General features: G+C 64.9%; 54 protein-coding genes and 1 riboswitch (2 of these 55 running past the window's edge). Of the genes, 37 read left to right on the top strand and 17 right to left on the bottom strand.

Annotation, left to right across the window (positions count from 1 at the left end):
* From EYF70_RS24565 to EYF70_RS24550, 4 genes are all read left to right on the top strand, one after another.
* A protein-coding gene (locus EYF70_RS24565; protein WP_131147745.1) for a LysM peptidoglycan-binding domain-containing protein crosses the window boundary here: on the top strand, positions 1-528 show its final stretch. Its footprint begins 579 nt before the window's first position; 528 of the gene's 1,107 nt are visible here — the last part of the coding sequence; its start codon lies beyond the left edge, outside the window; its stop codon occupies positions 526-528.
* Positions 529-535: 7 nt separating this feature from the next.
* Entirely contained in the window at positions 536-1,786 is a 1,251-nt protein-coding gene (dprA, locus tag EYF70_RS24560; RefSeq protein WP_229420540.1) for a DNA-processing protein DprA, read from the top strand.
* 54 nt (positions 1,787-1,840) lie between these two features.
* Positions 1,841-2,317 (top strand): Smg family protein, encoded by a 477-nt coding sequence (locus EYF70_RS24555; RefSeq protein ID WP_131147744.1) that lies wholly within the window; start codon positions 1,841-1,843, stop codon positions 2,315-2,317.
* Positions 2,318-2,839: 522 nt separating this feature from the next.
* The gene (locus EYF70_RS24550) at positions 2,840-5,521 is read left to right on the top strand and encodes a DNA topoisomerase III (protein WP_131147743.1); all 2,682 of its coding nucleotides are present in this window, start codon (positions 2,840-2,842) and stop codon (positions 5,519-5,521) included.
* Positions 5,522-5,694: 173 nt separating this feature from the next.
* Here the strand turns inward: EYF70_RS24550 and EYF70_RS24545 are convergent, their stop codons facing one another.
* From EYF70_RS24545 to EYF70_RS24530, 4 genes are all read right to left on the bottom strand, one after another.
* Complete coding sequence (locus EYF70_RS24545) at positions 5,695-6,144, bottom strand: DUF3597 domain-containing protein (RefSeq protein WP_131147742.1); 450 nt, start codon at positions 6,142-6,144, stop codon at positions 5,695-5,697.
* Between the two features lie 116 nt (positions 6,145-6,260).
* Entirely contained in the window at positions 6,261-6,767 is a 507-nt protein-coding gene (locus tag EYF70_RS24540) for a hypothetical protein (protein WP_131147741.1), read from the bottom strand.
* 96 nt (positions 6,768-6,863) lie between these two features.
* Complete coding sequence (locus EYF70_RS24535) at positions 6,864-10,442, bottom strand: ABC transporter permease/M1 family aminopeptidase (protein ID WP_131147740.1); 3,579 nt, start codon at positions 10,440-10,442, stop codon at positions 6,864-6,866.
* 9 nt (positions 10,443-10,451) lie between these two features.
* Positions 10,452-11,342: an ABC transporter ATP-binding protein gene (locus tag EYF70_RS24530; RefSeq protein ID WP_131147739.1), complete on the bottom strand. Its 891-nt coding sequence runs from the start codon at positions 11,340-11,342 to the stop codon at positions 10,452-10,454.
* A 342-nt stretch (positions 11,343-11,684) separates the two neighbouring features.
* On the opposite strand from EYF70_RS24530, the gene EYF70_RS24525 reads away from it, so the two are divergent.
* From EYF70_RS24525 to ypfJ, 3 genes are all read left to right on the top strand, one after another.
* The gene (locus EYF70_RS24525) at positions 11,685-12,131 is read left to right on the top strand and encodes a hypothetical protein (protein ID WP_131147738.1); all 447 of its coding nucleotides are present in this window, start codon (positions 11,685-11,687) and stop codon (positions 12,129-12,131) included.
* 121 nt (positions 12,132-12,252) lie between these two features.
* Positions 12,253-12,900: a 2-polyprenyl-3-methyl-6-methoxy-1,4-benzoquinone monooxygenase gene (gene coq7 / locus EYF70_RS24520; protein WP_131147737.1), complete on the top strand. Its 648-nt coding sequence runs from the start codon at positions 12,253-12,255 to the stop codon at positions 12,898-12,900.
* Positions 12,901-13,029: 129 nt separating this feature from the next.
* Complete coding sequence (gene ypfJ / locus EYF70_RS24515) at positions 13,030-13,911, top strand: KPN_02809 family neutral zinc metallopeptidase (RefSeq protein ID WP_131147736.1); 882 nt, start codon at positions 13,030-13,032, stop codon at positions 13,909-13,911.
* Positions 13,912-13,980: 69 nt separating this feature from the next.
* Here ypfJ and EYF70_RS24510 read toward each other — a convergent pair whose 3' ends face one another.
* From EYF70_RS24510 to EYF70_RS24495, 4 genes are all read right to left on the bottom strand, one after another.
* Positions 13,981-14,403: an OsmC family protein gene (locus tag EYF70_RS24510; protein WP_131147735.1), complete on the bottom strand. Its 423-nt coding sequence runs from the start codon at positions 14,401-14,403 to the stop codon at positions 13,981-13,983.
* 110 nt (positions 14,404-14,513) lie between these two features.
* Positions 14,514-15,710 carry an ABC transporter permease gene (locus EYF70_RS24505; RefSeq protein ID WP_131147734.1) on the bottom strand — a complete coding sequence of 399 codons (1,197 nt, stop codon included), beginning with the start codon at positions 15,708-15,710 and terminating at the stop codon, positions 14,514-14,516.
* Complete coding sequence (locus tag EYF70_RS24500) at positions 15,707-16,441, bottom strand: ABC transporter ATP-binding protein (RefSeq protein ID WP_131147733.1); 735 nt, start codon at positions 16,439-16,441, stop codon at positions 15,707-15,709. The genes EYF70_RS24505 and EYF70_RS24500 overlap by 4 nt, the downstream gene beginning before the upstream one ends.
* 33 nt (positions 16,442-16,474) lie before the next feature.
* Positions 16,475-17,908, bottom strand: coding sequence for an alpha/beta fold hydrolase (locus EYF70_RS24495; RefSeq protein WP_229420539.1), 1,434 nt, complete (start codon positions 17,906-17,908; stop codon positions 16,475-16,477).
* A gap of 266 nt (positions 17,909-18,174) precedes the next feature.
* Between EYF70_RS24495 and rplM the strand changes: the two genes are divergently transcribed.
* The 4 genes from rplM to erpA all read left to right on the top strand — a co-directional run bounded on the left by rplM (position 18,175) and on the right by erpA (position 20,699).
* Positions 18,175-18,603 carry a 50S ribosomal protein L13 gene (gene rplM / locus EYF70_RS24490; RefSeq protein ID WP_107140762.1) on the top strand — a complete coding sequence of 143 codons (429 nt, stop codon included), beginning with the start codon at positions 18,175-18,177 and terminating at the stop codon, positions 18,601-18,603.
* 9 nt (positions 18,604-18,612) lie between these two features.
* Positions 18,613-19,005, top strand: coding sequence for a 30S ribosomal protein S9 (gene rpsI, locus EYF70_RS24485; protein ID WP_107140763.1), 393 nt, complete (start codon positions 18,613-18,615; stop codon positions 19,003-19,005).
* 174 nt (positions 19,006-19,179) lie between these two features.
* Entirely contained in the window at positions 19,180-20,217 is a 1,038-nt protein-coding gene (gene argC / locus EYF70_RS24480; protein ID WP_131147732.1) for an N-acetyl-gamma-glutamyl-phosphate reductase, read from the top strand.
* Between the two features lie 119 nt (positions 20,218-20,336).
* A complete protein-coding gene (gene erpA, locus EYF70_RS24475) occupies positions 20,337-20,699 on the top strand; it encodes an iron-sulfur cluster insertion protein ErpA (protein WP_130186193.1) in 363 nt (120 codons plus the stop codon).
* A gap of 88 nt (positions 20,700-20,787) precedes the next feature.
* Here the strand turns inward: erpA and EYF70_RS24470 are convergent, their stop codons facing one another.
* Positions 20,788-21,201, bottom strand: coding sequence for a DUF2061 domain-containing protein (locus EYF70_RS24470; protein ID WP_131147731.1), 414 nt, complete (start codon positions 21,199-21,201; stop codon positions 20,788-20,790).
* A gap of 166 nt (positions 21,202-21,367) precedes the next feature.
* Here EYF70_RS24470 and EYF70_RS24465 point away from each other — a divergent pair, with 166 nt between their 5' ends.
* Positions 21,368-21,577: a DUF4287 domain-containing protein gene (locus EYF70_RS24465; RefSeq protein ID WP_131147730.1), complete on the top strand. Its 210-nt coding sequence runs from the start codon at positions 21,368-21,370 to the stop codon at positions 21,575-21,577.
* Between the two features lie 2 nt (positions 21,578-21,579).
* Here EYF70_RS24465 and EYF70_RS24460 read toward each other — a convergent pair whose 3' ends face one another.
* Together EYF70_RS24460 and EYF70_RS24455 are read right to left on the bottom strand one after the other, a co-directional pair.
* Entirely contained in the window at positions 21,580-22,677 is a 1,098-nt protein-coding gene (locus tag EYF70_RS24460; protein WP_131147729.1) for an anhydro-N-acetylmuramic acid kinase, read from the bottom strand.
* A gap of 184 nt (positions 22,678-22,861) precedes the next feature.
* Entirely contained in the window at positions 22,862-24,247 is a 1,386-nt protein-coding gene (locus EYF70_RS24455) for a M23 family metallopeptidase (protein WP_131147728.1), read from the bottom strand.
* A gap of 155 nt (positions 24,248-24,402) precedes the next feature.
* Here EYF70_RS24455 and tyrS point away from each other — a divergent pair, with 155 nt between their 5' ends.
* Genes tyrS through EYF70_RS24435 form a run of 4 tightly spaced genes read left to right on the top strand, consistent with a single transcriptional unit; the run spans position 24,403 to position 27,439 of the window.
* Positions 24,403-25,671, top strand: a complete 1,269-nt coding sequence (tyrS, locus tag EYF70_RS24450) for a tyrosine--tRNA ligase (protein ID WP_131147727.1) — start codon at positions 24,403-24,405, stop codon at positions 25,669-25,671.
* Positions 25,672-25,681: 10 nt separating this feature from the next.
* Entirely contained in the window at positions 25,682-26,131 is a 450-nt protein-coding gene (gene dtd, locus EYF70_RS24445; RefSeq protein WP_131147726.1) for a D-aminoacyl-tRNA deacylase, read from the top strand.
* Between the two features lie 22 nt (positions 26,132-26,153).
* Positions 26,154-26,801 carry a YbhB/YbcL family Raf kinase inhibitor-like protein gene (locus tag EYF70_RS24440; protein WP_131147725.1) on the top strand — a complete coding sequence of 216 codons (648 nt, stop codon included), beginning with the start codon at positions 26,154-26,156 and terminating at the stop codon, positions 26,799-26,801.
* Complete coding sequence (locus EYF70_RS24435) at positions 26,798-27,439, top strand: histidine phosphatase family protein (protein ID WP_131147724.1); 642 nt, start codon at positions 26,798-26,800, stop codon at positions 27,437-27,439. The genes EYF70_RS24440 and EYF70_RS24435 overlap by 4 nt, the downstream gene beginning before the upstream one ends.
* A gap of 281 nt (positions 27,440-27,720) precedes the next feature.
* Here EYF70_RS24435 and EYF70_RS24430 read toward each other — a convergent pair whose 3' ends face one another.
* Entirely contained in the window at positions 27,721-30,108 is a 2,388-nt protein-coding gene (locus EYF70_RS24430) for a glycoside hydrolase family 31 protein (RefSeq protein WP_229420538.1), read from the bottom strand.
* A gap of 274 nt (positions 30,109-30,382) precedes the next feature.
* On the opposite strand from EYF70_RS24430, the gene dusB reads away from it, so the two are divergent.
* The 10 genes from dusB to EYF70_RS24380 all read left to right on the top strand — a co-directional run bounded on the left by dusB (position 30,383) and on the right by EYF70_RS24380 (position 38,742).
* Entirely contained in the window at positions 30,383-31,399 is a 1,017-nt protein-coding gene (gene dusB, locus EYF70_RS24425) for a tRNA dihydrouridine synthase DusB (RefSeq protein ID WP_131147722.1), read from the top strand.
* Positions 31,400-31,441: 42 nt separating this feature from the next.
* Complete coding sequence (locus tag EYF70_RS24420) at positions 31,442-31,675, top strand: helix-turn-helix domain-containing protein (protein WP_131147721.1); 234 nt, start codon at positions 31,442-31,444, stop codon at positions 31,673-31,675.
* An 89-nt stretch (positions 31,676-31,764) separates the two neighbouring features.
* The gene (gene purH / locus EYF70_RS24415) at positions 31,765-33,351 is read left to right on the top strand and encodes a bifunctional phosphoribosylaminoimidazolecarboxamide formyltransferase/IMP cyclohydrolase (protein ID WP_131147720.1); all 1,587 of its coding nucleotides are present in this window, start codon (positions 31,765-31,767) and stop codon (positions 33,349-33,351) included.
* A 181-nt stretch (positions 33,352-33,532) separates the two neighbouring features.
* The gene (gene ruvC, locus EYF70_RS24410) at positions 33,533-34,063 is read left to right on the top strand and encodes a crossover junction endodeoxyribonuclease RuvC (protein ID WP_131147719.1); all 531 of its coding nucleotides are present in this window, start codon (positions 33,533-33,535) and stop codon (positions 34,061-34,063) included.
* Positions 34,064-34,097: 34 nt separating this feature from the next.
* On the top strand, positions 34,098-34,679 hold the full coding sequence (gene ruvA, locus EYF70_RS24405) for a Holliday junction branch migration protein RuvA (protein ID WP_131147718.1): 582 nt from the start codon (positions 34,098-34,100) through the stop codon (positions 34,677-34,679).
* Between the two features lie 3 nt (positions 34,680-34,682).
* Positions 34,683-35,732 carry a Holliday junction branch migration DNA helicase RuvB gene (gene ruvB, locus EYF70_RS24400; protein WP_131147717.1) on the top strand — a complete coding sequence of 350 codons (1,050 nt, stop codon included), beginning with the start codon at positions 34,683-34,685 and terminating at the stop codon, positions 35,730-35,732.
* 17 nt (positions 35,733-35,749) lie between these two features.
* Positions 35,750-36,202: a YaiI/YqxD family protein gene (locus tag EYF70_RS24395; RefSeq protein WP_131147716.1), complete on the top strand. Its 453-nt coding sequence runs from the start codon at positions 35,750-35,752 to the stop codon at positions 36,200-36,202.
* Positions 36,203-36,277: 75 nt separating this feature from the next.
* The gene (locus EYF70_RS24390) at positions 36,278-37,042 is read left to right on the top strand and encodes a glutaminyl-peptide cyclotransferase (protein ID WP_131147715.1); all 765 of its coding nucleotides are present in this window, start codon (positions 36,278-36,280) and stop codon (positions 37,040-37,042) included.
* 170 nt (positions 37,043-37,212) lie between these two features.
* Entirely contained in the window at positions 37,213-37,989 is a 777-nt protein-coding gene (locus tag EYF70_RS24385) for a hypothetical protein (protein WP_131147714.1), read from the top strand.
* 9 nt (positions 37,990-37,998) lie between these two features.
* Positions 37,999-38,742 (top strand): hypothetical protein, encoded by a 744-nt coding sequence (locus EYF70_RS24380; RefSeq protein ID WP_131147713.1) that lies wholly within the window; start codon positions 37,999-38,001, stop codon positions 38,740-38,742.
* 256 nt (positions 38,743-38,998) lie between these two features.
* Here EYF70_RS24380 and EYF70_RS24375 read toward each other — a convergent pair whose 3' ends face one another.
* From EYF70_RS24375 to EYF70_RS24355, 5 genes are all read right to left on the bottom strand, one after another.
* The gene (locus EYF70_RS24375; protein WP_131147712.1) at positions 38,999-39,436 is read right to left on the bottom strand and encodes a DUF2147 domain-containing protein; all 438 of its coding nucleotides are present in this window, start codon (positions 39,434-39,436) and stop codon (positions 38,999-39,001) included.
* A 177-nt stretch (positions 39,437-39,613) separates the two neighbouring features.
* A complete protein-coding gene (locus tag EYF70_RS24370; protein ID WP_131147711.1) occupies positions 39,614-40,297 on the bottom strand; it encodes a PEP-CTERM sorting domain-containing protein in 684 nt (227 codons plus the stop codon).
* A gap of 298 nt (positions 40,298-40,595) precedes the next feature.
* Complete coding sequence (locus EYF70_RS24365; protein ID WP_131147710.1) at positions 40,596-43,397, bottom strand: valine--tRNA ligase; 2,802 nt, start codon at positions 43,395-43,397, stop codon at positions 40,596-40,598.
* Positions 43,398-43,725: 328 nt separating this feature from the next.
* A complete protein-coding gene (locus EYF70_RS24360; protein ID WP_131147709.1) occupies positions 43,726-45,336 on the bottom strand; it encodes a methyl-accepting chemotaxis protein in 1,611 nt (536 codons plus the stop codon).
* A gap of 207 nt (positions 45,337-45,543) precedes the next feature.
* A complete protein-coding gene (locus EYF70_RS24355) occupies positions 45,544-46,224 on the bottom strand; it encodes a hypothetical protein (protein WP_131147708.1) in 681 nt (226 codons plus the stop codon).
* Between the two features lie 97 nt (positions 46,225-46,321).
* Positions 46,322-46,428: riboswitch (TPP riboswitch) on the top strand.
* 63 nt (positions 46,429-46,491) lie between these two features.
* On the opposite strand from EYF70_RS24355, the gene thiC reads away from it, so the two are divergent.
* The 11 genes from thiC to EYF70_RS24300 form a co-directional block, all read left to right on the top strand.
* Entirely contained in the window at positions 46,492-48,372 is a 1,881-nt protein-coding gene (gene thiC, locus EYF70_RS24350) for a phosphomethylpyrimidine synthase ThiC (protein WP_131147707.1), read from the top strand.
* Between the two features lie 100 nt (positions 48,373-48,472).
* Positions 48,473-48,673: a sulfur carrier protein ThiS gene (gene thiS / locus EYF70_RS24345; protein WP_131147706.1), complete on the top strand. Its 201-nt coding sequence runs from the start codon at positions 48,473-48,475 to the stop codon at positions 48,671-48,673.
* A gap of 16 nt (positions 48,674-48,689) precedes the next feature.
* Positions 48,690-49,481, top strand: a complete 792-nt coding sequence (locus EYF70_RS24340) for a thiazole synthase (protein ID WP_131147705.1) — start codon at positions 48,690-48,692, stop codon at positions 49,479-49,481.
* Between the two features lie 48 nt (positions 49,482-49,529).
* Positions 49,530-50,333: a bifunctional hydroxymethylpyrimidine kinase/phosphomethylpyrimidine kinase gene (gene thiD / locus EYF70_RS24335; RefSeq protein ID WP_131147704.1), complete on the top strand. Its 804-nt coding sequence runs from the start codon at positions 49,530-49,532 to the stop codon at positions 50,331-50,333.
* A gap of 32 nt (positions 50,334-50,365) precedes the next feature.
* Entirely contained in the window at positions 50,366-50,980 is a 615-nt protein-coding gene (gene thiE, locus EYF70_RS24330) for a thiamine phosphate synthase (RefSeq protein ID WP_131147703.1), read from the top strand.
* A 142-nt stretch (positions 50,981-51,122) separates the two neighbouring features.
* Positions 51,123-51,752, top strand: coding sequence for an ANTAR domain-containing response regulator (locus tag EYF70_RS24325; RefSeq protein ID WP_131147702.1), 630 nt, complete (start codon positions 51,123-51,125; stop codon positions 51,750-51,752).
* A 209-nt stretch (positions 51,753-51,961) separates the two neighbouring features.
* On the top strand, positions 51,962-52,366 hold the full coding sequence (locus EYF70_RS24320) for a response regulator (RefSeq protein ID WP_131147701.1): 405 nt from the start codon (positions 51,962-51,964) through the stop codon (positions 52,364-52,366).
* Positions 52,367-52,426: 60 nt separating this feature from the next.
* The gene (locus EYF70_RS24315; protein ID WP_131147700.1) at positions 52,427-53,533 is read left to right on the top strand and encodes an S-(hydroxymethyl)glutathione dehydrogenase/class III alcohol dehydrogenase; all 1,107 of its coding nucleotides are present in this window, start codon (positions 52,427-52,429) and stop codon (positions 53,531-53,533) included.
* A 95-nt stretch (positions 53,534-53,628) separates the two neighbouring features.
* Positions 53,629-53,817: a hypothetical protein gene (locus EYF70_RS24310; protein ID WP_131147699.1), complete on the top strand. Its 189-nt coding sequence runs from the start codon at positions 53,629-53,631 to the stop codon at positions 53,815-53,817.
* A gap of 6 nt (positions 53,818-53,823) precedes the next feature.
* Positions 53,824-54,591, top strand: a complete 768-nt coding sequence (locus EYF70_RS24305; RefSeq protein WP_131147698.1) for a hypothetical protein — start codon at positions 53,824-53,826, stop codon at positions 54,589-54,591.
* A 228-nt stretch (positions 54,592-54,819) separates the two neighbouring features.
* Positions 54,820-56,206, top strand: the 5' portion of a protein-coding gene (locus EYF70_RS24300) for a M56 family metallopeptidase (protein ID WP_131147697.1). Its footprint extends 926 nt past the window's final position; only the first 1,387 of its 2,313 coding nucleotides appear in the window; it begins with the start codon at positions 54,820-54,822; its stop codon lies beyond the right edge, outside the window.

The raw sequence follows: 56,206 nt of genomic DNA, 5'->3' as shown, positions 1-56,206 counted from the left end.
AAGCCGCTGCGCGACCCGGTCACCAAGGCCGTGGTGGGCCAGGAAGCGCATTACCTGGGCACGCTGGCATTGCAGAAGGAGGCCGCGCCCGGCACGGACGTGCACACCTTCATCGTCACCGGCGCGAAGGAAGAGATGGGCGTGGGCGACCAGCTGATGCGCACCGAGCCGGTGCCGGTGCAGAACTATGTGCCGCACCCGCCGGCGGTGCCGGTGGAGGCGCGCGTGCTGGCCATCTACGATGGCGTGGTGCATGCGGGCCAGAACCACGTGGTCTCGATCAATCGCGGAAAGCTTGATGGGCTCGACGTCGGCGCCACCCTCCAGCTGTACCATGTCGGGCAGACGGTGACCGACAAGTCGGCCAGCAAGGGCTGGCACAATCTCGGTAATCCGCAGGTCAAGCTGCCGGACGAACAAGTCGGCAGCTTGTTCATCTTCCGCGTGTTCAAGCGCATTTCCTATGGCCTGATCATGCAGGCGACCGAACCGGTGGTGGTGGGCGACGTCGCCAGAACTCCGGAGTGACCCCGCCGTGCAAGCCACGGAATCCCTCTTCTCGCCTGGCGCCGGTTGCGGCGCCGATGGCACCGTTGATAGCACTGCCGATAGCACTGCCGATAGCACTGCCGAAGGCACTGCCGGTTGCAGTGCTGCCTGCGGTGCGAACTGCGGCGTTGCATGCACCGATTGCCTGTTGTCGTGGCTGCGCCTGGCGATGATGCCGGGCCTGCCGCGCCACGCCGCCGCGCAGCTGGTGCGCGCGCACGGCACCGCGCCCGCGGTGATCGCAGCGGCTCGCGCACAGCGTCTCGCCGGCGTGGGTGTCGCATTGCCCACGGCTGCGATTGCCGCGCCCTTCGCACCGCGCGCCCGCGCGGTGGCCGAAGCCACCTTGCACTGGGCCAGCCAGCCCGGCAACCGGCTGCTGACGCTGAACGATGCAGCCTATCCCCCGCAACTAAAGGAGATTGCCGATCCGCCGGTGCTGCTGCATGCGCAAGGCGATCTTGCGCTGCTGCAGGGCAACCGGGCAGGCAGGGCGATCGGCATCGTCGGCAGCCGCCGTGCCACGCAGCAGGGCATGGCCAATGCCGGCAATTTCGCGCGCGCATTGTCGGAGGCCGGCTTCACGATCGTGTCCGGTCTCGCGCTGGGCATCGACGCGGCCGCCCACCAGGGCGGCCTGGCGGGCATGGGCTCGACCGTGGCGGTGGTCGGCACCGGCATCGACGTGGTCTATCCGCCATCCAATGCGGCACTGGATGCGCGCATTCGTCAGGCCGGTTGCGTGCTCAGCGAGTTTGCCCTGGGCACGCCGGCGCGCAAGCAGAACTTCCCGATCCGCAACCGCATCATCAGCGGGCTGTCGCGCGGCGTGCTGGTGGTCGAGGCGGCGGAGCAATCGGGGTCGCTGATCACCGCGCGCCTTGCCAACGAGCAGGGGCGCGATGTGTTCGCGATTCCGGGTTCGATCCATGCGAGCCTGGCGAAAGGCTGCCACCGGCTGATACGCGATGGTGCGCGGCTGGTCGAGACGGCGAACGATATCCTGGAAGCATTTGGCATGGAGGCCGTGCGCGGCACCGAAACGCTGCTGGATGAATTGACGCGGGCGGCCGATGTGTTGTTAACGGCATTGACGTACGATCCAGTACCCGCCGATGAACTGGCGGCAAGGCTGAAACTGGATCCGGCTGACACTCAGGCAAGTTTGCTTGCACTAGAGTTAGCAGGTGTTGTGGAACGGCTGCCTGGTGGTGTTTTTCAGCGACTCAAAAGGTGAAAAGCAAGGGTGCGGGTCTTGTGCCGCGTCGATTTATGCTGATAGAGTAGCGCCATGTTCGACATCCTTGTTTATCTCTACGAGACCTATTATCGCCCCGACGCATGCCCCGAACCGGCTGCGTTGGCGAAGAAGTTGTCCGCTGTCGGTTTCGACGACGTGGAGATTTCCGAGGCGCTGGTCTGGCTTAACGACCTGACCGCGATGGCCGGTGAAATGGCCGGCGTCGAACAGGCCGCGACCGCCGCATCGACCGGCACGCGGTTCTATGTGGAAGAAGAACAGGACGTCCTTGGCACGCAAGCCATCGGCTTCATCGCGTTCCTGGAAAGCGCGCGCGTGCTGTCACCGCTGCAACGCGAAATCGTCATCGAGCGCGCGCTCGCGCTCGAAGAGTCGCCCGTGAACCTGGGCAAGCTGAAGATCATCGTCCTGATGCTGCTGTGGAGCCAGGGCAAGGAACCGGACGCGCTGATGTTCGACGACCTGTTCGGTTCGGACGAGGAACAGGCGCCGCGCCTGCTGCACTGAATCTGCTGCACTGAGCCCTGCCGCCCGCCGCGACAAGCGCGAGATGGCACAAGCCCGTGCATCCTGTTTCGTGTCCCGTGTCTCGTATCCCGGCTCATGGTTCATGTTTCATGTTCACGTCTCCTGCAGCCTGACATGTTCATGATGTCTCATGCGTGATGCATCATGCGTGATGCCTCATGCGTGACACGTCTTGCGTCATGCAGCCTGCCTTGTCATCCCGCGTTGTCCATCCAGCGTTGTGCATCCTGTATGTGCAGGCTCGTCACTGATAAGAAGTATCTGGGAAGTATGCTTGCCGGCCGCCTTTGCGGCCGGATTGCATTCGTGCGCGTGCTTGCGGTTTTGCCGCTTGCGCGATTATGATTGGCCCCTTGACAAAAATGCCCGGGGCGAAAAAGTCGGCACGAAGCGTGATGCCCATGTATCATGCGCCTGCCATACCCCGGAGGCCGGCCGACGCGCCGCGCGCGACGCTGGCCCCCGCAGCAACCGAGCAAAAGCAAACCGAGAACAACAATCATGAGCAAAACCCTCATCATCGCCGAGAAGCCTTCTGTCGCGAACGATATCGCGAAGTCGCTTGGCGGCTTCACCAAGCACGATGAGTATTTCGAATCCGAAGAATACGTGCTGTCGTCCGCCGTCGGCCACCTGCTGGAAATCGCGGTGCCGGAAGAGTACGACGTCAAGCGTGGCAAGTGGAGCTTCGCGCACCTGCCGATGATTCCGCCGTACTTCGCGCTCAATCCGATCGCCAAGACGGAAAGCCGCCTCAAGGTGTTGAACAAGCTGATCAAGCGGAAGGACGTTACCGCCCTGATCAACGCATGCGACGCGGGCCGCGAAGGAGAACTGATCTTCCGCCTGATCGCGCAGAACGCCAAGGCCAAGCAGCCGGTCAAGCGCCTGTGGCTGCAGTCGATGACGCCGAGCGCCATCCGCGACGGCTTTGCGCAGTTGCGCAGCGACGAAGAGATGCTGCCGCTGGCGGACGCGGCACGCTGCCGTTCCGAGGCCGACTGGCTGATCGGCATCAACGGCACCCGCGCGATGACGGCATTCAATTCGAAAGAGGGCGGCTTCTACCTGACCACCGTGGGCCGCGTGCAGACGCCCACGCTGTCGATCGTCGTCGAGCGAGACGAGAAGATCAAGAAGTTCGTGCCGCGCGACTATTGGGAAGTGCGCGCCGAGTTCGTGTGCGCCGCCGGCGTCTACGAAGGCCGCTGGCTCGACACGGGCTTCAAGAAGGACGAGAACGATCCCGAGAAACGCGCCGAGCGCCTGTGGAGCAAGGCCGCGGCCGATTCGATCGCGCTGGCGTGCAAGGGCAAGCCCGGCATCGTCAGCGAGGAATCGAAGCCGACCACGTCGATGGCCCCCGCGCTGTTCGACCTGACCAGCCTGCAGCGCGAGGCCAATGGCCGCTTCGGCTTCTCGGCCAAGAACACGCTGGGCCTGGCACAGGCGCTGTACGAGAAGCACAAGGTGCTGACGTATCCGCGTACCGATTCGCGCCACCTGCCGGAAGACTACCTGCCCACCGTGAAGTCCACGCTGGAAGTGGTGAAGCAGAACCCGAACTACCACCAGTTCGCCAAGCAGATCCTGGACAAGGGCTGGGTCAAGCCGAACAAGCGCATCTTCGACAACACCAAGATCTCGGACCACTTCGCGATCATCCCCACCGGCATCGCGCCGAAGGGCCTGTCGGAGCCGGAACAGAAGCTGTACGACCTCGTCACGCGCCGCTTCATGGCCGTGTTCTTCCCGGCCGCCGAATTCCAGGTGACCACCCGCTTCACCGAAGTCTCCGGCCACCAGTTCAAGACCGAGGGCAAGGTGATGACCAACCCCGGCTGGCTGGCCGTGTATGGCAAGGACACCACCGACGACAAGGAAGGCGGCGGCAACCTGGTGCCGGTGGCGAAGGGCGAGAAGGTTCACACCGACAAGGTGAATGCGAACGGCCTCGTGACGAAGCCGCCCGCGCGCTACACGGAAGCCACGCTGCTGTCCGCGATGGAAGGCGCCGGCAAGCTGGTCGATTCGGATGAACTGCGCGATGCGATGGCCGGCAAGGGCCTCGGTACGCCGGCCACGCGGGCGGCGATCATCGAGGGCCTGCTGACGGAGAAATACCTGATCCGCGAGGGCCGCGAACTGATGTCCACCGCGAAGGCATCGCAGCTGATGACGCTGCTGCGCGGCCTCGGTGTCAGCGAACTGACCGCTCCCGAGCTCACCGGCGAGTGGGAGCACAAGCTGTCGCAGATGGAAAAGGGCCGGATCTCGCGCGAGGAGTTCATGCGCGAGATCGCGCAGATGACGCAGATCATCGTCAAGCGCGCCAAGGAATACAACAACGACACGATCCCCGGCGAATACGCGACGCTGGAAACGCCGTGCCCGAACTGCAGCGGCGTGGTCAAGGAAAACTACCGCCGCTTCGCCTGCACCAAGTGCGAATTCTCGATGACGAAAACGCCGGGCAGCCGGCAGTTCGAGATCGCCGAAGTGGAAGAGCTGCTGAAGAACCGCACCATCGGTCCGCTGCAGGGCTTCCGCTCGAAGATGGGCCGGCCGTTCGCCGCGATCCTGCGCATTGCGCGCGACGAGGACATCAACAACTTCAAGCTCGAGTTCGACTTCGGCCAGAACGACGAGGAAGGCGAGGATGGCGAAGGCGTCGACTTCTCCGGGCAGACGCCGCTGGGCCCGTGCCCGAAGTGCAATGCCGGTGTCTATGAGATGGGCCTGGCCTATGTGTGCGAGCACAGCGTGGCAAAGCCGAAGACCTGCGACTTCCGCAGCGGCCGCATCATCCTCCAGCAGGAGATCCTGCCGGAGCAGATGGCCAAGTTGCTGAACGAAGGCAAGACCGACCTGCTGCCCGGCTTCATCTCGCAGCGCACGCGCCGGCCGTTCAAGGCGTTCCTTGTGCGCGGCAAGGATGGCAAGATCAGCTTCGAGTTCGAGCCGCGCAAGGAAAAGCCGGCCGCGAAGGGCAAGGCAGCCGCCGCCGCACCGGAAGGCGCGGAGGGGCAGGCAGACGAGGCGGCAGTGGTGAAGAAGCCGGCGGCGAAGAAGGCCGCGGCAACGAAGACGGCCGCCACGAAAGCCACGGCCACGAAGGCCACCACGGCCAAGAAGGCCCCGGCGAAAAAGGCGGCGGCGAAGAAAGCCGTGACGACCGAATAAGCGGATCAGCCGGAACAAAAAACGGGGCCACATGTGGCCCCGTTTTCTTATTGCTTCGCGTGCGAGTCAGTTCCAACGCCCCGCACTGCGAATCAGTTCTAACGCCCCGCACTGCGAATCAGTTCTAACGCCCCGCACTGCGAATCAGTTCTAACGCCCCGCACTGCGGGACGTTAGTCCTTCAGGTCCGCGGGGACCTTGCCGCCGTTGGCGGCCAGCTTGTTCATCACCTGGCGGTGCAGCCACACGTTCATCTTCGCCGAATCGCCTGTGTCGCCCGTGTAGTTCAGCTCCTGGGCAAGTTCCTTGCGCGATTGCAGGCTGCTGTCCAGGTCCAGCAGTTTCAGCAGGTCGACGATCGAGGTACGCCAGTTCAGTGGCTGGCCGGCCTGCTGCGCCTTGCCGTTCAGGATCGCTTCCACGTCCACTTCCGACAGTGCAGCCGGCTGTGCCGGCGCGGCTGGCGATTGCGCCGCGGTCGCGGTGGCCGGCGCAGCAGGCGCTGCCTGTGGCTTGGCGGCCGGGGCCGCTGCGGGAGCCGGCGCCTGAGCCGGTTTTTGCTGTGCTACGGCCGGGTGCGACGACGGGAAGATCTTGTGGAAGATATTGCTGAGGATACCCATGTGATGTCTCCTTGAAAGTGGATCAGATGCAAGATGGATCGGTTGCGCAGATCGGTTGGCCCGATCAGTTGCGTCGCTCAGTTGCGTCGCTCAGTGGCGTGAATCAGTGGCGTAAATCAGTTACGGCTGGCTTGCGCGATCTTGCCCAGCACGATCGCCAGCGCGGCGCCGCCCAGGGCCTGCACGAGCTGCGGGTGCTCGGCATAGAAGTCGCCGATGCGGTCGACGATGCCCGGGTTGTGCTGCTCGGCCGTGGTGGCGATTTCCTCCACCTGCTGCGGCGTGATCTTTTCCGCCTGCTCGGGCGTCACCTGCGGCTGGCCGTTCTGGCCGAACAGGTTGCCGATGCTGCCGGCCAGCGCCGTCAGCATGGCCGGGTTGACGTTGCCCAGCAGCTGGTTCAGCATGCCGGCCCGCTGCTGCGGGTCGCTGCGGCCGAACAGCTGGCTGACCATCTGTGCGAATGGCGGGGTCTGGTCGGAGCGGAGTGCTTCGGTGACGCCTTGCGCCACCGCGCCGCGTGGCGCCTGCTGTGCCGCCTGAGGAAAATCCTGCTCCGCGCGGGCGGGGTCGATTGCCCCGCCGAGGTATTGCTGTAACAGATTACCGAGATCGAATCCCATTGCCGGCTCCTGTGTGAAAGTCAGCCGACAGCATAAGCCCATTCGCGGCGCGGGTCTGTTCGCGGACTAACTATTGGTGGCAAAGGCAGCGGCAGGTCAGGGCGGTGCCATGTCCACGGCAATCATGTTGTCGTCCGGCTTCCGGTCGATCAGCTTGTTGTCGGGGTCGATGCCGGCGCGGGCCGGCCGGCCCGAGACCACCAGCGTGACCGTGCTTTCGCGGCGGTCGACCAGCCGGCGTTCGCGCAGCAGCGGCTTGCCATCCTTGTCGTCGATGCCGATATCGATCATGTCGGCCAGCAGCGCATCCTTCTCGGCGCCCAGGCCGTCCGTGCGCAGCTTCGCCGCATGGACCGTCAGGCGCACGTCATAGCGGCCATCCTTGCGGCGCTGCGCGGTGGCCGCCAGCGCGCGGTTGTCGTACAGGACGATGGCATTGAACAGGTCGTCGATCAGGTAGGCCTGCGCGGGCGGTACCACGGCGCGCAGGCCGTCCACCAGCGCCGTCACGCTGGGGTAGGGATCGCCCCGGTAGGCATACTGCCCGAGCAGGCCGCGCAGCACCGTGTTCACGCGCTCCTCGCCGATCACGTCCTGCAACTGGTACATCGCCAGGCTGCCCTTGCGGTAGTGGATATAGTCCTGGTCCTCGTTGTCCGCCAGCGGCAATTCCCGCTTGTTCTCCATCGCCCGGCCATACAGGTACATGTCCAGGTCGTGGCGCAGGAAGCGGCGCATGCCGCCGGGGCCGAACGTGCGCTTCATGACCATCAGCGCGGAGTATTCGGCCAGCGTTTCGGACAGCACCGTGCCGCCGCGCGTATTGCCAGCCACGAGCTGCTGGCCCCACCACTGGTGGGCCAGTTCGTGCGCCGTCACGTAGTACGGATAGTCGATGTCCTTCGGATCGTCCTCGTCCACCTCGGCAATGAAGCCCATGCCTTCCGAGAACGGGATCGAGTTCGGATACGGCTGCGCGTGCGACTGGTAGCGGGGGAATTCGACGATGCGCAGGATCTTGTGCTGGTAGGGGCCGAAGCTGCGCGTGTAATAGTCGAGCGCATCCTTCGCGCCCTTGGTCATCCGGTCCAGGTTGGCTTCGTGCCCGGGGTGGTAGTAGATCTCGATGCCCACGTCCTGCCACCAGTCGTGCTTGACCACGTAGCGGGCCGACTGGAACGCATAGAAATTCAGGATCGGCTTGTCCATCCGGTAGTGGAACCAGCGCCGGCCATCCTTCATCCATTCCTTTTCCAGCGTGCCCGGCGCGATCGCCGTCTGGTCGGCATCCGTGCCGACCACGGCATCGAAGGTGACCCAGTCGGCGTCGCTGCCCAGCATGTTGCTGGCCAGGCCCTTGGGATCATCGCGCGGCAGCGCGCGGTCCTGGGCCGGCAGCCCGTGCCGCTTGCGGTCGCGCGGATCGGCCAGCTCTCGGTCGCGCTGGTAGCCGATATGCGGCAGGATCGTGTTGTTGAAGAAGGTGCCGTTGGCCACCACGGGCGTATCCTTGCCGAGGCCGAAGAAGCCATGCGGCGCATACGACATCTCGAAGTCCAGCGCCAGCGTGGCGCCCGGCGCCAGCGGTTGCGCCAGCGTATAGCGGTGGAAGCCCAGTTCCCGGTCGGCCAGCGTGACCCGGCTGGCGGTGCCGAACGCCAGCGGACGCAGGTCGGCCTGCGGGTCGGTGCTCACATAGATCGTGGCCAGTGGCGTGCTGCCGCGGTTGGCCAGCAGGTAGCGGCCCTTGACCAGCAGCCGCCGTTCGGCCGGCATGATTTCCACGCGCAGCTTGACGTCGGTGATGCGCGGCTGCGCCATGCCGGCGTTGGCCTTGTATTTGCGCTCGTAGTCGGCCCGGTCGGCATCGCGCCGGAACTGCGACTGGAATCCGTTGGCCACGTTCAGGTTGTAGTACACGATCGCACCCGCCGCCGTCATCACGGCCAGGCCGATACCGAAGCCGGCCAGCACCGGCATGGTCAGCGCGCGGCGCGCCAGTTGCAGGCGGGTGCGCCATTCGTCGTTCGCGCCGCGTGGCCAGAACACGCGCGTGGCCACCGCCAGCATCAGTGCCGCGCCGCTCCAGTACAGCGCATACCAGTGCTCGCGCGCCAGGTAATGGCCGAAACCGTTCATGTCCGAGTAGCGCATCGGCGGCGTCCACGCATACAGCACCATCGGGTGGTCGAAGCCCGCCGTGGTCATCGCGATCGTGGCCACGTAGTACATCACCATCACGAAGTACGCCACGTACTTGTGGCCGATCAGCACCTGCATCGCCACGGCCAGCACGGCCAGCAGCGCATACAGGGGCAGCTGCACCGCGTAGAGCGTGTGCAGGTACTGCACCGGTTCCAGGTGGGAGTAGCCGCGGAACACCTGCACCGCCATGCCGCATGCCATCACCAGCAACAGCAGCAGCGCCTGCAGCGCCACCAGCGCAAGCAGCTTCGACACCATCGGCAGCCAGCCCGGCACCGGCAGCGCGTCGAGCATCAGCGCCATGCGGTGTTCGCGTTCCCGCCATACCATCTCGCCCGCATAGAACGTGGTCACCACCAGCATGATGAGCGCGAACGATTTCGACATCGATTCGAGCACCATGTACGTGACGGGATAGGTCGCGGTGCCCCACATCGGCCCCATTTTCAGGGCGCTGGCGAACATCAGCAGCACGCCGGCCAGCACCAGCACGGCGAAGTACACGTTCTTCACCGTTTCGCGCAGGTTCATCCAGCTGAACTGGGCCAGCAGCAGCGCCAGGCTGCGCGACTTGAAGTCGGGTGTCTCGGTGGTGCGGGCCGCGGTGGTGGTGATCCGCAGCGGCACGTCGCCTTCGCCGCGCGCGGCGGCGTGGCTGTCGACGGTGCTGACGAAATGGAAGCGCCAGTAACCGAGCAGCAGCGCCACCAGCGCGAACGACGACCAGATCGCGCGGTTCAGCAGGTACACGCCTTCCGGCAGCACCAGCCGCGTGCTGCGTTCGGCGACCGGCCAGTATTCGGTAAGGCGCAGCAGGGCTGCGGTGCCGAACGGATCGATCAGCGCGGCCAGCATCTTGTAGTCGAGGTCACGGGCCAGGCCGGGCGCCACGATATAGCCGATCAGCATCACCACGCTGCTGATGTACACCGGCAGCATGCGCCGCGTCAGCGCGGCCAGCACATAGAAGATGGCGCCGAAGATGAACAGGTTCGGCAGCAGGATCAGTACGTAGGGCAGCAGGTAGGCCTCGGGCACGAAGGGACCGAGCCGCTCCGGATCCATGCCCGGCAGCCAGGTTCCCAGCAGGATGCCCAGCAGGATGCTGGAAAAGATCACCACCAGCACCAGCCAGGCGCCGGCGAAGCGGCCGAACATGTACTGGTACTTCCTGATCGGCGCCGAGAAGAAGAAGTGGTGCATGTCGTATTCGAAATCCTGCTGCACCGAGCGGCCCATCACGGCGGCCACCACGATCACGCCCAGGCAGCCCAGGGCGCTGGTGGTCAGCATGATCGAGCGCGGGCCGTTGACCAGCACCTTGCCGCCGAACGTCACGGTGAAGTCCTTGAACACGCCGCCGGCGCCGGCCATCCACAGCATCGCCAGCGCCAGGAACATCAGGAAGTACACCCATGTCGACAGCAGCCGGAGGCGCTGCTTCGCTTCGAAAAGCGCGATGTGCAGCATGGCGCCCTTTCAGTCGCACGCGTCGGCCGCGTGGCGGCCGGCGATCGTGGCGAAGTACACGTCTTCCAGGTCGCCGATGGCTTCCTCGAAGCCATCGCCCGGGTCGTCGTCGCTGTAGGCGTGGATCAGCGTGCGGCCGGACAGCAGCCGGGTGGAGATGATCGTGTGGCGCTGCTGGAAGTAGGCCAGCTCGCGCTTGTCGATGAAGCGCGCCCAGATCTTGCAGCTGATATCGTCGACCAGCTGCTGCGTGGCGCCGGTAAGCAGCAGCTGGCCCTTGTTGATGATCGCCATGTTCGAGCACAGGTCGGCCACGTCGCTGACGATGTGCGTCGACAGGATCACGGTGCGCTCGTCGCCGATATCGGACAGCAGGTTGTGGAAGCGCACCCGTTCTTGCGGATCGAGACCGGCGGTCGGCTCGTCGACGATGATCAGCCTGGGGTCGCCCAGCAGGGCCTGGGCAATGCCGAAGCGCTGCCGCATGCCGCCGGAAAAGGTGCCCAGTTTCTGGTTGCGCACATCGAACAGGTTGGTCTGCTGCAGCAGGCCGTCGACCACTTCGCGCCGGCGCGCACGATGCGACAGGCCCTTCAGCACGGCGAAGTGGTCCAGCAGCTCGTAGGCGGTCACTTTCGGATACAGGCCGAAATCCTGCGGCAGGTAGCCGAGCACACGGCGCACTGCATCCTTTTCATCGAGCACGTCGAGGTCGCCGAAGAACACGGAGCCGGTATCGCATTCCTGCAGCGTGGCGAGGATGCGCATCAGCGTCGACTTGCCGGCGCCGTTCGGGCCCAGCAGGCCAAACATGCCGGCGGGGATGTCCAGCGTGATGTTATCCAGCGCAACCACGCCATTGGCGTAGGTCTTCGACAGGTTGCGGATGCGTAGTTCCATGCTTACTCCTGGGTTGATGCGGCGCAGCATGGAGCCGTCGCTGCCATCCGTTCCTTTAACGGCATTGTATTGAATCGTCGACATAAGGGTTGCCGCCTTGCGACAGCCCGCGCAATCCGGGCGCCAGAGTGCACAAACACGGGGCTGGCGGGCCGGGCACGGTGCACGCCGCATCGGCACCGCACCGGGAGGGCCGTGCCTGACCCGCATCCGACCCGCATGTGCCCCGCCTGTGTTCGTCTACTGTCGAGCTGAAAGGTGGCCAAGGGTAGCAAGCGTTACCGTTGGTGACAAGGCGGAAAAACGTTCCAGCACAGGAAGGGCTTGCGATATAGTTGCGCCATGAGCCACGAGAACAGCAAACTCGATAGCGCCCTGCAGGAGCAGATCCTGACGGTCACGCGCTGCGGCCTCTCCGCCGGAGAAGCCACTGATTTCTTTCGCCTGGCGCTTGGCCTGTGCTACCTGGCGACCTTGATGACGAAGGAAACGCTGGATTTCAAGAAGCTGGACAAGGCCTTCAACCGCTTCATCTACCGTTCGATCGGCCCCGGCCACAGCATCACCAGCATCCTGCAATGGATGAGCGGGGAGGGCGTGGTCGCCGTGCTCGATTCGAAGCGCTTTACGCGCGCGTTCGGCGAATACCTGCCGCACGTGCCGGTGGAATCGATCCCGTTTCTGCTGGGCCTGAACCTGGGCGTGGCCAAGGATTTTTCCGGGCTCGACGTGCGAGGCCCGGTGGCCGACTGGATCGAGCGCCAGCGCATCATGCGAGAAGGCGCATAACGCCTTCGAGCGGGCATCGTCTCCCCGGCGCGGCTGGGACGATTTGTCCGCCCGCCGTGCGGCATGCGCGGCGGGGCGGCCCTTATAATCGTGGTTGTCCGAACAAGATGGATCGCATGCCATGAGCTCCAAATTCCATTTCCATACTCCCCTCGACCGCTTCATCTGCAGCGCCGACAAGGCGCTGCGCGTCTTGTCCGGCGTGTCGTCCGCCTCCCGTCCGACGCCGGCGGCACACGTGGACGATACCGAACTGAGCGAGGATGAAAGCCGCCACAGCGCCGGCCTGATCCGCGTCGACCACGTGGGCGAGGTGATGGCGCAGGCGCTCTACAACTCGCAGGCCCGCTTCGCCAAGAGCGACACGCTGCGCGAACACTTCGAGCACGCCAGCCGCGAAGAGGAAGACCACCTGGCCTGGACGGCGCAGCGGCTGAAGGAACTCAATTCGCATGTCAGCGTGCTGGCCCCGCTGTTCTATGCCGGTGCGTACGCGCTCGGCACCGTGGCGGCCAAGATGGGCGATCCGCACAGCCTGGGCTTCGTGGTCGAGACCGAGCGGCAGGTCGAGAAGCACCTCGAGCGCCACCTGGAAAGCCTGCCGGAAAATGACAGGAAATCCCGCGCCATCGTGGACCAGATGCGCATCGACGAGATCGCGCACGGCAAGGCGGCCCAGGATGCCGGCGCGGCGCAGACGCCGCTGCCGGTGCGCGTGGCGATGACGGCGATGTCGAAGCTGATGACCGGTACCGCGTACTACGTCTGATTCTTTACGTCCGATTCTTCACGTTTGACCCGGCCTTGGGGCGTGGCACGGACTTGCCGCCCGCTAACATGCGCCGTTCGCCGCGCCCGCCATCGTATAGTGTGGTCAAAATGATCACGGAGAAACATCATGAAGTGGGAAGGCAACCGGGAAAGCGATAACGTGGAAGACCGCCGCGGCGATGGCGGCGGCGGTGGCGGTGGCGGAGGATTCAGCTTTGGCGGCGGCTCGCTGTCGATCGGCGGCGTGGTCATCGCGCTGATCCTGTCCTTTGTCTTCGGCATCAATCCGCTCACCCTGCTGGGCGGCATGGAAGGCGGCGCGCCGCCGCAGCAGCAGCAGGCCACCGGGCCGAAGGCGACCGCCAACGACACCGAAACCCGCTTCATGAAGACGGTGCTGGCCGATACCGAGGATACCTGGGGCGCGCTGTTCAGCGCCCAGGGCGCGCAGTACCAGCCGCCCACGCTGGTGCTGTTCACCGGCCGCACCTCCACCGCCTGCGGCACCGGCCAGTCGTCCACCGGGCCGTTCTACTGCCCGGCCGACCGCAAGGTGTACATCGATCTCGCCTTCTACCGCCTGATGAAGGAGCGCTTCCACGTCTCTGGCGAATTCGCGCAGGCGTACGTGATCGCGCATGAGGTGGGACACCACGTGCAGCACCTGCTGGGCGTGTCGGACCAGGTGCACCAGGCACAGCAGAGCGCCAGCGAGACGGAAGGCAACGCGCTGTCCGTGCGGCTGGAACTGCAGGCCGACTGCTTTGCCGGCGTGTGGGCCTTCCATGCGAACCGCTCGCGGCAGATCCTCGAGCAGGGCGACGTGGAAGCGGCGCTGTCGGCCGCCACCGCCATCGGCGACGATGCCCTGCAGCGCCAGGCCCAGGGCTACGTGGTGCCCGATTCCTTCACGCACGGCACCTCGGCGCAGCGCACGCGCTGGTTCCGCACCGGGCTGGAATCCGGCGACGTGGCGCAGTGCGATACCTTCAAGGCGCGGCAGCTGTAAGGCTGCTCAGGTTCGGAGCACGCCAGCTGTAGCGCCGCTCAGGCGCCGGCGCGCCAGTTCAAGGGACGCTCAGGCTTCGACGATCTCGAACGTATGCGTGATCTCGGCCGTCTTGGCCAGCATGATGCTGGCCGAGCAGTACTTGTCGTGAGACAGGTTGACGGCGCGTTCCACCGCTTCCGGCTTCAGGTCCTTGCCGGTGACGACGAAGTGGAAGTTGATCTTCGTGAAGACCTTCGGATCGGTATCGGCACGCTCGGCCTGCAGCGTGACATTGCAGCCCCGCACGTCGGCGCGGCCCCGTTTCAGGATCAGCACCACGTCGTAGGCAGTGCAGCCGCCGGTGCCCAGCAAGACCATTTCCATCGGCCTCGGCGCCAGGTTGTGGCCGCCGCCTTCCGGCGCGCCATCCATCACGACCATGTGGCCCGACCCCGTCTGGGCGCGAAAACTCATGCCCGACGGGCCGTTCCAGCTGACTTTGACTTCCATTTCGATCTCCGGATAACTCTGACAATATTGACGTGCGATTGTAAATCAGCCCGGCCGCGGCTGCCGGAGACGCCTTCGCCGGCGGCTTTCGCTGCCCGCTTTTGCCAACCCTACACGCCCATCATGTAGCGCTCGCTCTTCATCCGCCAGTTGGTGAAGGCAACGCACGCCAGCGCCGCCAGCAGGCTGCTGCCGAACGTCAGCAGGAACGGCAGCGGGCCCACCGCCTGGCCCTTGGCCAGTTCGCGCAGCAGCGTCTGGTGCGCCAGCAGCGGTACCAGGTACATCCACAGTTGCGTGGCCAGGTCCAGCATCGGCACCACGATCACCGGCACCATGGGGATGATCATGGCGAAGCTGGCCGTGGTTTGCGCTTCCTTGAACGTTTTCGCATTGATCGCCAGCGCGATCTCCAGCGCGGCGGCGAACAGCGGCAGCGACACCGAGACCAGGCACACCAGCACGAGGTCGCCCCAGGTCAGGCGCCACGACATGCCGATCTCCTCCAGCGGCAGCCATTTCAGCACGCCGTGCGCCATGCACAGTTCCACCACCAGGCCGACCAGCGCCACGGCGGAAGCGGCGAACCACTTCCCTGCCACCAGGTCGATCGTGCGGGCCGGCTGCGCCAGCAGCACTTCCATGGAGCGCCGCTCGCGTTCGCCGGCGGTACTGTCGACGGCGGGGCTGAGGGCGAAGAAGAAGGCGGGGATGAAGAACATGCCGAGCATCGTGCCGATCACGGAAGCCGAGCGCGAGGCGCTGGTGCCCGTGTCGTAGCGCTGCACCTGGATCGGAACCAGCGTGGCCGGCGATACCCCGTGCGCCAGCAGCCGCGCGCCGGCGATCGTGTTGCCGTAGGCGCGCAGCACATCCTCGATATCGCGCACCCTGCGGCCATTGTCGGTGGCCGAGTCGTGCCACAGTTCCAGCCGTGCCGGGCGCATGTCGTGGTAATCGCTGGCGTAGGCAGGCGACAGCCGCAGTACCGCGGCAGCCTTTTGCCCGCGCAGCAGGCTGGTGATCTGTTCTTCGGACAGCGGATCCGCTTCGGTGATGTTGACGTTGCGTTGCTTGAGCTGCGCCATCAGCGTGGGGGCCTGCCCCGCGCCGATCACGGTCAGCTCGATGCCTTCCTTGTCCGACGCCGTGGCGCGGTTGATCTGCTGGTTCAGGATGCCGCCCACCATCAGCGGATACATCAGCACGAACACCAGCAGCAGCGACAGCGCGCGCCGGTCGCGCAGCGTTTCGCGCAGCTCCTTCAGGAATACCACGATGAACAGGGGCCTGGTACGCGGCTTCATGCGGAAATCCCCTCGTCGGTGCCGACCAGCTTGACGAAGGCGTCTTCCAGGCTGGCGATGCCGGTGCGTTCGCACAGCGACTGCGGCGAGCCCTGCGCCACCGTGGCGCCGCGCGCGATCACGATCACGTCGTCGCAGGAATTGGTCACTTCCTGCATCACGTGGGTGGCCATGATCACGCAGCAGCCGTCGGCCCGCAGCGCCGCCAGCGCGCGCCGCAGCGCACGGGTGCTCATCACGTCCAGGCCGCGGCTCGGCTCGTCGAGCAGCAGGTTGCGCGGGCGGTGCAGCAGCGTGCGCGCCAGGGCAACCTTGATGCGCTGGCCCTGCGAAAAGCCCTTTGCGCGGCGCTCAAGGATATCTTCCAGCGACAGCAGCGCCGTCACCTCGTCGATGCGGCTGTCGATGGCGCGGCGGTCCATGCCGTTCAGTTCGCCGAAGTAGCGCAGGTACTCGCGCGTCGACAGCTTGTCGTACAGCCCGAACTGGTCGGTCAGGAAACCGATGCTTCGCCGGGCCGCCAGCGGATCAGTGCCGGGATCGATGCCGTCGATGCGGATCGTGCCGCCGTCGCGCCCGAGCAGGCCGACGAGCAGGCGCAGCAGGGTGGTCTTGCCGGCCCCATTGGGGCCCAGCAGGGCGGTCACCTGGCCATCGCGCGCGGTGAAGGTGGCACCGGCCAGGGCTTGCACCTTGCCGAAATGCTTGCTGACGTCGTGGACTTCTATCATCGCTTGTCTGCCATTGATCCGTGATTGATCCGTTCAGGGTTGCGGGCCGGCGCTGTTCAGCTGGAACGTGGGGGCGGGGATCTCGTCCAGGCACTGCGCGGCCACGCGCTGGTGCGGCGCATCCAGGAATTCGCGCATCAGCCGCGGCACGCAGCCGAGCGGCGAAACGATGTGGCCACCGTTTTTCACCACCAGGTGCTGGGCCGCCTTCATCAGCCTGGCCGCCGCTTCCGCGCGGCGTGGCGGCGTCACCGGATCCTGCGCGCCGGACAGCAGCAGCGCCGGTGCGTCGATCCGGGCCGGCGCGCCATGGACGACGGGCTGGACGTTGAGGACCGGGCACAGCGCGGCCAGCTGCGTGACCTGCGGCGTGCCGAGGAACGAGCCGCGCGCATCCTCGGCCACCAGTTGCGGCGTCAGCCGCGGGAAGTCCTCGGCGCACACCACGGCCAGGTACAGCGGGCCGGCCATCGCTCCATCGGTGACGAAGTCGCTGTCGCGGTTGCTCTGGGCGACGAACGGTTCCCAGCGGTCCCGGAACGCGCTGTGGATCAGGAACGGCAGCGTGTGCGCGTCGGCCTGCGAATACAGCGCGCGGTGCACGGTGGCGGTGAAGCGGCGCAGGCTCATCGTCACGGTGCGCGGCGCGGCCGTGCGCGGGTCGGCCATTGCTATCCTGACCGAGGCCTGGCCCAGGCGGGCCGCCAGCGCGGCGAATTCGGCGCGCAGCGCGGGAAACGCGCGGGCGCATGCCGCGTCCCGTTCGCACTGGCGGAAGGTGGTTTCCAGGGCGGCCTGGGCATCGCGCCCGCCAGCCGGAATCACCTGGTCCGGCGCGGCCACGCCATCGAGCACCAGGGTGCGCACGTTCGCCGGGAACAGGCGGGCGTAGTGCTGCGCCAGGCGGGTACCGTACGAACCGCCCCACAGGTTGACCTGCCCGTAGCCCAGCGCCAGCCGCACCCGTTCGATGTCGCGCGCCGCCGCATCCGTGGTGTAGCTGCCGTAGGGGGCGCCCAGCGATTCGATGCAGCGCCGGGCGTCCGCATCGAGCTGTTCTTCCGTCATGCTGTCGATCTCGGCCGGTGGCTTGCAATCGAGCTTGCCCGACAGGCCGGTGCCGCGCTGGTCGATCAGCACGATGTCGCGCGTGGCGCGCACGCGGCGCATCGCCATTTGCACCACCGGCAGGATATCGCTGCCGGCCTGGCCGGGGCCGCCGGCCAGCACGAACAGCGGGTCGCCGCGCGCCGCTTCGCGGAAGGCCGGGGCCACCGTGGCGTGGATCGCGATGGTCTTGCCGGGTTTGCCATAGTCGAGTGGGACCCGCACCGTCACGCAGCGCAGCGCTTCCTCGGCACCGGGCAGGTGGCACGTGCGGCCGGCCTGCGGTGCCGGCGCGGGTGTCGGCGCGGCCAGGGCCAGCTGTGCGGCGAACAGCAGGGTTGGAACAAGGGTGGATCGCACTGCGGGGCCCTCTCGACAATATCGGTGGGCAATACTAGCGCGGGTTTTGCACGATTAGCAACAGTCGGCCGGCCGGCCCGGGGAAGACTTCGCAGCGCTTGACCCGGCTGCGCGAGGCGCGCTATAATCGCCGGCTTTCCGTTCGCTCAGGAAAAGTCATAAGAAGGATGCGTCCGCTGTCGGCTGCTGTATCGAACCTGATACCGCGTCGCTGTGCGGAACCACCGATTTGAGCGTTTATTTTTATCTTCATTAGGAAGTCAAACATGAAAACTTTTTCCGCTAAGGGCCATGAAGTCCAGCGCGACTGGTTCGTGATTGACGCGACGGACAAAGTCCTCGGCCGTGTTGCCAGCGAAGTGGCACGCCGACTGCGCGGCAAGCACAAGCCAGAATTTACCCCTCACGTCGACACCGGTGATTTCATCGTCGTCATCAACGCAGGCAAGCTGCGCGTGACCGGCACCAAGGCCACCGAGAAGACGTACTACCGTCACTCCGGCTACCCGGGCGGTATCTACGAAACGAACTTCCTGAAAATGCAACAGCGTTTCCCGGGCCGCGCCCTGGAAAAGGCCGTCAAGGGCATGCTGCCGAAGGGCCCGCTGGGCTATGCAATGATCAAGAAGCTGAAAGTGTACGCCGAAGGTTCGCACCCGCACGCTGCCCAGCAACCCAAAGCACTCGAATTCTAAGGAACTGACATGATCGGTAACTACAACTACGGCACCGGCCGTCGCAAGAGTGCAGTGGCTCGCGTGTTCATCAAGGTCGGCACCGGCCAGATCATCGTGAACGGCAAGCCTGCTTCCGAGTACTTCTCCCGCGAAACCGGCCTGATGGTGATCCGTCAGCCGCTGGAACTGACCGGCAACGTCGAGCGTTTCGACATCAAGGTCAACGTGCATGGCGGCGGCGAGTCCGGCCAGGCAGGTGCAGTGCGCCACGGCATTACCCGCGCGCTGATCGACTACGACGCAGGCCTGAAGGGCGATCTGGCACGTGCCGGCTTCGTTACCCGTGACGCCCGTGAAGTCGAGCGTAAGAAAGTCGGCCTGCGTAAAGCACGTCGCGCAAAGCAGTTCTCGAAGCGTTAATCGGTTTCCGATTCGCGTTTCCTGTCCTGCCGCCGCCCGGTTCGCCGGGCCGGCAATCGAGAAAGCCGCTGGTTTCCAGCGGCTTTTTTGCTTTTCCGGCACGGGTAAGACGCCTGTCACCACAGGCTGATAAAATTCGCTCTCACTCATTCATCTTTTGCAAGGAACAAGAACATGATCAAAGTTGGCATCGTCGGCGGCACCGGCTACACCGGCGTGGAACTGCTGCGATTGTTGGCAGTCCATCCCGAAGTGCAGCTGACGGCAATCACGTCGCGCAAGGAAGATGGCCTGCCCGTGGCCGACATGTATCCGTCGCTGCGCGGCCGCGTGAACCTGGCGTTTTCCGCGCCGGACAAGGTGGACCTGACGCAATGCGACGTCGTGTTCTTCGCCACCCCGCACGGCGTGGCGATGGCGCAGGCACCGGAATTGCTGGCCAAGGGCGTCAAGGTGATCGACCTGGCGGCCGATTTCCGCATCAAGGACCGCGCCGTGTTCGAGAAGACGTACAAGATCGACCACACCGCGCCGGAACTGCTGGAACAGGCCGTGTATGGCCTCGTCGAGCTGAACCGTGAAGAGATCAAGGGAGCGAACCTGATCGCCAACCCGGGCTGCTATCCGAACACGATGCAGATCGGCTTCGCGCCGCTGCTCAAGGCCGGGGTGATCGACGCGGGCAACCTGATCGCCGACTGCAAGTCGGGCGTATCGGGTGCCGGCCGCAAGGCCGAGATCGGCATCCTGTTCTCCGAATCGAGCGACAATTTCAAGGCTTACGGCGTAGCCGGCCACCGCCATACGCCTGAAACCACCGCCCAGCTGCAGCGCCTGACCAGCGACAAGGTGGCGCTGGTGTTCACGCCGCACCTGGTGCCGATGATCCGCGGCATGCATTCCACGCTGTACGGCAAGCTGACGAAGGATATCTCCAACGACGAGCTGCAGAAGCTGTTCGAGGATGCCTACGCCGGCGAACAGTTCATCGACGTGATGCCGTTCGGCTCGCACCCGGAAACCCGCACCACCAAGGGCTCGAACATGCTGCGCCTGGCGGTGCACCGTCCGGACAATGGCAACACCGTCATCGTGCTGGTGGTGCAGGACAACCTGGTGAAAGGCGCTTCCGGCCAGGCCGTGCAGTGCATGAACCTGATGTTCGGCCTGGAAGAAAGCCTGGGCCTGAACACGATCGCACTGCTGCCTTGACGTTCTGCCATTGAACTGGTGTATTCATGCCTCATATCCTCAGGGAAATGGGGCGTGCCGCAGCAGGGGCGCGCGCAAAGGTCTATAATGACCGCAATGATTTCTAGTGGGAGTTTCCAATGAATGCAGTAGCCGAAGCACAAGACGTGATCCCGGCACCGATCGTCTTTTCCGACAGCGCGGCCGACAAAGTGGCCCAGCTGATCGAGGAAGAAGGCAATCCCGACCTGAAACTGCGCGTGTTCGTGCAGGGCGGCGGCTGTTCCGGTTTCCAGTACGGTTTCACGTTCGATGAAATCGTCAACGAAGACGACACCACCATGGTCAAGAACGGCGTGCAGCTGCTGATCGACTCGATGAGCTACCAGTACCTCATCGGCGCCGAGATCGACTACAAGGATGACCTGGAAGGTGCCCAGTTCGTGATCAAGAACCCGAACGCCCAGTCGACCTGCGGCTGCGGTTCTTCGTTCTCGGTGTAAGCTTTTTCAGCCTGAACAAAAAAGGCGGTCAGCGCGAGCTGGCCGCCTTTTTTTCGTTCAGGGTCCGGGCCCGCGGCCTTGCCGGGGATCAGACAGCCGCCGCAAGGCGGGCATTCGCCGCCAGGCGCTGTTCGAGGCGGTCCCACAGGCGGTCGTGGTAGGGCAGCGCGATCACGTTCAGGATCGGCTCCAGCACGGCCGCAACGCCGCCGAAAGCCGCCGAGCCGGTGGCCCAGAACATCACGCCGAAGGCGACCGCCATGTGGAATAGCGTCTGGCTCAGTTTTTCAGCTGCCAGCATGGCCGTCGCGTGGTAGCGGGAGCGTGCCCTCAGGCGGCGCCAGAAGCCTTCGTGCATCGGCAGGAACGCCACGTTGATGACCGGCTCGAGGATCGCCGCGAGGCCGCCGAAGGCCGCCGAACCCGTCATCACATACATCAGCGTGAACGCGATGGCCATGTGGGTGGTGACCTGGCTGAGTTTTTTCGCTGCGATGATCATGGCTGCCTCTGCAATGGATAACGGTTGAGACAGATGATAACGATTCTCGTTCAGATTTCAAAATTAATTGTGTTCACCGGAGCGATTGATTTTTACAATGGACCCGTTGTCGATCATAGCGCGGGCCGAACGTCGTACCGGTGAACCCATTTGACAAGGAGAGCACATGTCCGGCCAGCCCAAGGGACCCGCGTCCTATTTTCCCTCGATCGAGCAGAAGTACGGCCATCCCGTCGGCCACTGGTTCGCCCTGTTGGGCGAGCACGGCAGTGGCCTGAAACACATGGAACTGGTGAACTGGCTGAAAAGCGAACATGGCCTCGGCCATGGGCATGCGAATGCCCTCGTGGCCCATCACCTCGCGCAGGCGAAGTAGGGTCAGCGCGGATACAGCGCGCCAAGGACGCGCTCGCCCCGCGCGCCGGTCACCGAAGGCAGGTTGCCGGCCTTGCGGTCATCGAAGCGCCAGGCCAGCCAGGCCCAGCATAGTGCTTCCACGTGGGACGGATCGGCGCCCAGCGCCGCCGTCGTCTCCACTTTCACGCGCTGGCCCAGTTCTTCCGCCAGCATGCGCAGCAGCGTGCCGTTGAAAGCGCCACCGCCGCACACGTACAGCGCATCCGTCTCCGGCGCGTGCGCGTGGATGGCCTGTGCCAGCGATGCGGCCGTCAGCCGCGTCAGCGTGGCGGCGACATCGGCCGGGGCGGCGCTGGAGAAGCCGGCCAGGCGCGCGCGCAGCCAGTCCAGGTGGAACAGGTCGCGGCCGGTACTTTTCGGCGGTGCGAGGGCGAAATAGGGATCGGACAGGAGCACGGCCAGCAGGTGCGGCAATTCCTGGCCGGAGGCGGCCCAGGCACCGTCCGCATCGTAGGGCTTGCCCAGGTGGAGGCGCGTCCACTCGTCGATCAGCACGTTGCCGGGGCCGGTATCGAAGCCGATGACGTGGCCGCCCGCCTGCAGCACGCTGATGTTGCCGATGCCGCCGATGTTGGCCAGCACGCGGGTCTTGCCCTGCGCGCCGAACAGTGCATGGTGCGCGGCCGGCACCAGCGGTGCTCCCTGCCCGCCGGCGGCCACGTCGCGCGAACGGAAATCCACGATCGCATCGATGCCGGTCAGCTCGGCAAGCAAGGCGCCGTTGATGGTCTGGCGCGTGAAACCCAGTTCAGGGCGGTGGCGGATGGTCTGGCCGTGGGCGCCGATCGCGCGCACGTCGGCCGCCTGCATGCCGGACTGTTCCAGCAGCGCCGCCGCGCATGCGGCGTAGACGCGGGCGATGCCGTTGCCGGCAAGTGCTTCACGCTCCAGCTCGTTGTCGCTGGCGGCTTGCAGGGCGCGCAGCTCATCGAGCAGCTCGGGCGGGTAGGGCACGTGATGGGTGGCCATCGTACGGGCGCTGCCGGCCCAGAAGTCGACCAGCACGCCGTCGACGCCGTCGAGGCTGGTGCCCGACATCATTCCAATAAACAAGCTCATCAAGTACCCGCGAAATCAAGTGGACGTTGCGGCATTGTGCCTGATGTGCTTCAGTGTTAGCCAGCTAACGGTCGGGCCCGGAGCGCGGGCGTAAACTGGTTGCACAGTGAGGGAGGATGAAAAACGGCGCCCCTCGGGGCGCCGTCTTTCTACTGCGGGATGTGTCTGCTGGGGTACGTTGCGCTTACTTCTGCGCCAGCGTATCGGTCGGGCTGGCACCCTGCGGACGCAGCAGCGCGAAGCGGTGGGCGATTTCGTTCGACACCGTCTTGAAGCGCGCCATCTCGGCGGCGGTCAGCGGTGCCTGCGTGATGGAGCCCAGCTTGGTCGGATCCTTCGACTGGCCAGCCACGCGGAACTCGTAGTGCAGGTGCGCGCCGGTCGACCAGCCGGTCGAACCCACGTAGCCGATCAGTTCGCCCTGGCGTACTTTCTGGCCCTTCTTCAAGCCCGAAGCAAAGCGGCTCATGTGCGCATACGCGGTGGTGTAGTTGCTCCAGTGCTTCAGCACGACCACGTTGCCGTAGCCATTCTGGGTACCCGCGAAATCGACGACACCATCGCCGGCGGCGCGGATCGGCGTGCCGGTCGGGGCCGCGAAGTCGATGCCCTTGTGGGCTTTCCAGTTGCCGGAAATCGGATGCACGCGCATCGAGAAGCCGGACGAGATACGGGAAAACTCCAGCGGCGACTTCAGGAAGCCTTTCTTCAGCGCCTTGCCATCCAGGCTGTAGTAGCCGCCGCCCTGCTTGCTCACCGGATCTTCATACCACACGGACTGGTGCGTCACGCCACGGGTGGTGAACTCGCCGGCCAGGATACGGCCGGCCTTGACGAATTCGCCATCCTGCCAGAACGTTTCGTAGACCACGTTGAAGCGGTCGCCACGCTTCACGTCGGAGCGGAAGTCGATATTGTTCGAGAACATTTCCAGGATCTGGCGCGTGACGGAATCCGGCAGGCGCGCACCGTCCGCATCGGAATCGGTGGCCGCGAACAGCGTCGTCTTGATTTCACGCGCATGCATTTCCACGCGGCGCTCCAGCTTCACGGGCGATTCCGCCGCGACGAAGCCTTCGCCCTTGCGGGTCACGGCGATATTCTTGACCGGCGTATCCTGGCTGTCGACGACGCTGGCGCGCAGCCACAGCAGCTGGCCGTTGTCGTCCGTCTGCGCCAGCACGCGCTTGCCGCTGCGCAGCTGCATGATGGCCTTGGCGGTCTTGTCCTTCTTGATGAAGGTTTCCGCGGCACTGTCATCGACGCCCAGGCGCTGCAACAGGGTGGCCAGCGTGTCGCCGGCACGGATGCGCTCTTCGCGCACGTATTTTTCCGTGCCGTCCTGGGCTTCGAGTGCGGTGAGCTGGGAAGAGAGGTTCGGAGAGGCGAGATCTTGCGTGACCGTGGTCACCGGCAGGTCGCCGGCATCCGGTGCAAGCGGCGCCACACCTGCGGCGCCGAAGGCGCACAAGGCGAGGGCCACTGCGGACGCGCTGACGATGCGGGCCTTGCGGGTCGAACCTAGCAGATGATACAAGCGCGAGCTTGTGAACTTATGTATAGGGTTCATGCAATCAGTTAAAATTTGCCGCTTGAACTGTTGAATTTTTGCTTTTTTGTTCTAACTTGTTGATTTATTTAGTTTTCGTTGGGCAAGATTGACGGGATCGGGCATTATAACAAACTCCTGCGCTACGCCAACATTTTGAGAAAATTTTCGGATACATGGATACAAACTCCCCGGCGCCAGGCGCTGCTGCTGCCTCTTCAACAACTCCCGCGTTACCCCTGAGCGATACCGTACAAGAAGCCCTGGCCATCGCCAAGAGGGGTGTGGACGAACTGCTGATCGAAAGTGAATTCGCTCAGAAACTTGCTCGTTCCGAAGCCACCGGCGTACCGCTGCGCATCAAGCTGGGCCTGGATCCGACGGCGCCCGACCTGCACCTGGGCCATACCGTGGTGCTGAACAAGATGCGCCAGCTGCAGAACCTGGGCCACCAGGTGATTTTCCTGATCGGCGATTTCACCTCCATGATCGGCGACCCTTCCGGCCGCAATGCCACGCGCCCGCCGCTGACCCGCGAACAGATCGAACTGAACGCCCAGACCTACTTCAAGCAGGCCTCGCTGGTGCTCGATCCCGCCAGGACCGAGATCCGCTACAACTCCGAATGGTGCGACCAGCTGGGCGCGCGCGGCATGATCCAGCTGGCTTCGCGCTACACCGTGGCGCGCATGATGGAACGCGACGATTTCGCCAAGCGCTTCAAGAATGGGACTCCGATCTCGGTCCATGAGTTCCTGTACCCGCTGATGCAGGGCTACGATTCGGTGGCGCTGAAGAGCGACCTGGAGCTGGGCGGCACCGACCAGAAGTTCAACCTGCTGGTCGGCCGCGAGCTGCAGAAGGACTGGGGCCAGGAACCGCAGTGCATCCTGACGATGCCGCTGCTGGAAGGCCTGGACGGCGTCGACAAGATGTCGAAGTCGAAGAACAACTACATCGGCATCACCGAGCCGGCCAATACCATGTTCGCGAAAGTGATGAGCATCTCGGACACGATGATGTGGCGCTACTACGAGCTGCTGTCGTGGCGCTCGCTCGACGACGTGGCGGCACTGAAGAAAGCCATCGAAGGCGGTGCCAACCCGCGCGATGCCAAGGTGGCCATCGCCCAGGAAATCGTCGAGCGCTTCCATTCGCGCCAGGCGGCCGAGGATGCGCTGGCCGACTTCGTCAACCGCTCGAAGGGCGGCATCCCGGACGACATCGCCGAGATCGCCGTCAGCGGTGCGCCGCTGGGCGTGGCGCAATTGCTCAAGCAAACCGGGCTGTGCGCATCGACGTCGGAAGCGATGCGCATGATCGACCAGGGCGGCGTGCGCATCGACGGCACCGTCATCAGCGACAAGGCCCTGAAGGTCGAAGCCGGCACGTTCGTGCTGCAGGTCGGCAAGCGCAAGTTCGCCCGCATCGTCCTGTCGGCATGATCGCTGCATCATGATCGGCTTATTGCAGCGGGTGACGGCGGCGCAGGTCGTCGTCGAGGGCGCCGTCGTCGGTGCCATCGATGCCGGGCTGATGGTGCTGGTCTGCGCCGAGAAGGGCGATACCGAGAAGGAAGCGGAAGCGCTGCTGGGCAAGCTGCTGTCGTACCGGGTCTTTTCCGATGACGCGGGCAAGATGAACCGCAGCGTGACCGACGTGGCCGGCGGTCTGCTGCTGGTGCCGCAGTTCACGCTGGCCGCCGATACCCGCTCGGGTACCCGCCCGTCATTCTCGCCGGCCGCCGCGCCGGCGGACGGCCAGCGCCTGTTCGATCATTTCGTGCGGCAGGCCCGCGCCCGCCATGGCATCGTCGCGACCGGGCAGTTCGGTGCCGACATGAAAGTCACGCTGACCAACGATGGTCCGGTAACCTTCTGGCTCCAGACAGGTCCAAGTAAATAACAATGAACCCAAAGGACGACTTATGAAGCTGTGGAGCGATTCATTCAAGAATGGCGCCGCGATCCCCGCCGAGTTCGCATTCGCGGAACCCGACCCGGCAACGCGCGTGCGCCTGGCGGGCAACCGCAACCCGCACCTGGCGTGGGACGACATCCCGCCCGGCACCGCATCGCTGGTGCTGCTGTGCATCGACGGCGATGCACCCACCGTCGGCACCGACGTCAACCAGGAAGGCCGCACGCTGCCGGTGGAACTGCCGCGCGGCGACTTCTATCACTGGGCACTGGTGGATATTCCACCGTCGCTGTCCAGCCTGCCCGCCGGCTCGCACTCGGCAGGCGTGACGGCGCGCGGCAAGTCCGGGCCCCTGATCGCCAACGGCGGTGATGGCGGCACGCAGCTGCGCCATGGCCTGAACGACTACACCGGCTGGTTCGCCGGCGACCCCGACATGAATGGCCGCTACTTCGGCTATGACGGCCCGTGCCCGCCCTGGAACGACGAGCGGGTACACCACTACATCTTCCGCCTGTATGCGATCGACGTCGCGCAATTGCCCGTCGAGGGCGATTTCACGGCCCAGCAGGCGCTCGCGGCGCTGCACGGCCACATCCTCGACGAGGCACAAATCATCGGCACCTATACCCTGAAAGGCGCGCAAGGCGCATGACGACGGAACTGCTGCTGATCCGCCACGGCGAAACGGCCTGGAATGCCGTGCGCCGGCTGCAGGGCCACCTGGACATCGGCCTGAACGACGCCGGCCGGCGCCAGGCCGCCGCGCTGGCGCGGGCATTGGCCGCCGAACCGCTGGCGGCGATCGTCGCTTCCGACCTGCAGCGCGCCATGCACACGGCCGAGGCCGTTGCTGAGTACCATCACGTGCCGTTCCATACGGACCGTGAACTGCGCGAGCGCGGCTATGGCGTATTCGAAGGCCTGCTGTATACAGAAATCGAGGAACGCTATCCCGATCACTTCGCCGCATGGCAGGGGCGCCACGTGGACTCGGTCATGCCGCACGGCGAGCGCCATGCCGAAAGCTTCCGGCATTTCTACGCGCGGTGCATCGCCGCCATCGGCCGCTGGGCCGGGCAGTATCCCGGCCAGAAGATCGCCATCGTCGCCCATGGCGGCGTGCTGGAATGCGCCTATCGCGCGGCCCGCGAAATGACGCTGGAAAGCCCGCGCGACTTCCAGGTCCGCAACGCCAGCATCAACCGCTTCACCTTCAGCGACGGCAAGCTGGCGCTCACGCACTGGGGCAACGTCGACCACCTGGCCCAGGCGCTGGACGATATCGTCTGAAACATTGCTTCAAAAATGGGGACGGACCCTATTTTCAAGGCAACGTCAATTCCCCAAAAAACGGTGACAGGCTCCAATTAATCGGAAATATTTCCGGAAAAATGGTGACTGTCACCGTTTTTGAGAGCGCATGCATTCACCCCAACAGCGAAGGGCTGGGGTCAGACCCGGCGGGTCTGACCCCGGAACTTGCTTTTGGGGTGGACTTAACTCAACGGCGTTAGACACCGATTAATTTGAAAGTGTTTCCAAATAAATGTTGACTGTCACCGTTTTTGCTGTCAGCGCCCGATCACCTTCACCATCTTCGGTGCCGCAGCGGCGAAGCCGGAAGGGCCGCCGCTGGCGCTCAGGGTGCCGTCCGACTGCTTCCACCGCAGCTTGCCGCTGACCACGCCCTTGCCCTTCTCATAGTCGTACGTCAGCCCGTCATCGTCGTACAGCGTGAACTCGGCATCGCCGGCGCCCGGGTAGACGCGGATCTGCTCGATCGCCTGCTTGCCGGCGGTCGATTGCACGGCGGCGCCCAGTGGCACGATGGAGCCGGCCTTGACGAAGACGGGGATCTGGTCGATCGGCGCGGCCACCTTCACCCACTGCCCGCCGGCCAGCTTTTCATTGGTCCACCAGTTGTACCAGTCGGTACCGGCCGGCAGGTAGACGTTCTTCTCCGTCTGGCCCTGTTCCGTCACCGGCGCCACCAGGAACGCCGGGCCGAACATGTACTGCGTGCCGATATTGGCCACGTTCGGGTCGCTGCCGAAGTCCATCCACAGCGGGCGCATGAACGGCGCGCCGGTATCGTGCGTCATCTTCGCCTGGCTGTAGATGTACGGGATCAGCTGGTAGCGCAGCGCGTTGAACTTGGCCATCACCGCTTCGGCCTGCTTGCCGAACGACCACAGCTCGGCTTCCTTGCGCGAGCCGTGCAGGCGCAGGGTGGGCGTGAACGTGCCGTACTGGAACCAGCGGGTGTGCAGTTCCGGGTAATCGTGGTTCTGGCCGACGACATTGCGCGCGTCCGATGGATCGAGCAGCGGCGCCTTGGTGGCTTCCGTGGTCTGCGGCAGGTTTTGCCAGCCGCCGATGTCGTTGCCCCAGTAGGCGATGCCGGAAGCGGTCATGTTCAGGCCAGCCGGGATCTGGCGCGCCAGCGCTTCCCACGTGGACTTGATGTCGGACGACCAGAACAGCGCGCCGGTGCGCTGCGAACCGAGATACGCGGCACGCGACAGGATCAGCACGCGGCGGTTCGGCTTCCAGGCGCGCATGCCTTCGGCGAAGCCTTCCACGTGCACCAGCGGATACAGGTTGCGGTAGCGGTCGCCCGTGCCGATCGAATAACGGAAGCCGTCCGGCACCAGGTCCGGTTCGGTCTCATCGAGCCACGGGTAATCGAAGCCGCGCGACAGCACGTTGTCGCGCACCTTTTCAAAGAACCACTTGCGGGCCGCCGGGTTGGTGGAGTCGATCAGGCCGCCGGTGCGGTCGGAACGGAACGGCAAGCCATCCTGTGTCTTGCCATCCTTGTCCTTCAGCAGGTAGCCCTTGGCGTCCAGCTCGTTGAAGTAGCGGCCCGCCGTCTCGAACCTGGGCCACACCGAGATGATCGACTGCATGCCCATGTCGTGCAGCTGCTTGTTCATGCCTTCCGGGTCGGGGAACTGCGCCGGATCGATGTCGAGCTGGCCCATCCGCGTCCAGTAGAACCAGTCGACCACCATGATGTCGAGCGGATAGCGTTTTTCACGGTAAGTCTTGGCAATGCGCAGCACCTGGTCCTGGCTGTCGTAGCGGGCTTTCGACTGGATCAGGCCGAACGCGGCCTTCGGCGGGATCGGCGTCTTGCCCGTCAGCCGGGCATAGCCGGAATACAGTTCGTCGGCATTCTTGCCGGTGATGATGAAGAAGCTGACCCGCTCGCCCACATTGGACTGGAAGCGCGTGCTGCCCAGTACCCCGGCGCTGAAGCGCGTGGCCGACGGGTTATCCCACACGATGCCATAGCCTTTCGACGACACCATGAACGGCACGCACACGGTTTCGCCACCCGGCGCGTCGTACCAGTGCTTGCAGTCGAGCGTGCGGCCGCGCAGGTCCAGGCCGGACAGCGATTCCTGGTTCTGGCCCATGCCGTAGTAATGCTCGTCGGCGGGCGCGTGGAACTCGGCGCCGACCTGGTAGGTCTTTTCCTCGTTGACGGTTTGCGGCGACATTTCCCAGCCCGTCATCTTCAGGATCTGCTGCCCCTGCGCGTTGCGCACTTCCAGCCCCACCGGGGCCAGCGACGGCGCGAAGTACTTCTGGCTCTGCGTCGGGATCGACGGCACGGCGGCCGGATTGATGCGCAGCGTCATGCCGTTCGACGTGAACGTGTCGCCGTCGGCGGCGGGGCGGTGCTGGAACGCCTTGTTGTCGGCATGCTGGGCGATGATCCCGTAACCCGGGCCCTTCAGCACTTCGGCCTTGTCCACCGCGATCGTCACGTGCACGATATTCGGGCCGTAGGCCTCGACCGAGACAAAGGCGCCGTTGCGGTCGAGCGTCGCCAGCGGGGCGGCAGCGGCGGTACCGGCCGCGCCGCCGGCAAGCACGAAGGCGGCGGCAATGGCCGAGGCCAGCCGGGTGGGGGCGGTGCCGGCGGGGCGGCGCGCGGTGAAGGGCATCATCGTCATTTCCTTGCTCATCTCCATGATCGTTTTTGTTAGCTAACACGCCATTGTTAGCGCTATCGTGATGATCGGGGAGCATTGGCCTTATGTCAACCATGCAGCGGGATCGCTTGCAATGGCACGCCTGTCCGAAAAATTTCTTCCCGTAACCCATTGTTTCATAACCGGAAAGCTGCACACTTGGCTGTTTCATACAGATTCGTGCGTATTAAATGAGCAGCGCTTGGGTTAGAATTGCGGGTTCCTCCGGCAAGTCTCCTTTGATACCCAAGTGCAAATCGGTCCCTATCAGCTGCGCAATAACGTGTTCGTCGCCCCGATGGCGGGCGTCACCGACAGGCCGTTCCGCCAACTCTGCAAGGAGCTCGGCGCCGGCTATGCCGTTTCCGAGATGGCGGCGGCGAACCCGCGCGTGTGGGTCAGCGAGAAAAGCTCGCGGCGCACGGACCACGCCGGCGAGATGGAACCGAAGGCGGTGCAGATCGCCGGCTCCGATCCGCAGGAACTGGCCGACTGCGCCAAGTTCAATGTCGACAAGGGTGCCCAGGTCATCGACATCAACATGGGCTGCCCCGTGAAAAAGGTGTGCAACAACTGGTGCGGCTCGGCGCTGCTGCAGTTCGAGGACCTGGTGGAAAAGATCCTGCATGCCGTGGTCGGCGCGGTGGACGTGCCCGTCACGCTGAAATTCCGCACCGGCTGGAACCGCGACAACAAGAATGCGCTGAACATCGCGCGCATCGCGGAAGAGGCCGGCATCCAGATGCTGACGCTGCATGGCCGCACCCGCGCCGATGGCTACACGGGCGACGCGGAATACGACACCATCGCCGCCGTCAAGGCTTCCGTCAGGATTCCGGTGGTCGCCAATGGCGACATCACCACACCCGAGAAAGCCCGCTTCGTGCTGGAAAAGACCGGCGCCGATGCGGTGATGGTCGGCCGCGCCGCCCAGGGCCGCCCATGGATCTTCCGTGAAATCGACCATTACCTGCGCACCGGCACGCACCTGCCGCCGCCGCTGGTGGCCGAAGTGCGCAAGCTGATGGACGAACACCTGCGCGCCCACTACGCCTTCTATGGCGAATACCTGGGCGTGCGCACCGCGCGCAAGCATATCGGCTGGTATGTGCGCGACCTCCCGGGCGGGGAGGATTTCCGCCAGGAGATGAACCGCCTCGAGTCCACCACCGACCAACTGCGCGCCGTGGACAGCTTCTTCGAATCCCAGTGGAAGCATGGCGAGCGGTTACAATACCGCCTCGCCGAAAACATGCTGGCCGCCTGACTTGGCGCCAGATCGGCAACTTATTTCGTTAAATAGAAGAACATGAGCAAAGAAAGTATCCAGGAAGTTGTCACGAAGAGCCTCGAAGAGTATTTCAACGACCTGGGCGAACAGCAACCGTCGAACATCTACGACATGGTCGTGATGACTGTCGAACGGCCGATCCTGCAAGTAGTGATGCACCGCGCCGACGGCAACCAGTCGCACGCCGCGCAAATGCTGGGCATCAACCGCAATACGCTGCGCAAGAAATTGCAGGAGCACGGCCTGCTGTAAGGCTTCTGTCCGGCCTCTTGGAGTGGCTGCGACGGCCACGTGTGCCGGCGACTGCTCGATAACAAGAATTTTCAACCTGGACTACAGCCATGATCAAACAAGCTCTCCTCTCCGTTTCCGACAAGACCGGCGTTCTGGATTTCGCGCGGGCCCTGTCGGCGATGGGCGTCAACCTCCTGTCCACCGGCGGTACCGCCAAGCTGTTGCAGGAAAACGGCCTGGCCGTGACCGAAGTCGCCGACTACACCGGCTTCCCGGAAATGCTGGATGGCCGCGTGAAGACGCTGCACCCGAAAGTCCACGGTGGCATCCTGGCCCGCCGCGACTTCCCGGAGCACATGGCCAAGCTGGATGAGCATGGCATTCCCACCATCGACATGGTGGTCGTCAACCTGTACCCGTTCCAGGCCACGGTGGCCAAGGACGACTGCACGCTGGACGACGCGATCGAGAACATCGACATCGGCGGCCCGGCCATGCTGCGCTCGGCGGCCAAGAACCACAAGGACGTGGTGGTGATCTGCGACCCGTCCGACTATGGCCAGATCCTGGCCGAGATGAAGACCACGGACAATTCGCCCGGCTACATCAGCTACGAAACCCGCTTCAACCTGGCGAAGAAAGTCTACGCGCACACCGCCGCCTACGACGGCGCGATCACCAACTACCTGTCCAGCCTGGGCCCGGACCGTTCGCACGCCAACCGCGGCGCCTACCCGCAAACGCTGAACGTGGCCTTTGAAAAAGTGCAGGACATGCGCTACGGCGAAAACCCGCACCAGGGCGCCGCGTTCTACCGCGACACGAAGGCCGTGCCGGGCGCGCTGGCCAACTACCGCCAGCTGCAGGGCAAGGAACTGTCGTTCAACAACATCGCCGACGCCGACGCGGCCTGGGAATGCGTGAAGAGCTTCACGGGCATGGACCAGCCGGCGGCCTGCGTGATCGTCAAGCACGCCAACCCGTGCGGCGTGGCGCTGGGCGGCTCGGCCGTGGAAGCCTACAGCCGCGCGCTGCAGACCGACCCCACCTCGGCATTCGGCGGCATCATCGCCTTCAACGTGCCGGTCGACGCCGCGGCCGCCACCGAGCTGGCCAAGCTGTTCGTCGAAGTGCTGATCGCGCCATCGTTCACCGATGAAGCGAAGCAGATCATGTCGGCCAAGCAGAACGTGCGGTTGCTGGAAATCGCCCTTGGCTCCGGCGTGAACACCTTCGACTTCAAGCGCGTCGGCGGCGGCCTGCTGGTGCAGTCGGCCGATTCGAAGAACGTGCTGCTGGCCGATACCCGCGTGGTGACGAAGAAGCAGCCGACCCCGCAGCAGCTGGTCGACCTGATGTTCGCATGGAAGGTGGCGAAGTTCGTGAAGTCGAACGCCATCGTCTTCTGCGGCAACAACATGACCCTGGGCGTGGGCGCCGGCCAGATGAGCCGCATCGATTCCGCGCGCATCGCCTCGATCAAGGCCCAGAACGCCGGGCTGGCGCTGGCCGGTTCCGTGGTCGCCTCCGACGCGTTCTTCCCGTTCCGCGACGGCCTGGACGTGGTGGTGGACGCCGGCGCGACCTGCGTGATCCAGCCGGGCGGCTCGATGCGCGACCAGGAAGTGATCGATGCCGCCGACGAGCGTGGCGTTGTCATGCTGTACACCGGCACGCGCCACTTCCGCCACTGATCGCTGCGAATACAAAGGGGCAGGTTCGCCCGGTTGAACCCCAAAGCAAAACCTGGGGTCAGACCCGGCGGGTCTGACCCCGGCTTCTGCCTTGGGGTACAAGAAATTTGCCAGCAGGCCGACTCCTGCACCCTATTGCGCCCGCCTAGCGGGCGCTTTGTTTCCTGCATATAATCCCCAGATGATCATTCTCGGCATCGACCCTGGCCTGCGTACCACCGGCTTCGGCGTCATCCACAAGCAGGGTACGAAGCTGCGCTACATCGCCTCCGGCACCATCAAGAGCGGCGAAGGGGATTTGCCCACGCGCCTGAAGGTCATCCTCGACGGTGTCATGGAGCTCACGGCCACTTACCAGCCGGACTGCGCCGCCATCGAGCAGGTGTATGTCAACGTGAATCCCCAATCCACCTTGCTGCTGGGCCAGGCGCGCGGCGCGGCCATCTGCGGCCTCGTGAGCGGGGCGCTGTCGGTGGCGGAGTATTCGCCCACCCAGATCAAGCAAGCCGTCACCGGCTCGGGCAGGGCGGTCAAGGAACAGATGCAGCTGATGGTGGCGCGCCTGCTGGCACTGCCGGGGCTGCCCGGCACCGATGCGGCCGACGCGCTCGGCGTCGCCATCTGCCATGCCAATTCGCACGACACGCTGGCGGCCATCGCCGCCACCGGAATGACCCAACTGCATATGAAGCGCGGCCGCCTGGTCGGCTAAACTTCTTCCATCTTAAAAATTCCAAGGCTGCGCCATGATCGGACGTCTCTCCGGTGTTCTGCTTGAAAAAAATCCGCCCCAGTTGCTGGTCGACGTGGGCGGGGTCGGCTACGAAATCGACGTACCGATGAGCACCTTCTACAACCTGCCGCACACGGGCGAGCGAGTGACCCTGTTCACCCATCTCACCGTGCGCGAGGATGCCCACCTGCTGTACGGCTTCGGCCATGCGGAAGAACGGGTCGTGTTCCGGCAGCTCATCAAGATCAGCGGCATCGGTGCGCGCATGGCGCTGGCCATCCTGTCCGGCATGTCGATCGCCGACCTGTCGCAGGCCGTCACCCGCCAGGAAGCGGGCCGCCTGGTCAAGATTCCCGGCATCGGCAAGAAAACCGCCGAGCGCCTGCTGCTGGAACTGAAGGGCAAGCTGGGCGCGGACCTCGGTGCCGTCGGCGGCGTTGCCGCGGTGCCGGACGCGCAAACCGATATCCTGAATGCGCTGATCGCGCTCGGCTACTCGGACAAGGAAGCGCTGCTGGCGCTGAAGACCGTGCCGGCCGGCGCCTCGGTGTCGGACGGCATCAAGCAGGCGCTGAAGGCGCTGTCGAAAGGTTAAGAGATGGCCATCCAGACCGATAGTTTTACTGAACAGCGCATCATCGATGCCGCCCCCTCGTCGCCGAACGAGGAAGCGATCGAACGCGCGCTGCGCCCCAAGCTGCTCGACGAATATGTCGGCCAGCAAAAGATCCGCAATCAGCTCGAGATCTTCATTTCCGCGGCGCGCGGGCGCAGCGAGGCGCTCGACCACACGCTGCTGTTCGGCCCGCCGGGCCTGGGCAAGACCACGCTGGCCAACATCATCGCTCGCGAGATGGGCGTCAACCTGCGCCAGACATCCGGCCCCGTGCTGGAGCGCCCGGGCGACCTGGCCGCGCTGCTGACCAATCTCGAAGCGAACGACGTGCTGTTCATCGACGAGATCCACCGCCTGTCGCCGGTCGTCGAGGAAATCCTGTATCCGGCGCTGGAGGACTACCAGATCGACATCATGATCGGCGAAGGCCCGGCCGCCCGTTCGGTCAAGCTGGACCTGCAGCCGTTCACGCTGGTCGGCGCCACCACGCGCGCCGGCATGCTGACCAATCCGCTGCGCGACCGCTTCGGCATCGTCGCCCGCCTGGAGTTCTATACCACCGAGGAACTGGCGAAGATCGTCACGCGCAGCGCCGCGCTGCTGAAGGCGAACATCGACGACACCGGCGCGCTGGAGATCGCCCGCCGCGCGCGCGGCACGCCCCGCATCGCCAACCGCCTGCTGCGCCGCGTGCGCGATTACGCCGAGGTGAAAAGCAATGGCGACATCACCAAGGATGTTGCCGATGCCGCGCTGGTCATGCTCGACGTCGATACCGTCGGCTTCGACGTGATGGACCGCAAGCTGCTCGAAGCGGTGCTGTTCAAGTTCAACGGCGGGCCGGTCGGCATCGGCAACCTGGCCGCCGCCATCGGCGAGGCCGCCGACACGATCGAGGATGTGCTGGAACCTTACCTGATCCAGCAAGGCTACCTGCAGCGCACGCCGCGCGGCCGCGTTGCCACGCCTGCCGCGTTTGAACACTTCGGCCTGAAGCCGCCGCGCACCAGCCTCACCGGCGAACTGTGGTGAACCAGGGCGAGCGGGGCATGAAGATCTGGGTCGATGCCGACGCCTGCCCGGGGGCCGTCAAGGAAATCCTGTACCGCGTGGCCGACCGCGTGCAGGTCGACGTCACGCTGGTGGCCAACCAGCTGCTGCGGGTGCCGCCATCGAAATACGTGCGCTCGGTGCAGGTGCCGGCCGGCTTCGACGTGGCCGACCGCGAGATCGTGCGCCTGGCCGAGCCGGGCGACCTGGTGATCACGGCTGACATTCCGCTGGCGGCGGATATACTGAAGAAGGGCGCCCATGCATTGAATCCGCGCGGCGATTTCTACACGCCGGACAATATCGCCCAGCAGTTGACGATGCGCGCATTCCTCGACGAACTGCGCGGCAGCGGTGTCGATACCGGCGGCCCGTCCGCCTATGGGCAGGCGGACCGCCAGCGCTTTGCGAACGCGCTCGACGGCCACTTGCGCCGCCATCTGCCGAAATAGATCGTCATTTTCGAAGTAGTTCGTGATTGTCGAAGCAGATCGTATCTTCAATCCACCCATAGCCGGAGGCTGACCATGCTGACCAGGACTTTCCTTGCCGCGCTCGCGCTGGCCTGCAGTGCGATCGTGCAGGCCGCCGTGCCTGTCTACGGCTACATCGTCAGGAACACCTATCCGCATGATCCGGCCGCTTTCACCCAGGGCCTGTTCTACCGCGACGACGTGCTGTACGAAAGCACCGGCCAGTACGGTGCTTCGTCGATCCGCAAGGTGGAACTGGAAACGGGCGAGGTGCTGCTGAAACGCGACTTGCCGGCCAATTATTTCGGCGAAGGCATCGCTCCGGTCGGCGAGCGCATCTTCAGCCTCACCTGGACCAACGAGCGGGGCTTCATCTTCGATATCGAAACCTTCGAGCAGGTGGGATCGTTCGGCTACCAGGGCCAGGGCTGGGGCCTGACCGGCGACGGCAAGGTGCTCTACATGAGCGATGGCACGGCCTTCATCCGCGTGCTCGATCCGGCCACGATGGGCGTGCTGCGCCGCATCCGCGTCACGGCCGACGGTATTCCCGTCGCGCAGATCAACGAGCTCGAGTGGGTAGGCACGGAAATCCTGGCCAACATCTGGCAAAGCGACCGTATCGCCCGGATCGATCCTTTGACCGGCCAGGTGCGCGGCTGGATCGACCTGACCGGGCTCGACGAACTGGCCGGCGCCGGTTCGGATGCCGACAACGTGTTGAACGGCATCGCCTGGGACGACAGGAACCGGCGCCTGTTCGTGACCGGCAAGCGGTGGCCGAAACTGTTTGAAATCCGCCTGGTGAAGCGCCCGTAGCAGTTCGCATCGCGGCCACCTCGAGGCAACCTCGGGGCCCGGCGCGCGGCTGCTTCGGCCGCGTCAATTGTCGCGCCCGGCTTACAAATTCCGGGCAATTTTCCACTATGGGCGTCAATGCCCGTCTCGCATAATCCAGGGTCGCCGATCGTTGTATCAAGGACCCGACCATGCATTCCCTTCGACTTTTCGTACTGCCATGCGCGCTGCTGGCGGCTGGCACCGCGCATGCCCAGTTCATGGACATGCTGAAAAACGCCGTCACCAACGCCGCCCAGAACGCCGTTACCAGCGCGGCGTCCCATGCCACCACGAAAGCCGTCAACGGCGCCATCGATGGCACCGTCGACAGCGTGAAGAATCCGCCCCGGGAGCGGCCGGCGGCTGCGCCGGCCGCATCGAGGGCGGTATCGGTCGCAGCCACACCTGCGGCGCCCCCGGCCCGCCCGGCCGCTCCCCGGAGCTGCAGCGAAGGAGAAGGTGAACCACTGCCGCCGCTGGGCGAACGTCCTCCGTTATACCAGCCGGATGTGCTCTGGCCCGACGCATCGGCATGCCCCGCCTACGAATTCCTCGACTACGGGTTCGAAGCCGCCCGGGCCAGCGTGAAGGCATTCGACAAGGCGGGCACACCCCTGTGCCCGGAATGCGTGGGCGGCCGGGCGAACGACTCGCTGCCGGCCTTCCACCTCGGTGGCAGGAGCGCCCGATACGACCTGTCCGGCGCGCTGCTGGCGCTGAAGGAAGGCGGCGACGTGGCATGGCAGGGGCACCGCCTGGCCGGACGCATCGTCCTGGTGGGCGAACAGCCGATCGGCAGTTTCCCGTGCAAGCAGTTCCGCTGGACCTTGACGAACAAGGAACGGGAGATCGTGGCCGAGCGGCCCGGCCTGTATTGCAAGTTCCAGTGGCGCGGCGAGCCTGCCGCATGGCACCCCGTCATCTGAAGAAAACCCATGCACAAGCTTCTCCTTTCAGCCGCCTGTGGCGCGCTGATCGTCTCCGGTCCAGTCCACGCGCAATTCGGCGAACTGCTGAAGAACGCCGTGACCAATGCCGCCACCAACGCGGCCACCAGTGCCGCCGCGCACGCCACGACGAATGCCGTGAACGGCGCGATCCGCGGCGCCACGTCGCCATCCGCGCCACCTCCGCCGGCGGCGCAGCATGCGGGTAGTGCGTCCGCGCCCTTGCCGGAAACCGCCGGCCGGGGCGGTTGCGAAAGCACCCGCAAGCGCAAGCCGCTGGCGCCGCTGGGGCCGCGTCCGGCAAACTTCCCGGCCGCCCTGTGGCCTGCGGAGCCAGCGTGCGTGTACGGCTTCGAGGACTATGACTTCACGGTGGGCCAGGAGCAGGCGAAAGCCTTCGACCAGGCCGGCCGCGTGGCCTGCAGCGAGTGCGCAGGCGGCTTTTCGCACGACGCCAACGCCCAGGGCAAGCTGGCCGTCAGCGGCGGGCTGACGAAGCGTTTCCTGGAAATGCTGGTGACGATGCGGCCGGGAGAGAAGATCGAGTGGAAGGGAGCGCGCTACCGCGGCGCCATCACGCTGGCTGGCGAACTGCCGATCGGCGAATTCCCGTGCCGGCAATTCCACTGGACACTGACGAGCAAGGCGGACGTGGTCATGGCCGAGCGCGAGGGCCTGTACTGCATCTGGAAGCACCGGTCGGACGATCCGGTATGGACCAAGGTGCTGTAAGGCGGACTGGATGCCCGTCCGGCCTGTTTGTCTTGGAATGCTTACAAATTTGCGGCAATCTCGCTGAATCCTTATGGCGCACCAATCCGCATAATGCATTTATCGGATTTCGATCGCTGCCCACCCCGGCCTGGCAGCGATGACCAGACAGGAGCACGTTTCCCCGATGTGGAAACGGCTTCGCCAGAGCCAAGTGGCAGGAAGTGTTGTAATTTTGGGGGGCTTCGGCCCCCCGTTTTTTGCCTGCGGCAGCCGTCTACTCTTGCCTGATCCACGTCTGCGAGCGCCCCAGCATCGGCACGCCGATATAGCCGCGCACCTCGAGTTTCGCACCGCCACCCAGCAGCTTCATCCTGCTCTTGTAGACCTTGCCATTCTCCGGATCGAGGATAGTCCCGCCGCCGTAGCCATCGCCATCCTTCTTCATGCCGTCGATGATCGACAGCCCGATGATCGGCCGGCCCTTGTCGGCGCCTTCGCACTTGTCGCAGACCGGGTTCTGGTCCTCGCCAGCTGCGCGGTACAGCTTTTCGACGCGGCCGGTCAGCACGCCGTTCGACTCGCTGATGCGGATTTCGGCTTTCGGCTTGCCGGTTCCGTCGTCGATGCTTTTCCAGAGGCCGACGGCGGAGGTATTGCCGGAAATGGCGGGCAGGGCGATGGTGAAAAGGGCGGCGCAGAGCAGTGCACGCATCGGGGTCTCCTTGGAATGATGATGCGACGAGTGTAGCTCGGCTGAATAAAACACCGGAGCGGTTGCATCCGTTCCGGCTTCGCAGATGGTGAACTTGCGCGGCCCGCGCCTGGCAACCTGCTCTCGCAACTTAACTTGTCAGGGTGTCGAAAGCGGCGCGCCCCGCTGTTCAGCAGTTCAGTTCAGGCGGTTCCTGCGCCAGGCCACGAAGCACAGGCCAGCGGCGAGCATCGCGTAGGTCGAAGGTTCGGGAACTTCCGAAACAAGGGCGAACGAACCAACCGTGCCGGTCAGGTAAATGGTCTCCATGCCTCCGTTGCCGAGAATACTATGGCGCATAGCAAAGGATGGGGCCAGTTGCTTGAACGCTTCCAGGTCCAGCGCCGTATTGGTCAGCGCTTGCCCGGACTTGTCGGTCAGCTCGAAGGTGTACTCGGTATAAGCCATCGCGGGCCAGTAATGATAAGCGGTGTACGCTGCGGTAAAGCTGTCGCCGCCGTAGTCGCCATTCTGGGCGTCGATCACCGCGGTGAATGCATATGAGTTGGTGGTTTCCGTGTAACCGGATTGTTCGAAATGCACGTTGTAGTTGCTTGTCGAATACCAGGCCGTATACCTGTCGGCGTACGGGTCGTAATTGGAGAACGACGAGCTGTCGATGGTAAAGCGTGTCGTTACCACATCACCGATGGAGGTCGTCACCGTGCCCAGGTCTACCGACGATAAAGCGGAAGAGGGCAATGCCGGGTCGCCGCGGGTGATGGAGTTAATGGTGGCTTTATATTCGAAAGTGTACGATTCCGCTTGGGCAAGCGAACTGGATAATGCCAGGGCAAGCAATGCAATGTATTTCGTCGTCATGATTCTGGAGTGGTTTTGGAAGAATTTTTATTATGGATTTGTCCTGGCACATCCGCTGCCGCGGCTTGCACTGAGCAGGAGAACAGGTCCGCATCGTTGATCGATACCGGATCGGCTACGGGACCCGGCGAGCGGCTTCCCGTATGCTACTTTCCATTAAAACATCTATGTGGATAATGTGTCAACAAGTTTAATCCGGATGCATCATTAGCGTGTAGAGGCTGACTGCCCCATGTGGCGAAAAAAAAACGGTGGGCCGGAATGACCCGGTCCACCGTCTTCGAGAACTGCAGGAAGCTTACGCAGCCGGCAGCTTGGCGAATTGCTCGCGCAGCTTGTCGAGCGTGGCGGTGAAGTTGGCCACGCGTTCCTTCTCCTGCGCCACCACGGCGGCCGGGGCACGTGCCACGAAGCTTTCCGAGGACAGCTTTCCGGAAGCCTTGGCCACTTCGCCTTCCAAGCGGGCGATTTCCTTCGACAGGCGCTCGCGCTCGGCCTTCACGTCGATCTCCACCTTCAGCATCAGCTTGGTGGTGCCGACCACCGACACGGCAGCCGGCGATTCCGGCAGCGCATCGACGATCTGCACTTCGGACAGCTTTCCCAGCATTTGCACGTACGGTGCGAAGGCGGCGATCTTGTCCTTGTCGGCGGCGGTCGCTTCGACGATCAGCGGCACGCGCACCGATGGCGACAGCTTCATTTCGCCGCGCAGGTTGCGGGTCGAATCCGTGAAGCCCTTCAGTTCGGCGATCCATGCCTCGGCCGCTTCGTCGATGGCCGCTTCGTTGGCGATCGGGTAAGGCTGCACCATGATCGACTTGCCTTCCGTATCGCCTTTGCCAGCCAACGGGGCGACGGTTTGCCACAGCTGTTCGGTCACGAACGGGATGATCGGATGCGCCAGGCGCAGCACCACTTCCAGCACACGCAGCAGCGTGTTGCGGGTGGCGCGCTGCTGGCCTTCGGTGCCTTGCTGGACCTGCACCTTGGCCAGTTCCAGGTACCAGTCGCAGTACTCGTCCCACACGAATTTATAAATCGCGGTGGCGATGTTGTCGAAGCGGTAGTCGGCGAAGCCCTTGGCCACTTCCTGCTCGGTGCGGTTGAGCAGCGAGACGATCCACTTGTCCGCCGGCGACAGGTCCGCGTCGCTGGCGCTGCAATCCTTGCCCTCGGTGTTCATCAGCACAAAACGAGTAGCGTTCCACAGCTTGTTGCAGAAGTTGCGGTAGCCCTCGGCGCGGCCCAGGTCGAAGTTGATGTTGCGGCCCAGCGAGGCGTAGCTGGCCATCGTGAAGCGCACCGCATCGGTGCCGTAGGCCGCGATCCCTTCTGGGAATTCCTTGCGCGTGGCCTTTTCGATCTTCTCGGCCGCGCGTGGATTCATCAGGCCCGTGGTGCGCTTGGCCACCAGTTCGTCGACGCCGATGCCGTCGATCAGGTCGATCGGGTCGAGCGTGTTGCCCTTCGACTTCGACATCTTCTGGCCCTGCGAATCGCGCACCAGGCCGTGCACGTACACGGTCTCGAACGGCACCTTGCCGGTGAAGTGGGCGGTCATCATCACCATCCGGGCAACCCAGAAGAAGATGATGTCGAAGCCCGTCACCAGCACGGAAGAGGGCAGGAACGCCTTCAGGTCGGGCGTTTCCTCGGGCCAGCCCAGCGTGGAGAACGGCACCAGCGCGGACGAGAACCACGTGTCGAGCACGTCGCTGTCGCGGCGCAGCGCGCCCGTGCCGCCGGCGGCCTGCTGCTTGGCCAATGCTTCTTCCTCGGTGCGGGCGACGAAGATATTGCCCGCTTCGTCGTACCATGCCGGGATCTGGTGGCCCCACCACAGCTGCCGCGAGATGCACCAGTCCTGGATGTTGTTCAGCCACTGGTTGTACGTCGTGGTCCAGTTCTCCGGCACGAACTTGATCTCGCCCGAGGCGACCTTTTCCAGCGCCACGTCGGTGATCGACTTGCCAGGATTGAAGGTGCCTTCCGGCGCCGGCTTGCTCATCGCCACGAACCACTGGTCCGTCAGCATCGGTTCGATGACCACGCCAGTACGGTCGCCGCGCGGCACCATCAGCTTGTGCGGTTTGACCTGTTCCAGCAAGCCCTGCGCTTCGAGGTCGGCGACGATCTGCTTGCGGGCGGCGAAGCGGTCCAGGCCACGGTAGGCTTGCGGCGCATCGTCGGTGATCTTCGCGTCCAGTGTCAGGATCGAGAGCATCTCCAGGTTGTGGCGCTGGCCCACCGCATAGTCGTTGAAGTCATGCGCCGGCGTGATCTTCACGCAGCCGGTGCCGAATGCCTTGTCGACATAAGAGTCGGCGATGACGGGGATCTCGCGATCGGTCAGCGGCAGCTTGAGCAGCTTGCCCACCAGCGCTTCATAGCGCTCGTCGGTCGGGTCGACGGCCACGGCCACGTCGCCCAGCATCGTTTCGGGACGCGTGGTCGCCACCGTCAGCGAACCGCTGCCGTCGGCCAGCGGATACTTGATGTACCACATCGAGCCGTCTTCTTCTTCCGATACCACTTCCAGGTCGGACACGGCGGTGCCCAGCACCGGATCCCAGTTCACCAGGCGCTTGCCGCGGTAGATCAGGCCCTGTTCGAACAGGCGCACGAACACTTCGGAAACGATCTTCGAGCGCGGCTCGTCCATCGTGAAGTATTCGCGGTTCCAGTCCGGCGAGGTGCCCAGGCGGCGCATCTGGCCGGTGATCGTCGAGCCGGATTTTTCTTTCCACTCCCAGACTTTTTCCACGAACTTTTCGCGGCCCAGGTCATGGCGCGAAATCTTCTGCGCGTCGAGCTGTCGTTCCACCACGATCTGCGTGGCGATGCCGGCGTGGTCGGTACCCGGGATCCAGGCCGTGTTATGGCCCAGCATGCGGTGGTAGCGGGTCAGGCCATCCATGATCGTCTGGTTGAACGCATGGCCCATGTGCAGCGTGCCCGTCACGTTCGGCGGTGGCAGCTGGATGCTGAAGGAGGGCTGCGAGAGATCCATCGAAGCGGCGTAGTAACCGCGCTTCTCCCATTCGCTGCGCCAGAACTGTTCAATGTCGGCAGGCTCGAAAGACTTGGCTAATTCCATGATCCGGGATATGTGATTTTGGCGAAAACGACCATTATAAATGAGGGATGCCAGGAGGGATGCGGGGAGGGATGCGGGGAGGGGTGAAGCCGGGGCCTGGCAATCCCTGCGGCATCGCCGATCCCAATCCCGGGATTCACTGCAATGTTGCGGGAATGCGTTTTTGTTCGGGGGCGGGTTGCCGCGTCACTGCGCGGCCATATGAGTCAGGTTGGCGCGGGGCGGCGCGGCAAACCATGTGGCGGTGCTGAACGCCGCGATGGATGGCATCGTGGCGGCGCTTGCGAACGCGCTCAAGCCGGTGTGCGCCGGCTTGCCGCCCGGCTGATCAGGAAGGCAGGCGCTGGAGATTGCGCCGCGTGCCGGCGGCGCCGCCGGCCTGCACCTTGAACACGGCGATGGCCTGCGCCACGCAGCGCGTCTGCTCGACCAGTTCACCGGCCGCCGCCGCGGCCTGTTCGACCAGCGCGGCGTTCTGCTGCGTGATGTCGTCGATCGACGCCACGGCTTCGTTGACCTGGCCGATGCCGAGGCTCTGTTCGGTCGCCGTGTTGGAGATCTCGTTCATCACCTGCTTCACCTGCGCCACGGAGGCGATCACCTCGGCCATGATGGTGCCGGCGCTGCCGGTCAGCTGCGTGCCGGCATCCACCTTGTCGATCGACTGGTCGATCAGCGTCTTGATTTCCTTGGCGGCGGCGGCCGAACGCTGGGCCAGCGCGCGCACTTCGGACGCCACCACGGCGAAACCGCGGCCCTGTTCGCCCGCGCGGGCCGCTTCGACGGCCGCGTTCAGGGCCAGGATATTGGTCTGGAAGGCGATGCCGTCGATGATGCCGATGATGTCGAGCACCCGGTGCGAGGAGGCGCTGATGCCTTCCATCGTGGCGACCACCTGCGATACCACGTCGCCCCCCTGGCCGGCCATTTCCGAGGCGCGCTCGGCCAGCCGGTCGGCATCGGCCACGTTGGTGGCGCTTTGCCGCACGGTGGAATTGAGCTGTTCCATGCTGGCTGCCGTTTCCTGCAGGCTCGATGCCTGCGATTCGGTGCGGCCCGACAGGTCCATGTTGCCGGTGGCGATCTCGCTGGTGGCCTGTTCGATCTGCTCGAAGTTGCTGCGCACGTCGCCGATGATGCTGCGCAGGTTGATGCTCATCTGGCGCAGCGCGGCCAGCAGTTCGCCCGCTTCGTCGTCGCGCGCCGCATCGAAGCTGGCGGTCAGGTCGCCGCCGGCCATCTGCTGCGCCAAACGGGTGGCCGTGCGCAGCGGCGCGGCGATCGCGCCATGCAGCGTCCAGCCCAGGTACAGCGAGGCCACGGCCGCCAGGGCGGCAATCGTGGCCAGCACATTGCCGCCGGTGCTGTCGCTGCCAAAGAGGCTGGCCGCGCAGGCCGCCAGCACCACCGCCGGCAGCACGCCGGCCATCGCCAGCCGGGCCGGCAGCGACAGGCGCAGGCGGGCACCCAGGCGCTGCAGCAGGCCGTCCGCCACCACCTTGCCGCGGCTGATGCGCAGGCCCTGCGCCTTGCCATCCTTGAAGGCCGCATAGGCCTTGCTTGCCTCGGCGACCATGTCGCGGCTGGGCCGCGTACGCACCGACATGTAGCCGACCGGCTTGCCGTTCTCGATCACCGGCGTGACATTGGCCAGCACCCAGTAGAAGTCGCCGCTCTTGCAGCGGTTCTTGACCATGCCGGTCCACGGGTAGCCGCGGCGGATCGCACGCCACATATCGGCGAACGCCTCCGCGGGCATGTCCGGATGGCGCAGGATGTTTTGCGGAGCGCCGATCAGTTCTGCCTCGGTGAAACCGGAAATACTGATGAAGTACGGATTCGCGTAGGTGATGTTGCCTTGCAGGTCCGTCGTGGAAACGATGGTCTTGCCTTCCTCGAGAAGGACTTCATGGCCGGTAACGGGCAGGTTGGTCCGCATGTTCGCTCGCTTTCTGGTTGATCTCGTGACAATGGATGCAGTGCATCCGGATGCGTCGCACTGGCTGGGAGACGGGTCGGCGATGCCGTGGGCATCGGTAACGGCTGGGGTGGGGCCGTCGGAAGTCGGAAGCAAGCTTAGCAGAGAAGGATGGGGAAGAACAGGGAAATGTATCCTATAGGCAACACTCGTGGCGAATCCGAGCCCTTAGCGCGCGCCGGAACAGGCCACGCTCCACGGCAGCAGCTCGTTGCGCGTGCGGCGCACCGAGACGCGGGCTTCGCCGGCGATGTCGCTGGCGAACACCAGCACGGGCAAGCCATCCTTGCCACGGTCGAGGCCAGTGAGCCGGTAGCCGCGCGAACGCGATGGCGCGCAGGACGTGTTGCCCGCCATGAGCAGGCGGGCGCTGCCCAGGATGGATGGATGTTGCTGGAGCAGCATCAGGATATCCATCTCCGCCAGTGGCTGGAACAGCCGCACCGGCGTATCGGGCTGGGCGCCGCATTGCGGGGCGTGGTGGATCCAGACCAGCGTCTGCGGCGGGCCCGATTCGCTCCAGCGCGCCTCCTTGCTGGCACGCGGATCGTATTCATACACGCCGCGCGGCTGGCGGCACAGCGGCAGCACGGCGCGCTGCGCCGGGCCGTCGACGATGGCGGTAACGCGGCGCTTGCCGCGCTTGCCGCGTTTTCCTTCTTCGCGGATCACGTTGAATTGCGGGCGCAGCAGGCCGCGGCCGGCGTGGCGCGCGCCGTACCAGTCGAAGAACGACTCCTGTTCGGCTGGCGTGGCCGTGCGCGATGAGGCATCGTCCGGTGCCGCGAAGGCCGGCGCCAGTCCCACGGTGATCGATGCCGCCAGCGCGGCGGCTACCCACTTGTGCATCGTTATCCTTTCGTCGAGATACCGATTATAGGCGCTGGTGCTTGCAGTAAAGGCACGGTTCGTGTCTATAATGGCGGCGCTGCCTTCATCGAAGGCGGCAAAACGCTAGGGGTCCTGCGCGCGGTTACAGCCGTGCACGGGTGAGAAATACCCTCCGAACCTGATCTGGATAATGCCAGCGAAGGGAAGCTTAAGGATCTGTACCCAACCGCCCGGGTGCGCTCGTCCTCATCTCCTTTGCTGGCTCCTGCCCAAAGGAGCCATTGTTTGAACGCCCACCAGAAGTTTCTGGCCAGTACGGCCGAAGTCGACAGCGCCGCCATCGCGCCGCTGCCCAATTCCCGCAAGATCTACGTGACCGGCAGCCGGCCGGACATCCGCGTGCCGATGCGCGAAATCAGCCAGGCCGACACGTCCGCCTCGTTCGGCCATGAAGTCAATCCGCCGGTGACGGTGTACGACACTTCCGGCCCGTACACGGATCCGGACGTCTCGATCGACATCCGGGCCGGCCTGGCGCCGGTGCGCGCGGACTGGATCGCCGCCCGCGGCGATACCGAAGAACTTGCCGGCCCGACCTCGGACTACGGCAAGGCCCGCCTGGCCGACGCGTCGCTGGAAGCGCTGCGCTTCAACCTGCACCGCCTGCCGCGCTGCGCCAAGGCCGGCGCCTGCGTTACGCAGATGCACTACGCGCGGCGCGGCATCGTCACGCCCGAGATGGAATACGTGGCGATCCGCGAGAACATGCGCCGGCGCGAATACCTCGCGGCGATGCGGGAAGCCGGGCCGCTGGGCACGAGGATGGCGGAACTGCTGGGCCGGCAGCACCGCGGCGAGTCGTTCGGCGCCGCCATCCCGCAGGAAATCACGGCCGAATTCGTGCGCGAAGAAATCGCCCGCGGCCGCGCCATCATCCCCGCCAACATCAACCACCCGGAACTGGAGCCGATGATCATCGGCCGCAATTTCCTCGTGAAGGTCAATGCCAATATCGGCAACTCCGCCGTCACCTCGTCGATCGGCGAGGAAGTGGAAAAGATGACGTGGGCGATCCGCTGGGGCGGCGACACGGTGATGGACCTGTCCACCGGCAAGCATATCCATGAAACGCGCGAATGGATCGTGCGCAACAGCCCCGTGCCGATCGGTACGGTGCCGATCTACCAGGCGCTGGAAAAGGTCAACGGCAAGGCCGAGGACCTGACGTGGGAAATCTTCCGCGACACGCTGATCGAGCAGGCCGAGCAGGGCGTCGACTACTTCACGATCCACGCCGGCGTGCTGCTGCGCTATGTGCCGCTGACGGCGAACCGGCTCACCGGCATCGTCTCGCGCGGCGGCTCGATCATGGCCAAATGGTGCCTGGCGCACCACAAGGAAAACTTCCTGTACACGCACTTCGAAGACATCTGCCAGATCATGAAGGCGTACGACGTGTCGTTCAGCCTGGGCGACGGCCTGCGCCCCGGCTCGATCTACGACGCCAACGACGACGCCCAGCTGGGCGAACTCCGGACGCTGGGCGAACTCACGCAGATCGCCTGGAAGCACGACGTGCAGGTGATGATCGAAGGCCCCGGCCACGTGCCGATGCAGCTGATCAAGGAAAACATGGACTTGCAGCTGGAGCAATGCGGCGAGGCGCCGTTCTACACGCTCGGCCCGCTCACCACCGACATCGCCCCGGGCTACGACCACATCACCTCCGGCATCGGCGCCGCGCAGATCGGCTGGTACGGCACCGCGATGCTGTGCTACGTGACGCCGAAGGAACACCTGGGCTTGCCGAACAAGGACGACGTCAAGGAAGGCATGATCACCTACAAGATCGCCGCCCATGCCGCCGACCTGGCCAAGGGCCACCCGGGCGCGCAGATCCGCGACAACGCGCTGTCGAAGGCGCGCTTTGAATTCCGCTGGGAAGACCAGTTCAACCTGGGCCTCGACCCGGACCGCGCCCGCTCGTTCCACGATGAAACGCTGCCCAAGGAATCGTCGAAGGTGGCGCACTTCTGCTCGATGTGCGGCCCGCACTTCTGCTCGATGAAGATCACCCAGGAAGTGCGCGAATACGCCGCCAGCGGCATGCAGGAAAAAGCCATCGAGTTCGTGAAGACGGGCAGCCAGCTGTACCAGAAGGCGTAGCGAAACATTTCCTCAAACCGGGGTCAGACCCCGATTTCTGGAAACATTTCTTAAATTCGGGGTCTGACCCCGGTTTGAGGCAACTTTCGAAGACACGACAATGGAAATCGTATTGAACGGTGCGCCCCGTGCATTGCCGCCGGGGCAGACGCTGGCGGAGCTGGTGGCGGCGCTGGAACTGGAAGGGCAGGCGCTGGCGCTGGCGGTCAACCGCAGTGTCGTGCCGCGGCAGCGCTGGGCCGACGTGGCGCTGAGCGCGCAAGACCGTGTGGATATCGTCCGCGCCATCGGCGGTGGATGAACAAAGGAGACAGACAATGCAAACGAACGATGAAGACCTGCTGACCATCGCCGGCAGGCAATACCGCTCGCGCCTGCTGGTAGGCAGCGGCAAGTACCGCGACCTCGACCAGACCCGTGCCGCCACCCTGGCGGCGGGCGCGGAAATCATCACCGTGGCGATCCGCCGCGTCAACATCGGCCAGGATCCGCACGCGCCGAACCTGCTGGACGTGGTACCGCCTTCGGAATTCACCATCCTGCCCAACACGGCCGGCTGCTACACGGCCAAGGATGCCGTCTACACGCTGCAACTGGCGCGCGAGCTGCTCGATGGCCACAAGCTCGTCAAGCTCGAGGTGCTGGGCGACGAAAGAACGCTGTTCCCCAACATGCCCGAGACGCTGGTGGCGGCCCGGGAGCTCGTGAAGGACGGCTTCGACGTGATGGTCTACTGCAGCGACGATCCGATCCAGGCGCGCATGCTGGAAGACATCGGCTGCGTGGCCGTGATGCCGCTGGCATCGCTGATCGGCTCCGGCATGGGCATCCTCAATCCGTGGAACCTGTCGCTGATCATCGAGCAGGCCAGCGTGCCGGTGCTGGTCGACGCCGGCGTGGGCACCGCGTCGGATGCGGCGATCGCGATGGAACTGGGTTGCGACGGCGTGCTGATGAACACGGCCATCGCGGCGGCGCGCGACCCGGTGCGGATGGCGCGCGCCATGCGGCTCGCGGTGGAGGCGGGGCGCGACGCTTACCTGGCCGGCCGCATGCCGCGCAAGTTCGCGGCGTCGCCGTCATCGCCGATGGCCGGCCGGCTGGCGTGATGGAGCGGCCATGAAAGCGGCCATGAAAGCGGCCATGAAAGCGCGGCCATGAGCCAGCGTCCCTGCGTGCTGGTCTTCGCCGGCGCCGATCCGTCGGGCGGCGCCGGCATCGCGGCCGACATCGGCGCCGTGGCGGCGCTCGATGCCCATCCGCTGCCCGTGATCACGGCGCTGACGGTACAGGACAACAACCGGGTCCACGAAGTGCTGCCGGTCGAGCACGACGTGGTGATGCGCCAGGCGCTGGCGGTGGCCGCCGCTTTTCCCATCGCCGCCGTCAAGATCGGCATTCCCGGCAGCGCCGAGAATGCGCAGGCGATCGCCCGCGTGATTGCCGGCTTGCGCGAAGAACACCCGGGACTGCCGGTGGTGCTCGATCCGGTACTGGCCAGCGGCCATGGCGACCGGCTGGGGCGGGGCAACGCGATCGCCGCGCTGGCGCCGCTGCTGCCGCTGACCACCGTGATCACGCCGAACGGCCCCGAGGCGGCCGCGCTGGCAAAGGCGCACCAGCAGCATATTCCGCCGCCGGGGAGCGACGTGGCGGAGCTGGCGCATGCGCAGGTCCTGCGGCAGGCCGGCTGCGAGCACGTGCTCGTGACGGGCGGCCATGGCGGCGGCGATACCGTCGTCAACCGCTGGCTGGGCCCGGCAAGGCAGCAGAACTGGCACTGGCCGCGGCTCGACGGCGGCTTCCATGGCAGCGGCTGCACGCTGGCCGCCGCCGTGGCCGCGCTGCTGGCGCAGGGCTGCTCGGTGGCGCAGGCACTGGCCCGCGCCCAGGCCTATACCCACCGTACGCTGGAGGCGTCGTATGCGATCGCCGCCGGCCAGCGCATACCGTTGCGCTAGGTGTCCCCAGGACCCATTACAGGAGAACTTTCATGCAGGGACTTTATCTCGTCACGCCCGACTGGGACGACACCGCCGCGCTGCTGGCCCGCACCGAGGCGGCGCTGGGCGCCGGCGTGGCGCTGCTGCAATACCGGCACAAGACGGCGGGCCCGGAACTGCGGCGCGAGCAGGCCACCGCGCTGCTGGCGCTGTGCCGCCGCCATGGCGTGCCCTTCATCGTCAACGACCACGTGGAACTGGCCCTGGAGCTCGATGCCGACGGCGTGCACGTGGGCGGCACCGACATCTCGGTGGCGCAGGCGCGCGACAGCGTCGGGCCCGGAAAGATCGTCGGCGCCTCCTGCTACGGCGACCTGCAGCTCGCGGTCGATGCGGAACGGGCCGGCGCCAGCTACGTGGCGTTCGGCGGCTTCTATCCGTCGCGCGTGAAACGCTACGCGGTGACGACGCCGCCATCGATCGTCGACGATGCGCGCGCCGCCGTTCGCGTGCCCTGCGTGGTCATCGGCGGCATGACGCCGGAAAACGCCGCGCCTCTGGTGGCCCGCGGCGCTCACATGGTGGCGGCGATCAGCAGCGTGTACGGCGCGCCGGACGTGGCGGCCGCGGCTGTCGCGTTCGGGCAACTGTTCGGGCGGCGCTGACAGGCCGGCGGAGGCCATCGGGGCTCGCCAGGCGGCGGTGTGGTAGCCGCCCATCGCACGAATCGTGTAACCGCGAATCACCCTTGCCGATGAAATAAACGCCCGTATAATCGGTCCACGTTCATTCCTCCGATTGCCTGACATGCCTGCACCAGCCGCCGCGAAACGCCTGATCCTGATCGTCGACGACGACCAGCTCCTTGCCGAATTCCTCAGCGTCGTGCTGCGCAATGCCGGGTATGAAACCGTGCAGGCCCATTCGGCCGACCATGCGCTGCGCCTGGTCGCCGAGCGCGAGCCGGACATGGCGCTGCTCGATATCCACATGCCCGGCATGTCCGGCCTGGAATTGGCCAAGCAGCTGAACCGTGAAACATCGGTACCGTTCATGTTCCTGTCCGGCCGCGGCGATGCCGATGTCGGCAAGCAGGCCGCCGCCTACGGCGCGGTCGGCTTCCTCGTCAAGCCGGTCGATGAAAAGCAGCTGATGCCGGCTTTCGAAGCGGGGCTGGCGCGGGCAGACGAGATCCGCCAGCTGCGCCGCACCGAGTTGAACCTGAATGCCGCGCTGGCGGCGGGCCGTGAAACCAGCCTCGCCGTGGGGCTGTTGATGTGCAAGTTCCAGACCGATCGCAATACCGCCTTCGAAGTGCTGCGCGACCATGCCCGCTCCAGCCGGCGCAAGGTCAACGAGGTGGCGGACCAGTTGCTTGCCGCCGAGGAAACGTTGAACAGCCTGCATGCGGCTTTCAATGCACGACTGAAGAAATAATTGTTTCCAAAACGCACTTTCCTGCGTTAAGCTCTGTCTTGTGCACTGGTACGCCAGTGCATATCCCTGCCACGGCCGCCTCGCCACCGCCGCCGTTCTTGATTTCATCGGCCCAACTCCGCCGACCAGCAGCCCGGATACCAACCGACCCCGCTCCGGCGGCGCATGGCTCCAGGTTCCTGCATTCCTCATCCGCGGAGAACACACCGATGAACATGACCGATGCCCTCGAGGCCTGCAAGCCGCTCGCCCCCGCTCCCCACGTGCTGCACGTGGATGCCGACGACACCACCGCCCTGATCCTGGCCACGCTGCTGGTGCCGGAAATCCGCGTCAGCCGAGCGGCGACGATGGACAGCGCCGCGGCCCGGCTCGAGAACGAGCAATTCGACCTGGTCATCGTCGACGCCGACTTGCCGGATGGCGACGGCCAGGTGCTGGTCGATGCGGTGCGCGCGCGCGGCTGCCATATCCCGGTGCTGCTGTACTCGGCGCGGCAACCCAGCCTGCATCACCAGGCCCATGCCTACCTGCCGAAACCATGGACTTCGCCGCGCCAGTTGTGGCAAGCCGTCTGCCGCCTGCTGCACCTCGATCTCGCCGTGCAACGCTGAGCGCCCGCCAATGGTTCGTTTGCTATGATTGGGGTTTTTTCCACATCACAGGAACGAACGATGAAAACCAGGGCAGCAGTGGCATGGAAGGCGGGCGCCCCGCTGACGATCGAGGAAGTCGAACTGGGCGGGCCGAAGGAAGGCGAAGTCCTCGTCGAGATCAAGGCCACCGGCATTTGCCATACCGATTACTACACGCTGTCCGGTGCCGATCCGGAAGGCATATTCCCGGCCATCCTGGGCCATGAGGGCGCTGGCGTCGTCGTCGACGTCGGGCCCGGCGTGAAAAGCCTGAAGAAGGATGACCACGTCATCCCGCTGTACACGCCGGAATGCCGGCAGTGCAAGTTCTGCCTGTCGCAGAAAACCAACCTGTGCCAGGCCATCCGCTCCACCCAGGGCCGCGGCCTGATGCCGGACGCCACCAGCCGCTTCTCGCTCGACGGCAAGCCCATCTTCCACTACATGGGCACCTCCACCTTCTCGAACTACATCGTGGTGCCGGAAATCGCGCTGGCGAAGATCCGTGAAGACGCGCCGTTCGACAAGGTCTGCTACATCGGTTGCGGTGTCACCACCGGCGTGGGCGCCGTGCTGTTCACGGCCAAGGTGGAAGCGGGCGCCAACGTGGTCGTGTTCGGCCTGGGCGGTATCGGCCTGAACGTGATCCAGGCCGCGAAAATGGTCGGCGCGGACAAGATCATCGGCGTCGACATCAACCCGGGCCGCGAAGCGATGGCGCGCCAGTTCGGCATGACCCACTTCATCAACCCGAACGACGTGGAAAACGTGGTCGACTCGATCATTCAATTGACCGACGGCGGCGCCGACTACAGCTTCGAGTGCGTCGGCAACACCACCCTGATGCGCCAGGCGCTCGAGTGCTGCCACAAGGGCTGGGGCAAGTCGATCATCATCGGCGTGGCGGCGGCCGGCCAGGAAATCAGCACCCGTCCGTTCCAGCTGGTGACCGGCCGTGAATGGAAGGGTTCCGCGTTCGGCGGCGCGCGCGGCCGTACCGACGTGCCGAAGATCGTCGACTGGTACATGGATGGCAAGCTCAATATCGACGACCTGATCACCCACAAGCTGTCGCTGGACCAGATCAACGAAGGCTTCGACCTGATGAAGAAGGGCGAGTCGATCCGCTCGGTGGTGATGTACTGATGATGTACTGATGCTGTATTAACGGGGCCCGTGCCTGTTGCTGTACCAGTGCAGCAGGCACGCCACCCGGCGCAAAATATGGCATAGTGCAGCTTATGAAAGCCCTCAAAAGTCAACTGGCGTCCGAAGTCCTGGCCGATCCCGAAGGCCGCAAGCACTTGCGCGAATTCCTCACGCGCGGTGCCTCGGATGGCGCGCCGCCCAGCGAATTCCTGTTTCGCCGGCCGAATGGCGAAACCGTCAGACTCAGCCCCAGGATCGTTCCCAAAGCAAAAGCCGCCTGAGTTCGAATGAACGTAGCCCTGCCTGCGCTCGTCATCTTTTTCATCTTCCTGCCCGGCTTTATCTTCCGCATCCGCTTCAAGCGGGTGGAACGCACTTCCCTCGATTTTTCCCCGTTCGGCCGCATCGCCGCCGGTGCCGTCATGTCGGCAGCCGTCGCCCATCTGCTGTGGCTGTCGTTCACGTACTGGCTGTTCGGCCAGCGCTTCGAGCCCATCGTGCTGATGCAGTTGCTGTCGTCCGCTCCGGCCAGCCAGGTCGCGGCGGCCAGCGCGGTGGCTGCCGATTTCAGCTGGATCGCGGCGTATTTCGGCACGCTGCTGTTCGCCTCCTTTGCCTTTCCGATACTGCTGCGTTCGGCGATCACGAATTACCGGCTCGACCGCGCCTCGTCGCCGCTGCGGCCCATGCTGCGCTTCCACGAAGCACCATGGTATTACCTGCTCACGGGGGCGGATTTTCCCGAGGAAGAAGCACCGGATTTCGTCATCGTTGCTGCAATTGTCGAGGTCGGCAGGGACGCCATGCTGTACACCGGCGTGCTGGACAGTTTCTTCTTCGATTCCGATGGGCAGCTCGACCGCCTGGTACTGCAAGGCGTCGCGCGGCGGCCGCTGGCCAGAGATAAAGACACCAGCGATGATGAAGCCGAGGACAAAGCGGCCAGCGCCGGCAGGGCGGACACCGGCCGCTTCTATCCGGTCGATGGCGATTCCTTCGTGCTGCGCTACAGCGAGATGATTACCCTGAACGTGCAATACGTTCACCTGGGCTGATCCCGCAAACGGCTCGGCCCGCCTTTTTCGCAGTCCGTCGCAAATTCCCGGAAATCGCTGCGCGCCTTGACTATAGTGCAATGACCCCGCCGTACCCCGATGTAGACAAAAAGTTCTAGACAAAGTTTTCTACATAATTTAATCTGGTTTCCACTTCACCAGGAGCCGCGCCATGAACCACGACAACCGGTCCGCGATTGCCGCCACCGTGCCCGCCCGGGGTGCGGCATGAACATCCTGTTCGATACGCTGGTGCCGGCGATCGGTTGGTCGCTGCTGCATTTCGTCTGGCAGGGCCTGCTGGTCGGCTGGGGCGCGGTGCTGGCGCTGCACCTGCTGCGCAACGCCCGGCCGCAAGCCCGCTACGCTGTCGCGTGCGCCGCGCTGCTGCTGTGCGCCGCGTTGCCGGTGGGCGGGATCGCGTGGCGCGTGCAGGAGGCGCTGCAGGCTGGGTACTCGGCGCCGGTGCCGTTCGATCCGCTGCTGGGCGTGGTGGGCTCGGGCGCGATTCCCACCGCGCACGTGCCGGTGCTGGTCGATGCCGACCAGCTGACATCGGTCGAGTACCTGCTGCGCCGGCAGATGCCATGGCTGGTGCTGCTGTGGGCCGCCGGCGCCGCGCTGATGACGCTGCGCCTGTCGCTGGGCTTGCAGTGGGTACGCCAGCGCACGCTGGCCGGCCATTACCATCCCGATCCCGAGTGGCAGCAGCGCCTGGACCGCCTCGCGCTGCGCATCGGCATCACCCGCCCGGTGCGGCTGGGCGTGTCGGGCGAAGACCTGGAAGGCCCGATGACGGCAGGCTGCTGGCGCCCCATCGTGCTGCTGCCGGCGTCGCTCGTCACCGGCATGCCGGCGCACCTGCTGGAAGCCTTGCTGGCACACGAACTCGCGCATATCCGGCGCCACGATTACCTGGTCAACCTGGTGCAGAGCGCCATCGAGATCCTGCTGTTCTACCACCCGAGCGTATGGATGTTGAGCAAGCGCATCCGTATCGAACGGGAACAGATCGCCGACGACCTGGCGGCGGCCGCCCTTGGCGAACCGCGCCGCCTGGCCCTGGCATTGTCCGAGCTGGATAAATTCCAGTTCTCAACCTCGCACTTCGCCCCCGCGGCGCACGGAGGAGACCTCATGTCCCGAATCAAACGCCTGGTGCGCCCCGACGCGCAACCGCTCAGCTGGAAAATCGCCGCACCCCTGCTGGGGCTGTGCACCGCCTGCGTGATGCTGTATGCCCATGCCCAGCCGGAGGCGCCAGCCACGGCCGGCGCCACGCCGGCGAAGTCCGGTACCTTCATCCACGGCAGCAGTGCCGGCGCGCGGGATGCGGCTGCGGCTGCTGCCGCCGCCACCGCAGCCGGGGCCGCCGCCGCGCAGGAAGCGTCGAAGGCTGCCGACGCGGCGGTTGCCGCTGGCGCCGACGCCGCCCGGGCCGGGGCCGAAGCAGCCAGGGTCGCGGCCCTGCACGATGCGGACGCGGGCTGGTCGGCGCCCGTGCCGCCCGAGCCGCCCATACCGCCGGATGCACCCGATGCCCCGGACGCCCCGGATGCGCCGCCCGTTCCACCGATGGCAAGGATGGCGGTGCCGTCCGTGCCGCCGGCACCGC

It is taken from the genome of Pseudoduganella albidiflava (assembly GCF_004322755.1).
GTDB lineage: Bacteria > Pseudomonadota > Gammaproteobacteria > Burkholderiales > Burkholderiaceae_D > Rugamonas > Rugamonas albidiflava.
This window is presented reverse-complemented; position numbering and strand designations above follow the sequence as displayed.

Excerpts from the sequence above, each read along its gene's own strand:
- EYF70_RS24555 (WP_131147744.1), top strand. The coding sequence starts at position 1,841 with ATGTTCGACATCCTTGTTTATCTCTACGAGACCTATTATCGCCCCGAC.
- EYF70_RS24550 (WP_131147743.1), top strand. The coding sequence starts at position 2,840 with ATGAGCAAAACCCTCATCATCGCCGAGAAGCCTTCTGTCGCGAACGAT.
- EYF70_RS24545 (WP_131147742.1), bottom strand. The coding sequence starts at position 6,144 with ATGGGTATCCTCAGCAATATCTTCCACAAGATCTTCCCGTCGTCGCAC.
- EYF70_RS24540 (WP_131147741.1), bottom strand. The coding sequence starts at position 6,767 with ATGGGATTCGATCTCGGTAATCTGTTACAGCAATACCTCGGCGGGGCA.
- EYF70_RS24535 (WP_131147740.1), bottom strand. The coding sequence starts at position 10,442 with ATGCTGCACATCGCGCTTTTCGAAGCGAAGCAGCGCCTCCGGCTGCTG.
- EYF70_RS24530 (WP_131147739.1), bottom strand. The coding sequence starts at position 11,342 with ATGGAACTACGCATCCGCAACCTGTCGAAGACCTACGCCAATGGCGTG.
- EYF70_RS24525 (WP_131147738.1), top strand. The coding sequence starts at position 11,685 with ATGAGCCACGAGAACAGCAAACTCGATAGCGCCCTGCAGGAGCAGATC.
- coq7 (WP_131147737.1), top strand. The coding sequence starts at position 12,253 with ATGAGCTCCAAATTCCATTTCCATACTCCCCTCGACCGCTTCATCTGC.
- ypfJ (WP_131147736.1), top strand. The coding sequence starts at position 13,030 with ATGAAGTGGGAAGGCAACCGGGAAAGCGATAACGTGGAAGACCGCCGC.
- EYF70_RS24510 (WP_131147735.1), bottom strand. The coding sequence starts at position 14,403 with ATGGAAGTCAAAGTCAGCTGGAACGGCCCGTCGGGCATGAGTTTTCGC.
- EYF70_RS24505 (WP_131147734.1), bottom strand. The coding sequence starts at position 15,710 with ATGAAGCCGCGTACCAGGCCCCTGTTCATCGTGGTATTCCTGAAGGAG.
- EYF70_RS24500 (WP_131147733.1), bottom strand. The coding sequence starts at position 16,441 with ATGATAGAAGTCCACGACGTCAGCAAGCATTTCGGCAAGGTGCAAGCC.
- rplM (WP_107140762.1), top strand. The coding sequence starts at position 18,175 with ATGAAAACTTTTTCCGCTAAGGGCCATGAAGTCCAGCGCGACTGGTTC.
- rpsI (WP_107140763.1), top strand. The coding sequence starts at position 18,613 with ATGATCGGTAACTACAACTACGGCACCGGCCGTCGCAAGAGTGCAGTG.
- argC (WP_131147732.1), top strand. The coding sequence starts at position 19,180 with ATGATCAAAGTTGGCATCGTCGGCGGCACCGGCTACACCGGCGTGGAA.
- erpA (WP_130186193.1), top strand. The coding sequence starts at position 20,337 with ATGAATGCAGTAGCCGAAGCACAAGACGTGATCCCGGCACCGATCGTC.
- EYF70_RS24470 (WP_131147731.1), bottom strand. The coding sequence starts at position 21,201 with ATGATCATCGCAGCGAAAAAACTCAGCCAGGTCACCACCCACATGGCC.
- EYF70_RS24465 (WP_131147730.1), top strand. The coding sequence starts at position 21,368 with ATGTCCGGCCAGCCCAAGGGACCCGCGTCCTATTTTCCCTCGATCGAG.
- EYF70_RS24460 (WP_131147729.1), bottom strand. The coding sequence starts at position 22,677 with ATGAGCTTGTTTATTGGAATGATGTCGGGCACCAGCCTCGACGGCGTC.
- EYF70_RS24455 (WP_131147728.1), bottom strand. The coding sequence starts at position 24,247 with ATGAACCCTATACATAAGTTCACAAGCTCGCGCTTGTATCATCTGCTA.
- tyrS (WP_131147727.1), top strand. The coding sequence starts at position 24,403 with ATGGATACAAACTCCCCGGCGCCAGGCGCTGCTGCTGCCTCTTCAACA.
- dtd (WP_131147726.1), top strand. The coding sequence starts at position 25,682 with ATGATCGGCTTATTGCAGCGGGTGACGGCGGCGCAGGTCGTCGTCGAG.
- EYF70_RS24440 (WP_131147725.1), top strand. The coding sequence starts at position 26,154 with ATGAAGCTGTGGAGCGATTCATTCAAGAATGGCGCCGCGATCCCCGCC.
- EYF70_RS24435 (WP_131147724.1), top strand. The coding sequence starts at position 26,798 with ATGACGACGGAACTGCTGCTGATCCGCCACGGCGAAACGGCCTGGAAT.
- EYF70_RS24430 (WP_229420538.1), bottom strand. The coding sequence starts at position 30,108 with ATGATGCCCTTCACCGCGCGCCGCCCCGCCGGCACCGCCCCCACCCGG.
- EYF70_RS24420 (WP_131147721.1), top strand. The coding sequence starts at position 31,442 with ATGAGCAAAGAAAGTATCCAGGAAGTTGTCACGAAGAGCCTCGAAGAG.
- purH (WP_131147720.1), top strand. The coding sequence starts at position 31,765 with ATGATCAAACAAGCTCTCCTCTCCGTTTCCGACAAGACCGGCGTTCTG.
- ruvC (WP_131147719.1), top strand. The coding sequence starts at position 33,533 with ATGATCATTCTCGGCATCGACCCTGGCCTGCGTACCACCGGCTTCGGC.
- ruvA (WP_131147718.1), top strand. The coding sequence starts at position 34,098 with ATGATCGGACGTCTCTCCGGTGTTCTGCTTGAAAAAAATCCGCCCCAG.
- ruvB (WP_131147717.1), top strand. The coding sequence starts at position 34,683 with ATGGCCATCCAGACCGATAGTTTTACTGAACAGCGCATCATCGATGCC.
- EYF70_RS24395 (WP_131147716.1), top strand. The coding sequence starts at position 35,750 with ATGAAGATCTGGGTCGATGCCGACGCCTGCCCGGGGGCCGTCAAGGAA.
- EYF70_RS24390 (WP_131147715.1), top strand. The coding sequence starts at position 36,278 with ATGCTGACCAGGACTTTCCTTGCCGCGCTCGCGCTGGCCTGCAGTGCG.
- EYF70_RS24385 (WP_131147714.1), top strand. The coding sequence starts at position 37,213 with ATGCATTCCCTTCGACTTTTCGTACTGCCATGCGCGCTGCTGGCGGCT.
- EYF70_RS24380 (WP_131147713.1), top strand. The coding sequence starts at position 37,999 with ATGCACAAGCTTCTCCTTTCAGCCGCCTGTGGCGCGCTGATCGTCTCC.
- EYF70_RS24375 (WP_131147712.1), bottom strand. The coding sequence starts at position 39,436 with ATGCGTGCACTGCTCTGCGCCGCCCTTTTCACCATCGCCCTGCCCGCC.
- EYF70_RS24370 (WP_131147711.1), bottom strand. The coding sequence starts at position 40,297 with ATGACGACGAAATACATTGCATTGCTTGCCCTGGCATTATCCAGTTCG.
- EYF70_RS24365 (WP_131147710.1), bottom strand. The coding sequence starts at position 43,397 with ATGGAATTAGCCAAGTCTTTCGAGCCTGCCGACATTGAACAGTTCTGG.
- EYF70_RS24360 (WP_131147709.1), bottom strand. The coding sequence starts at position 45,336 with ATGCGGACCAACCTGCCCGTTACCGGCCATGAAGTCCTTCTCGAGGAA.
- EYF70_RS24355 (WP_131147708.1), bottom strand. The coding sequence starts at position 46,224 with ATGCACAAGTGGGTAGCCGCCGCGCTGGCGGCATCGATCACCGTGGGA.
- thiS (WP_131147706.1), top strand. The coding sequence starts at position 48,473 with ATGGAAATCGTATTGAACGGTGCGCCCCGTGCATTGCCGCCGGGGCAG.
- EYF70_RS24340 (WP_131147705.1), top strand. The coding sequence starts at position 48,690 with ATGCAAACGAACGATGAAGACCTGCTGACCATCGCCGGCAGGCAATAC.
- thiD (WP_131147704.1), top strand. The coding sequence starts at position 49,530 with ATGAGCCAGCGTCCCTGCGTGCTGGTCTTCGCCGGCGCCGATCCGTCG.
- thiE (WP_131147703.1), top strand. The coding sequence starts at position 50,366 with ATGCAGGGACTTTATCTCGTCACGCCCGACTGGGACGACACCGCCGCG.
- EYF70_RS24325 (WP_131147702.1), top strand. The coding sequence starts at position 51,123 with ATGCCTGCACCAGCCGCCGCGAAACGCCTGATCCTGATCGTCGACGAC.
- EYF70_RS24320 (WP_131147701.1), top strand. The coding sequence starts at position 51,962 with ATGAACATGACCGATGCCCTCGAGGCCTGCAAGCCGCTCGCCCCCGCT.
- EYF70_RS24315 (WP_131147700.1), top strand. The coding sequence starts at position 52,427 with ATGAAAACCAGGGCAGCAGTGGCATGGAAGGCGGGCGCCCCGCTGACG.
- EYF70_RS24310 (WP_131147699.1), top strand. The coding sequence starts at position 53,629 with ATGAAAGCCCTCAAAAGTCAACTGGCGTCCGAAGTCCTGGCCGATCCC.
- EYF70_RS24305 (WP_131147698.1), top strand. The coding sequence starts at position 53,824 with ATGAACGTAGCCCTGCCTGCGCTCGTCATCTTTTTCATCTTCCTGCCC.